The sequence below is a fragment of the Rhizobium sp. N122 genome, from assembly GCF_002211295.1.
Lineage (GTDB): Bacteria > Pseudomonadota > Alphaproteobacteria > Rhizobiales > Rhizobiaceae > Rhizobium.
This window is the reverse complement of the sequence record NZ_LOKU01000028.1, coordinates 1-57,671: the sequence shown is the minus strand read 5'-3', so window position 1 is coordinate 57,671 and position 57,671 is coordinate 1. Positions and strand designations below refer to the sequence as shown.

At 59.1% G+C, this 57,671-nt stretch carries 44 protein-coding genes and 1 pseudogene; 29 read left to right on the top strand and 16 right to left on the bottom strand.

Annotated elements, in window-relative coordinates:
• Nucleotides 1–55: 55 nt before the first annotated feature.
• Nucleotides 56–289 (top strand): hypothetical protein, encoded by a 234-nt coding sequence (locus tag ATY75_RS35130; RefSeq protein ID WP_064841865.1) that lies wholly within the window; start codon nucleotides 56–58, stop codon nucleotides 287–289.
• A gap of 412 nt (nucleotides 290–701) precedes the next feature.
• On the opposite strand, the gene ATY75_RS20345 is transcribed toward ATY75_RS35130, so the two are convergent.
• The 3 genes from ATY75_RS20345 to ATY75_RS20335 all read right to left on the bottom strand — a co-directional run bounded on the left by ATY75_RS20345 (nucleotide 702) and on the right by ATY75_RS20335 (nucleotide 2,284).
• On the bottom strand, nucleotides 702–1,022 hold the full coding sequence (locus tag ATY75_RS20345) for a low affinity iron permease family protein (RefSeq protein WP_064841866.1): 321 nt from the start codon (nucleotides 1,020–1,022) through the stop codon (nucleotides 702–704).
• Nucleotides 1,023–1,433: 411 nt separating this feature from the next.
• Complete coding sequence (locus tag ATY75_RS20340) at nucleotides 1,434–1,733, bottom strand: DUF982 domain-containing protein (protein ID WP_088938925.1); 300 nt, start codon at nucleotides 1,731–1,733, stop codon at nucleotides 1,434–1,436.
• 74 nt (nucleotides 1,734–1,807) lie between these two features.
• Entirely contained in the window at nucleotides 1,808–2,284 is a 477-nt protein-coding gene (locus ATY75_RS20335; RefSeq protein ID WP_088938924.1) for an Hsp20 family protein, read from the bottom strand.
• Between the two features lie 501 nt (nucleotides 2,285–2,785).
• Between ATY75_RS20335 and ATY75_RS20330 the strand changes: the two genes are divergently transcribed.
• Entirely contained in the window at nucleotides 2,786–3,052 is a 267-nt protein-coding gene (locus ATY75_RS20330; RefSeq protein WP_088938923.1) for a DUF2277 domain-containing protein, read from the top strand.
• Between the two features lie 1,024 nt (nucleotides 3,053–4,076).
• Nucleotides 4,077–4,992, top strand: a pseudogene (locus tag ATY75_RS20325) (zincin-like metallopeptidase domain-containing protein).
• Between the two features lie 431 nt (nucleotides 4,993–5,423).
• Here ATY75_RS20325 and ATY75_RS20320 read toward each other — a convergent pair.
• Nucleotides 5,424–6,035 carry an ABATE domain-containing protein gene (locus ATY75_RS20320; RefSeq protein ID WP_088938922.1) on the bottom strand — a complete coding sequence of 204 codons (612 nt, stop codon included), beginning with the start codon at nucleotides 6,033–6,035 and terminating at the stop codon, nucleotides 5,424–5,426.
• Between the two features lie 76 nt (nucleotides 6,036–6,111).
• Here ATY75_RS20320 and ATY75_RS20315 point away from each other — a divergent pair, with 76 nt between their 5' ends.
• The gene (locus ATY75_RS20315; protein ID WP_088938921.1) at nucleotides 6,112–7,062 is read left to right on the top strand and encodes an EamA family transporter; all 951 of its coding nucleotides are present in this window, start codon (nucleotides 6,112–6,114) and stop codon (nucleotides 7,060–7,062) included.
• 87 nt (nucleotides 7,063–7,149) lie between these two features.
• On the opposite strand, the gene ATY75_RS20310 is transcribed toward ATY75_RS20315, so the two are convergent.
• Nucleotides 7,150–7,740, bottom strand: coding sequence for an SOS response-associated peptidase (locus ATY75_RS20310; RefSeq protein WP_088938920.1), 591 nt, complete (start codon nucleotides 7,738–7,740; stop codon nucleotides 7,150–7,152).
• A 303-nt stretch (nucleotides 7,741–8,043) separates the two neighbouring features.
• Here ATY75_RS20310 and ATY75_RS20305 point away from each other — a divergent pair, with 303 nt between their 5' ends.
• On the top strand, nucleotides 8,044–8,538 hold the full coding sequence (locus ATY75_RS20305) for an SOS response-associated peptidase (protein ID WP_064841927.1): 495 nt from the start codon (nucleotides 8,044–8,046) through the stop codon (nucleotides 8,536–8,538).
• On the opposite strand, the gene dinB is transcribed toward ATY75_RS20305, so the two are convergent.
• A complete protein-coding gene (gene dinB, locus ATY75_RS20300) occupies nucleotides 8,535–9,614 on the bottom strand; it encodes a DNA polymerase IV (protein ID WP_088938919.1) in 1,080 nt (359 codons plus the stop codon). The genes ATY75_RS20305 and dinB overlap by 4 nt on opposite strands.
• A 230-nt stretch (nucleotides 9,615–9,844) precedes the next feature.
• Between dinB and ATY75_RS35570 the strand changes: the two genes are divergently transcribed.
• The 8 genes from ATY75_RS35570 (at nucleotide 9,845) to ATY75_RS20260 (ending at nucleotide 18,951) form a co-directional block, all read left to right on the top strand.
• Nucleotides 9,845–10,216 carry a hypothetical protein gene (locus ATY75_RS35570; RefSeq protein ID WP_348627417.1) on the top strand — a complete coding sequence of 124 codons (372 nt, stop codon included), beginning with the start codon at nucleotides 9,845–9,847 and terminating at the stop codon, nucleotides 10,214–10,216.
• A gap of 291 nt (nucleotides 10,217–10,507) precedes the next feature.
• Nucleotides 10,508–11,449 carry an NAD(P)/FAD-dependent oxidoreductase gene (locus ATY75_RS20290; RefSeq protein ID WP_190241394.1) on the top strand — a complete coding sequence of 314 codons (942 nt, stop codon included), beginning with the start codon at nucleotides 10,508–10,510 and terminating at the stop codon, nucleotides 11,447–11,449.
• Nucleotides 11,450–11,685: 236 nt separating this feature from the next.
• The gene (locus tag ATY75_RS20285) at nucleotides 11,686–13,227 is read left to right on the top strand and encodes a UbiA family prenyltransferase (protein WP_088938932.1); all 1,542 of its coding nucleotides are present in this window, start codon (nucleotides 11,686–11,688) and stop codon (nucleotides 13,225–13,227) included.
• Nucleotides 13,228–13,237: 10 nt separating this feature from the next.
• Nucleotides 13,238–13,672 (top strand): GtrA family protein, encoded by a 435-nt coding sequence (locus tag ATY75_RS20280; RefSeq protein WP_088938918.1) that lies wholly within the window; start codon nucleotides 13,238–13,240, stop codon nucleotides 13,670–13,672.
• Between the two features lie 5 nt (nucleotides 13,673–13,677).
• A complete protein-coding gene (locus tag ATY75_RS20275) occupies nucleotides 13,678–15,000 on the top strand; it encodes an FAD-binding oxidoreductase (protein ID WP_088938917.1) in 1,323 nt (440 codons plus the stop codon).
• Nucleotides 14,997–15,746: an SDR family oxidoreductase gene (locus ATY75_RS20270; RefSeq protein WP_088938916.1), complete on the top strand. Its 750-nt coding sequence runs from the start codon at nucleotides 14,997–14,999 to the stop codon at nucleotides 15,744–15,746. Before ATY75_RS20275 ends, ATY75_RS20270 begins: the two co-directional genes overlap by 4 nt.
• On the top strand, nucleotides 15,743–17,374 hold the full coding sequence (locus ATY75_RS20265; RefSeq protein ID WP_088938915.1) for a hypothetical protein: 1,632 nt from the start codon (nucleotides 15,743–15,745) through the stop codon (nucleotides 17,372–17,374). Before ATY75_RS20270 ends, ATY75_RS20265 begins: the two co-directional genes overlap by 4 nt.
• Nucleotides 17,371–18,951 carry a hypothetical protein gene (locus ATY75_RS20260; RefSeq protein ID WP_088938914.1) on the top strand — a complete coding sequence of 527 codons (1,581 nt, stop codon included), beginning with the start codon at nucleotides 17,371–17,373 and terminating at the stop codon, nucleotides 18,949–18,951. Before ATY75_RS20265 ends, ATY75_RS20260 begins: the two co-directional genes overlap by 4 nt.
• 180 nt (nucleotides 18,952–19,131) lie before the next feature.
• Here ATY75_RS20260 and ATY75_RS20255 read toward each other — a convergent pair whose 3' ends face one another.
• Nucleotides 19,132–19,650, bottom strand: coding sequence for a cupin (locus ATY75_RS20255; protein ID WP_088938913.1), 519 nt, complete (start codon nucleotides 19,648–19,650; stop codon nucleotides 19,132–19,134).
• Nucleotides 19,651–20,149: 499 nt separating this feature from the next.
• Here ATY75_RS20255 and ATY75_RS20250 point away from each other — a divergent pair, with 499 nt between their 5' ends.
• The 3 genes from ATY75_RS20250 to ATY75_RS20240 are packed head-to-tail and all read left to right on the top strand — an operon-like array spanning nucleotide 20,150 to nucleotide 25,609.
• Complete coding sequence (locus ATY75_RS20250; RefSeq protein WP_088938912.1) at nucleotides 20,150–20,911, top strand: ImuA family protein; 762 nt, start codon at nucleotides 20,150–20,152, stop codon at nucleotides 20,909–20,911.
• Nucleotides 20,832–22,346 carry a DNA polymerase Y family protein gene (locus tag ATY75_RS20245; RefSeq protein WP_190241393.1) on the top strand — a complete coding sequence of 505 codons (1,515 nt, stop codon included), beginning with the start codon at nucleotides 20,832–20,834 and terminating at the stop codon, nucleotides 22,344–22,346. The genes ATY75_RS20250 and ATY75_RS20245 overlap by 80 nt, the downstream gene beginning before the upstream one ends.
• Nucleotides 22,346–25,609, top strand: coding sequence for an error-prone DNA polymerase (locus tag ATY75_RS20240; protein WP_088938911.1), 3,264 nt, complete (start codon nucleotides 22,346–22,348; stop codon nucleotides 25,607–25,609). Before ATY75_RS20245 ends, ATY75_RS20240 begins: the two co-directional genes overlap by 1 nt.
• Before the next feature lie 575 nt (nucleotides 25,610–26,184).
• Here the strand turns inward: ATY75_RS20240 and ATY75_RS20235 are convergent.
• The 6 genes from ATY75_RS20235 to ATY75_RS20210 form a co-directional block, all read right to left on the bottom strand.
• On the bottom strand, nucleotides 26,185–27,255 hold the full coding sequence (locus ATY75_RS20235; RefSeq protein ID WP_088938910.1) for a GDP-L-fucose synthase: 1,071 nt from the start codon (nucleotides 27,253–27,255) through the stop codon (nucleotides 26,185–26,187).
• The gene (gene gmd / locus ATY75_RS20230) at nucleotides 27,248–28,351 is read right to left on the bottom strand and encodes a GDP-mannose 4,6-dehydratase (protein ID WP_088938909.1); all 1,104 of its coding nucleotides are present in this window, start codon (nucleotides 28,349–28,351) and stop codon (nucleotides 27,248–27,250) included. Before gmd ends, ATY75_RS20235 begins: the two co-directional genes overlap by 8 nt.
• A 97-nt stretch (nucleotides 28,352–28,448) precedes the next feature.
• Nucleotides 28,449–30,653 carry a tyrosine-protein kinase domain-containing protein gene (locus tag ATY75_RS20225; RefSeq protein ID WP_088938908.1) on the bottom strand — a complete coding sequence of 735 codons (2,205 nt, stop codon included), beginning with the start codon at nucleotides 30,651–30,653 and terminating at the stop codon, nucleotides 28,449–28,451.
• Entirely contained in the window at nucleotides 30,650–31,792 is a 1,143-nt protein-coding gene (locus tag ATY75_RS20220; protein WP_088938907.1) for a glycosyltransferase, read from the bottom strand. Before ATY75_RS20220 ends, ATY75_RS20225 begins: the two co-directional genes overlap by 4 nt.
• Nucleotides 31,786–32,886, bottom strand: a complete 1,101-nt coding sequence (locus ATY75_RS20215) for a glycosyltransferase family 4 protein (protein ID WP_088938906.1) — start codon at nucleotides 32,884–32,886, stop codon at nucleotides 31,786–31,788. Before ATY75_RS20215 ends, ATY75_RS20220 begins: the two co-directional genes overlap by 7 nt.
• On the bottom strand, nucleotides 32,883–33,833 hold the full coding sequence (locus tag ATY75_RS20210; protein WP_088938905.1) for a glycosyltransferase: 951 nt from the start codon (nucleotides 33,831–33,833) through the stop codon (nucleotides 32,883–32,885). The genes ATY75_RS20215 and ATY75_RS20210 overlap by 4 nt, the downstream gene beginning before the upstream one ends.
• A gap of 629 nt (nucleotides 33,834–34,462) precedes the next feature.
• Between ATY75_RS20210 and ATY75_RS20200 the strand changes: the two genes are divergently transcribed.
• The 6 genes from ATY75_RS20200 (at nucleotide 34,463) to ATY75_RS20175 (ending at nucleotide 43,620) form a co-directional block, all read left to right on the top strand.
• A complete protein-coding gene (locus ATY75_RS20200) occupies nucleotides 34,463–35,782 on the top strand; it encodes an O-antigen ligase family protein (protein ID WP_088938903.1) in 1,320 nt (439 codons plus the stop codon).
• Nucleotides 35,779–37,902, top strand: coding sequence for a right-handed parallel beta-helix repeat-containing protein (locus tag ATY75_RS20195; protein ID WP_088938902.1), 2,124 nt, complete (start codon nucleotides 35,779–35,781; stop codon nucleotides 37,900–37,902). Before ATY75_RS20200 ends, ATY75_RS20195 begins: the two co-directional genes overlap by 4 nt.
• A gap of 428 nt (nucleotides 37,903–38,330) precedes the next feature.
• On the top strand, nucleotides 38,331–39,188 hold the full coding sequence (locus ATY75_RS20190; protein ID WP_088938930.1) for a WecB/TagA/CpsF family glycosyltransferase: 858 nt from the start codon (nucleotides 38,331–38,333) through the stop codon (nucleotides 39,186–39,188).
• Between the two features lie 15 nt (nucleotides 39,189–39,203).
• Nucleotides 39,204–40,697: a sugar transferase gene (locus tag ATY75_RS20185; RefSeq protein WP_088938901.1), complete on the top strand. Its 1,494-nt coding sequence runs from the start codon at nucleotides 39,204–39,206 to the stop codon at nucleotides 40,695–40,697.
• A gap of 45 nt (nucleotides 40,698–40,742) precedes the next feature.
• Entirely contained in the window at nucleotides 40,743–41,786 is a 1,044-nt protein-coding gene (locus tag ATY75_RS20180) for a UDP-glucuronic acid decarboxylase family protein (RefSeq protein WP_064841947.1), read from the top strand.
• 4 nt (nucleotides 41,787–41,790) lie between these two features.
• The gene (locus ATY75_RS20175) at nucleotides 41,791–43,620 is read left to right on the top strand and encodes a glycosyltransferase (RefSeq protein ID WP_088938900.1); all 1,830 of its coding nucleotides are present in this window, start codon (nucleotides 41,791–41,793) and stop codon (nucleotides 43,618–43,620) included.
• Nucleotides 43,621–43,828: 208 nt separating this feature from the next.
• Here the strand turns inward: ATY75_RS20175 and ATY75_RS20170 are convergent, their stop codons facing one another.
• Nucleotides 43,829–44,584, bottom strand: a complete 756-nt coding sequence (locus ATY75_RS20170; RefSeq protein WP_064841949.1) for a response regulator transcription factor — start codon at nucleotides 44,582–44,584, stop codon at nucleotides 43,829–43,831.
• Between the two features lie 563 nt (nucleotides 44,585–45,147).
• Between ATY75_RS20170 and ATY75_RS20165 the strand changes: the two genes are divergently transcribed.
• Genes ATY75_RS20165 through ATY75_RS20140 form a run of 6 tightly spaced genes read left to right on the top strand, consistent with a single transcriptional unit; the run spans nucleotide 45,148 to nucleotide 50,691 of the window.
• Nucleotides 45,148–45,654, top strand: a complete 507-nt coding sequence (locus ATY75_RS20165; protein ID WP_064841950.1) for an acyltransferase — start codon at nucleotides 45,148–45,150, stop codon at nucleotides 45,652–45,654.
• On the top strand, nucleotides 45,651–46,688 hold the full coding sequence (locus ATY75_RS20160; RefSeq protein ID WP_065092684.1) for a Gfo/Idh/MocA family oxidoreductase: 1,038 nt from the start codon (nucleotides 45,651–45,653) through the stop codon (nucleotides 46,686–46,688). Before ATY75_RS20165 ends, ATY75_RS20160 begins: the two co-directional genes overlap by 4 nt.
• The gene (locus ATY75_RS20155) at nucleotides 46,685–47,788 is read left to right on the top strand and encodes a DegT/DnrJ/EryC1/StrS family aminotransferase (RefSeq protein WP_088938899.1); all 1,104 of its coding nucleotides are present in this window, start codon (nucleotides 46,685–46,687) and stop codon (nucleotides 47,786–47,788) included. Before ATY75_RS20160 ends, ATY75_RS20155 begins: the two co-directional genes overlap by 4 nt.
• Nucleotides 47,778–48,497 (top strand): acyltransferase, encoded by a 720-nt coding sequence (locus ATY75_RS20150; RefSeq protein WP_088938898.1) that lies wholly within the window; start codon nucleotides 47,778–47,780, stop codon nucleotides 48,495–48,497. The genes ATY75_RS20155 and ATY75_RS20150 overlap by 11 nt, the downstream gene beginning before the upstream one ends.
• Complete coding sequence (locus tag ATY75_RS20145) at nucleotides 48,494–49,465, top strand: NAD-dependent epimerase/dehydratase family protein (protein WP_064841954.1); 972 nt, start codon at nucleotides 48,494–48,496, stop codon at nucleotides 49,463–49,465. Before ATY75_RS20150 ends, ATY75_RS20145 begins: the two co-directional genes overlap by 4 nt.
• Nucleotides 49,462–50,691, top strand: a complete 1,230-nt coding sequence (locus ATY75_RS20140) for a DegT/DnrJ/EryC1/StrS family aminotransferase (RefSeq protein WP_088938897.1) — start codon at nucleotides 49,462–49,464, stop codon at nucleotides 50,689–50,691. Before ATY75_RS20145 ends, ATY75_RS20140 begins: the two co-directional genes overlap by 4 nt.
• Nucleotides 50,692–50,763: 72 nt before the next feature.
• Here ATY75_RS20140 and ATY75_RS20135 read toward each other — a convergent pair whose 3' ends face one another.
• Nucleotides 50,764–52,272: an O-antigen translocase gene (locus tag ATY75_RS20135; protein WP_088938896.1), complete on the bottom strand. Its 1,509-nt coding sequence runs from the start codon at nucleotides 52,270–52,272 to the stop codon at nucleotides 50,764–50,766.
• A 136-nt stretch (nucleotides 52,273–52,408) separates the two neighbouring features.
• Nucleotides 52,409–53,725, bottom strand: coding sequence for a polysaccharide biosynthesis/export family protein (locus ATY75_RS20130; RefSeq protein WP_088938895.1), 1,317 nt, complete (start codon nucleotides 53,723–53,725; stop codon nucleotides 52,409–52,411).
• A gap of 528 nt (nucleotides 53,726–54,253) precedes the next feature.
• Here ATY75_RS20130 and ATY75_RS20125 point away from each other — a divergent pair.
• Nucleotides 54,254–57,671: DUF4082 domain-containing protein (locus ATY75_RS20125; RefSeq protein WP_143535324.1), on the top strand; the 3,418-nt coding region annotated here is incomplete at its 3' end.

Sequence of the window (57,671 nt, the reverse complement as noted above, 5' to 3'; positions counted from 1 at the left end):
CTTGGCGATCCTTCGAGTTGCATTTCCGTGCGCGCGTTCTCTTCTAAGGTGTCCCATGGCGAACAATAGAGCCGACCATCGCATTATGTCGCAGGCTGTCCGGGAATGGTACCGATATTACGGGGTCGAATGGGACGATCAAGCGTCGTCGTTTCTATGCGACGCAGCTATCGAGCTTTATGATCAAGGCTGTCGCTCGGTGGAGGAAATGTCGACGACGTTGATCGGAACCTATGTGGGGTTGGCCGCCACTCGCATCAATGCGCCTTCTTCCGACTCGCTCCACTGATGCGTCTCCTACAGTCGTCACCAGCCAATCCGGTGACGGCTGTTCCGTGTCGGCGGGGAAGCACGGCTGCTATTGATGTGGCAAACGGGGCCCGGCGAACTTCAATTGCGAAAGGCGCGCGAGGCTCTTTTTGACTTCATTTCTACGTCCGGGCGTCGGCGGAATTTTTCAACGAAACCGGAGTAACCGGGTATGACGAACCTGCGAGCGAAAGAGCGAGAATGCAGGATCCGAGGGCGTTATAGGCCGCGTCTTGCTAGCAGGCGGATCACCCGTTTCGAAGGCGCGGAGACCCGGGGTCGGGTTGTCGTCGTCGCTGTCGCGCAGGTGAGAAGGCCCGGCCGGCAGTTCAGAGATCGGCGCAAGAATCGACGCGACAGAATGGTCAGGCCGGGCGGAAAGATGTCGGCAGTTAGTCGGCAGCCGTGTGGGCCTCCCGGAAACTCTCGATCTGTTCCGGCTCCTTCTCGTCAAGATGGGTGATTTGGTTCCTGGCGTCGCCATGAGCATGAAGAAGTTCATCCAGCTTGGCATGGATTGCCTGCGTATCCCGGTGTTCGGCGCGCTGGATGAATAAGGTCATGAGCCACGTGGCAAGGGTGGCCAAGCCGTGCCATTCAAGAGTCTGACGACTGAATACCAACCAGGAAAGCCCGTAGATAATCACGATTGCGAAGGCATATGGACTGGCAGTCCACGTGCCTAGGTCGGTTAGCCAGGAACGCCAGCGCATCGTTTTGTCCTCATGGTCCTCGAGGAAACTCCGAAAACGCCCCGCTGTTCCCCGCGCCACCCCACAAGCGATGAGAAGGCCGCTGTTACCAGGGCTCGCGTTGTCGCCCGCAAGACGCGCAGTGCTCGCAGCTCTGCAGCTATACACAAGGGCGCCGCAGGCGGTGCCCTTGTGGGTTTGCTGACTGCTCCCGTTTCTCTGCGGAAATGGAAGTAATCCGAGAACTTAAATTTAGACAGACATCCTGCGCACAGGCCTAAAGCCTTAGCGTCAGGCGGAATGCGGAAGAGCTTACAGCTGCGGCTTTTGGTTAGTCGGTCTTCACTCCATCCCACAAGTTCGAAACAGGTGCGCCGGACAAGGAAGCATGGCGTTCAATCCGTGCCGAAATTCCCCGTTACACCCTGGCATTCATCGCATATGCGGATCACTACCGTGTCTGTTGCGGGCTCCCACAAGGACACCGTGGTCCGGCGCCAGAAGGTCGTGTTTCTCTGCGAAGGCCACAAATACGCTTCTCGCTGTATCCGGTTCGATCTCGCCATTGATGGCCGTCTTGCAGGCCCTCAACGCGACCGCATGTGCTGCGTCATGCTTTCCAATGGGCCAGTCCAGCAAAAGTCGATAGGCATGCATTACAGAGTGAACTGGCGTCGGAATACCCAGGCCGGTCAAAATGGTGACCGGCGGTTCGAACGCATCGGGTTTCATTTTGCGCTCCTTTCAAAAAGCCCGATTGTTGAAAGGGAAGGGGCGCCGATAACGGAGCCCCTATTTTTAGGACGTCAGGCCGCTTTCTGGCCCTCGATCGGGAGGGCATTTAGCGGCTTCGTTTGGGCCGCGTTCGTTTGGATCTCGATCTTTCGCGGCTTCATTGCTTCGGGGACTTCACGAACAAGGTCAACCGACAACAGACCGTTTGTCAGATCGGCGCCCGAAACCCGCACATGATCCGCTAATTCGAAACGGTGCTCGAACGGGCGGCCGGCAACGCCGCGATGCAGATAGCAGTCGCTCTGCGTTTCCCGCTTGTCGCCGGTGATGATCAGCAGGTTCGATTGGAATGTCAGGTCAAGATCATCCTGCGAGAAACCCGCGACAGCGACCGAGATGCGGTAGGTGTCGTCGCCCGTTTTGACGATGTCATAAGGCGGCCAGTCGCTCGACGAGCGGGCGCGCTGTGCGCTTTCAAGAAGATCGAAGACCCGATCGAACCCGACGCTTGAACGGAAAAGCGGTGCATAATCGTAAGATGTTGCCATAGCCATATCCTCCTTGAAGCAACATGGGTACGAAGGCGCCGAGCAAGCGGCACCTCAGCTGTAACTGGCCCTTGCGGCGTCCAGCGGAAATTATCTGGTTTTGCAAAAATCGGTTTCAAGTCGTTGCTTGAAAAAATCTGATTGTCGATCGTCAAGGACGATCGGCTCCAGATAGCGGTTAACTCCCACCGGGACGGATATTCGCGGTGTGATGAGTTCAAAAATTCGGTGGGAGTGGACTCGGCATCCTTCGGTCGGTGAGCCACGAGTCCGATCAGGCGGAAGGGCTGTTCAAACAGCCGACAACAATCGGCTCCCGACCCCACCCACGCCCCATCAGTCGGGGAGTGTCAAAGCCGACAGCGACGACTCGCCGCGCATGGGTTGCTCCCGTCTGCTAGATTGGTCTGTGCTATCTTGGCCCGTTTGTATTTCACGCTCATGCGACTACGTTAAGCGCAATCTTCCTCTCACGAGGAGGGAAACGACCGGGAGCAAGCCATGTGCCGAAACATCAGACCTCTGTTTAATTTCGACCCGCCAGCGACGGACGAGGAGATTCATGACGCTGCACTTCAATTTGTGCGGAAGTTAAGCGGAACCACCAAGCCCTCAAAACGCAACGAGGCGGCGTTCGAGCAGGCTGTCCTTACGATCGCGAAGTGCGCCAAGGAACTGCTGAATTCGCTGGAGACCTCTCAACCTCCTCGAGATCGAGACGAAGTCGCCGCGAAGGCGCTTGCGAGAGCAGCGAAGCGCTTCGCGTAAGATGAAGGCGCCATGGGCCGAACTTCGCGCAATCGAGTCTGTGAAAACCCGCAATCCAGCAGTCTTGTAACGGTGGGCCCATTGGCGTTTGCCATCTGCGCCACAGCGATCAGGGAAGCGACATCTGATGGACACGGCTTTCGCTGTCGCCGGGAGCTTCACCGTTTCCTTGACAGCGGAATCTTGATCACCGAGACGCCGGAACTCGTCATCGCGCCAATGATGCCGCCTGTGGCACCGCCAGCGAGCCGGCGGCGACGAGGCGGCCAACTCCGGAATTGCCATCAAGCCGGGGCCTGTCAGAAGTCCCCCGGTGCCGCCGCCGACGGCGCCGATACCCTACGGGTGCGATCAGCTCACCATGGCAGAAGCACCGAGGCTGAATCCGTGACATTATCGATATCCTTCGTATTCGTCACCTGACACGGTACCGCCGGAATCCCATACAGCCGCTTTAAGCGAGCCGGTGTTAGCCATTGCCATGCAGACTTTTCGCCTTCTGGACACGTGATTTGCCACAATCATCAATCTGCGTATTCTGGTCCATGGGCCCAGCCAGATGGAGCCGCGCACCTTCTGGATCGTCCTCACGTTTATCAGGTAGTCGTTCTGCGCAATCTGGTGCGGGATACGAGCTGAAATGGACAGACCGAGCAACCATCTTGATCGCCGTTGACGGCAAACTCCTCGGGGAAGTGGGACTGCATTGCGCGATTACATCGTCGATCTCGCCCGCTCACTCCCACGGCGCGGCATATAGCCATCCTCGATGCTCTTCATGTGCGCGGTGCGCGGCGAGATAGGGGATTGGATTTGCCATTTCTCCCTGCGTCAAAACCTGGCCGTCGTCTTGCAGCCATCGCGTCCTGCCCCGGCTCTGGTCCTGCCAGGCTCGCGCCGCCCCCAACGGCTTTGCCGTCCTCCACTTCGTTGCGGCCCTGCGGGTGCGGGCCGCGCTTGCAGCCCGGCTTTTGGACCGCCGTAGCAGGTCGCGATGGCCGCGACCTCGAACGGAGGTTCAGACATGAACAGGCAGCAATCCAATCAACGATCCGATATCTACAGCCGCATCACCACCAAGATCATCGCCGATCTCGAACAGGGCGTCCGTCCATGGACCAAGCCGTGGACGGCGGGAGGCGGGACGGCCGAGGTCAGCCGGCCACTGCGCCACAATGGCCAACCATACACCGGCATCAATGTTCTGCTCCTCTGGTCTGAAGCCATCGCCCGCGGCTTCGCATCACCAAGGTGGATGACGTTTCGTCAGGCAATCGAGCTTGGCGGCGCCGTTCGCAGGGGCGAAACCGGCACGACCGTCGTCTTTGCCAGCTCTTTCATTCGCGCCGAGAGGACGGAGACAGGCGCCGAAATCGAACGGGATATCCCCTTTCTCAAAACCTACACCGTGTTCAACACCGATCAAATCACCGGGCTCAATGGCCTTGCCCATTCCATCGCGCCTGACCAGGATTGGATGAGCCGCATCGGTGTTGCCGGCCGCTTCTTTGCCAATACCGGCGCCCTGATCCGCCACGGTGGATCGGCGGCCTATTATGCTCCTGCTCGGGACTACATCCAGATGCCATGCGTCGACGCCTTCCGGCACGATGCCTCCTACGTCGCCGTCCTCAGTCACGAGATGACGCACTGGACCGCTGCACCGCGAAGGCTCGATCGGGATCTGAGCCGCTACGCGAAAGACAGGAGCGAACGCGCCCGCGAAGAGCTCATTGCCGAACTTGGCAGCTGCTTTCTCTGCGCCGGGTGTCGTTCCAGAGCTCGAACCGCGCCCCGACCACGCGAGCTATCTCGACAGCTGGCTCAAGGTTCTCGGCAACGACAAGCGCGCCATCTTTTCAGCGGCAGCTCATGCGCAACGGGCCGTCGACTACCTGCATGACCTGCAGCCGGATCTCAACAAGGAGGAGGCGGCTTGAGCCGCCTCCTTATTGGCCCACATCATGAGCCGCCAAGGCTTGCCATCGGATGCTCATCGGAAAACAAGTCCTGCTATTGCGAATTTGCACGCAGTGAACTCTATGCTCCGGGTTCGTCGTGCCCGGACGACTCTCTGAGTGGGGATGAGGAGCTTCATCCTCGTTCAAAAAACGCGAAGCCTATCTCAGAAAGATGTCACGCTATCTGACGGCGGTTCCCATCACCTTGCGATCGCAGCGCGTCACGGCGCAATAGATTTGGTAACGACTCCCCAGCCCACTCGAACAGGCAAACCGCACCCAAGCTCGCGAAAAGCTACAAGGGCAAGACTATGAAGCGGAGCGTGAGAAGTTCCATGTCGCCGACGATGCCAATGGAAAGTATTTGGTCGGCGCGGCCGCAACCGTCGTCGCGCGGTGAGGTCAGGCCCTTATGTGCCTTTCACTCGGGATCGGAAGCGTCTGATACGAGCGCGGCTGCCGCAGCTCGCGTCAGAGCACCACATTCGTCGCCCGCTCTTGGAATGATCAATAAACAGCCATCCACAATTGCTGCCCTTGCACTCCCGCACTGCTCGCCGCCGATTGCGCTCCATCAACAGATCGACCGCCTTAGTCGCAAAGAGCTGAACCAGTTGGGGAAGATCGTCAAAGGGTGAAGTCCACGCATAACCAGCTTCATTTGCCGCGAGGACCTGATGGGCCCGGCCGCGTCGTGCACGATCTTCCACAAGGCGAAGATCTGCGATCGGGTAGGACTCTCCGGCATCCTCGGAAAGAAAGAGCCGGTAGATCGCCTCACGCAGTGCCAAAGCGTCTGCCAGCACTGCGTCCGCCTTCGGCGGATCAATTTTCGCCTGCCCGCGAAGACGCGCCACTGCTTGCTGATCGACAAGGTCGAGCCGTTCCGCCAGGACAAGCAAATCCTCGAATGACCGCAGAAAGTCCGGCCCCCAGCGGCCGCGCCGGCTGTCCACGGTATTGGCGAGGTCGAGGGCCGGATGACCGCCGCTCAGGCGCATGTCAGCTGTCGAATTGGCCATGCCTGGAACAACTCCCGGAGAATAAAGTTGTAACGGTATAAATGGTCTTTAACCGTTACAATCGCAAGGCCGGAACATGTCTAGGCGCAATTTTCTGAAATTTGCTGTTTTATGCTGCGTATGGGGGCTGACCTGGATCGCCGTCAAGCTCGGTGTGGAAACGGTGCCCCCGATGATATTTGCCGCAACGCGATTCATGGTGGCCGGTGCCGTCTTCATCGTGTTGGCTTGGGCGAGAGGACAAAGAAGCGGCTTCGCTAAGGCGGATAAGAAGCGACTGGTCCTTGTCAGTCTGCTGATGATTACGCTTTGCTACGGGCCGTTGTTCTGGGGCATGCAGTTCGTGCCATCAGGGACCGCGGCGGTTCTGGAGATGTCGCTGACACCGCTTGCGCTGCTCGCGTTCGGTGTTGTCCTGGGGGAGGAACATTGGAATGGCCTTCGCGCCTTCGCGATGCTGCTTGGCGCTTTCGGCCTTGTCCTCCTTTTCGCGCCCTCCGTTGATCTAACTGGGCTTCAGAAGGGCTTGCCGATGATCGGACTCATGGCGATCGCCTGGGCAGCCATTTCCTCGGCCTGGGGGTCCGTGCTGGCAAAACCTCTGATATCAAATTATGGCAGCGCGCGCCTTTCCGGCTTGACGACGCTGATCGGCGGTACCGTGTTGCTGATTGCCTCTCTAGCGATAGAGCCTCGCTCGGCCGAAAGCCTGGTTACGCCCTGGGAATGGCAAGCGGTGGCCGGCTGGCTATTCCTCGTCATCTTCGGTTCGCTGCTCGGCTACAGCGTCTATATGCAGCTTTTGCGGGACATCGGTCCGGCAAGAGCGGGCAGCTTTGCTTTCGTGTCTCCTGCCATTGCGGTCTCAGTCGGCGTGATCTCCGCCGACGAACCCGCTGAACCCCAGAGATTTATCGGCATGGGACTGATGGTCCTTGCCGCGGCGATCTGCTTATCCGCTGACCGCCTGCCGCGCTTTTCAAACAGGCGACCGACCTTGGGCGTCACAGATGATTGCCACCGTTAGCGGACAGGAGACGATCAGGGCCGCCTGCTATCGCCGCCACACCAGGCCGCGGCTCATGGGCAGCTCTATGTAGCAGGGCCGGGGGGCTCAGCCGACATGCTCGACAGAAAGGGTGCCCCCTGGGAGCGGCTTGATCAACGACTTCGCGGAAACGGTCGGGTCAAGCCAATCTGCCCAGGAGCCGCGTTCCAGGATGACAATCTGCCGATCGTGGTACGGCGCGATGTCCGGCCCTGGCTCCATCGTCAGCATGGTGAAGGCTTGGCCCAACTCCGGTGTTTCGCGCCAGATGCCGGCAATGCAGAAGATCGGTTCGTTCTTCTTCGTGAACAGCCACTTGTCCTTGCGCTTCTTTTTCGGGTCTGTTGGATCGGTGAACTCGTAAAAGCCGTCGGCAACGATCAGGCAGCGATTGGAAGTGAACTCGCGACCCTCCGACCGAAAGTTATAAACCGGCCGTTTGTTCGGTCCGGGCCAGCTCCAACGCCGCTGCACGAGCTCGGCTTCCTCGCGGTCACCATCGATCGTCCTGACGATCGGGCCTATATCGGTGATCTTGATGTCTTCGCGCGCTTCGAGATTGGGCGCGCCTTCACCGAAACGGATCTTGATCTTGAGATCGGCGAAATCCTCGACAACCGAGGCGACATCCACCATCAGCCGATAATCATTGCACATCGCTCTTCCCTTCACGTGTGGTCCAGTCATTGAGGCGCTACAGGTGCAAAATATGCTCGAATTGTATGCGCCCCGGGGTGAGGCGTTCGCCCGCCTTCTTTGTCGGCAGGCGGAGCGCGACCAGTCTTTGATCAGTAAAGTTTGCCGCCCGACGATGGGTGGGCGATCGCGAACGTGCCGCATGACCATCTGAAGTACAGTCTCATTTGCACGCATCCATTGGACTACCAGTCTTCGATTATCAGCACAGTTTTATCCATCGGTCTTGTCTAATATGCGTGTTCTTGGTATGTTCCAGAAGTTATGAACGCGATCGTTTTTCGGTCCGATGCTCCGCTCAATGAGCGCCGCGTCATCATCCGGCGCCATGACGGCGATGTGGAGATGGTGGAACTGCCGTGGGGCCTGCGCCCACGCGACGGCGGTCCGCGCGCGGTGAACGTCATCCGTTCGGAAGGACGGAGATTTCCGACACACCGCTGCCTGGTGCCAGTCTCGGAGTTTCGCCACAAGAGCTTCAGATTCTCGCTCGCCAATGGCGACTGGTTCTATTTCGCGGGAATCTGGCGGCCGACAGCTGCGGATTGGGCGGAGGCCTATGCCGTCCTGACGATCGAGGCAAATGCCGATATCGCGCCGTTCCACGACCGGCAGATGGCGGCGCTGACACGCGACCAGCGCATGGCTTGGCTGGACGGACTTGTCCCCGAAGAGGAAATCCTACGGCCGCTGCCGGCGGGCACCTTCCGGGTCAAACGCCACGCTGGCGCGCCTGCCCAGCCGATGCTGGCGGTCTAAAGCGCCAGTCTCAGCTGCGGTTCCCCCCCGAAGCTCTGCCGCTCCAGCGATGACAGCGAGACGCCGAGCAGCCGAACGCCCTTTCGAGGCGGAAAGACCGGCGCCAGCAACAGGCTGACGATGTCCTCCAGATCGGTGATCGCCGCGAGAGGAGCCGGAATCGTCTTGCTGCGGGTGATCTGGTTGAAGTCGGCATATTTGACCTTAAGCGTCACCGTTTTGGCGCCGATCCCATTGGCCTCGCAATAGCCCCACACCTTTTCGATCAGCGGCTGAAGACCTTCGCGCGCCGCCTCGTAGGCATGGAGGTCTTTGGAGAAGGTATCTTCGGCGCCGACGGATTTGCGCACTCGGTTCGGCCTGACCTGGCGCTCGTCGACCCCGCGCGCAATGCCGTAAAAATAGGGTCCCGACTTCCCGAAATGCTCCACCAGGAACTCAAGGGTTTGCTGCTTGAGGTCCGCGCCGGTTTCGATCCCAAGCCGGTGCATCTTCTCAGTCGTCGCGGGACCGACGCCATGGAATTTCTTGACCGGGAGGGCCTCCACGAAAGCTGGGCCGTTCTTCGGCGTGATGACGGCCTGACCATTGGGCTTGTTGAGGTCACTCGCCATCTTGGCGAGGAATTTGTTGTAGGAAATTCCAGCCGACGCATTGAGGCCGGTGATCTGCTTGATCTTGGTTCGGATCTCCCGGGCGATGTCGGTGGCGATCTGCATGCCCCTGAGATTTTCGGTGACATCGAGATAGGCCTCATCGAGCGAGAGGGGCTCGATGTCAGGCGTGTATTCGGCGAAGATCTCGCGGATCTGCTGCGACACCGCCTTATAAACGTCGAAGCGCGGCGGCACGAAGATGAGGTCCGGGCATTTTCTCCTAGCGGTCACCGACGGCATCGCCGAATGGACACCATAGGCGCGGGCCTCGTAACTCGCTGCCGCCACCACGCCGCGGGCGGCCGATCCGCCGACGGCTATCGGTTTGCCGCGCAGCTCGGGATTATCGCGTTGCTCGACCGACGCGTAGAAGGCGTCCATGTCGACGTGGACGATTTTTCGGAAGGGGGTCGAGCTCATCGTTCGTTCATGGCGGCTTCAGCGCTAGTCTATGGGATCGGCAATCAATCAAAGCCGAAACAAAGAGAGAACATAGCAGGCTTCGGCGCTATATCAACTATCCCCGCGGATGCCTCGGTTCTGCGCCGAACTTCCAGCCGCCCAAGGCGTTCTCATTCTGTGGAAATCTTCTATCAGAGACACTAAGCGGACGGCAGCACCGCGACGATCAGAGCCACGTTCGAGACGTGATGGTTCAGCACGGTAGCCTCACTCGGCCGCTGACATCGGCGCTAATTGAGCAGACGATAATAGTCGCTCCCCGACCTGAATATAGCGACCTGAAATCTTCTGGAGCGGATGCGCGGGCTGAAACTGGCGCCTCCCAAACCTACCCTCAATACAGGGATTCTGAGGTTATCATGTTCCCGTGGCAAACTGCACAAGGTGCAAACACCCTCGAAAACGCCGATCTCGCTTTGTGTCAGAGGGTGTTCTACCACCTCGTTGCCGCTAGACGGATCAAATCGGAAGCGGAGCGCGAGGAACTGGCCAATCGAATTCTTCAGTCGTTTCGACATGGGGTGAAAGATGAGGACGCTCTGGTGCGGTTGCTGATGTAAAGCTCGCAAGAGTGGGAACTTATTTACAAGCGGTGAGTTCGACGGGCGGATGCGGGTCCCTTCTTCCCCCATCCGCCTTTCCACTGGATATCATTGCCCCGCAAAACTTGCGGAGCTTTTTTTTATCGATAAATCGACTTCCAGTCCGTCCATGTTGATCAAGCGTGAAGCATCCGAACCTTCGATGGGCGAGGCATGCATTCGCCTGGATGCGCAGCGTTCGATTGCGACCACCGGCGCCGGAACCGTGACGTCTCGTCGAGGTTGGAGGGCTGCAAAGGAGTTCAAGCGATGACAGCTACGCCGGCAAGACTGGACGCGATGGTGATAGGTGCCGGGCCGGCAGGCATGGCGGCCGCCATTTACCTGGCACGGCTAAACCGCAGCGTTGTCGTCATTGATTCAGGCCACAGCCGTGCACTGCTTATCCCGCTCTCGCGAAATCATCCGGCCTTTCCCGAAGGCATCGAAGGGCGCGAGCTATCGAGACGCATGAAAACGCAGCTGCAGAACCTGGGTGTCGAGATCGTGCGGGCAGCCGTATCTCTGGTCGAGCGGGAAGGTAACTTCGGCTTCATCGCGGGACTTGAAGAAGACCGGCACATGCGCGCCAAAAACATCATCCTGGCGACGGGTGTCGAAGATCGATTGCCGCCTATCAGCGAAGCGACTGATTTCGTTCGGTCAGGACATATTCGCCTCTGCCCGATTTGCGACGGCTATGAGATTGCTGGAAGATCCACGGTGGTGATTGGCGCGACACAGCGAGCGGCGTCAGAAGCCCTTTTCCTTAAATCGTTCACGAAAAAGATCACCATCGCGACACTCGGTGAAAGACTGGATGTGAAAGACGCTACGTTGGCTCGGTTGATCGAGCACGGTGTCACCATCCGTGGCGAGAAGCTGGTGCACTGCTTTCGTTCGGTGAACGGAACCGTTGATCTCATCATGAAGGCCTCGGCCGCGTTGCAAGGGGTGGTCCTATATTCGGCGTTAGGGATAGCCCCGCGTTCACAGCTCGCCGAACAGCTGGGGGCAGAGTTGGAGCAGGACAGGCGCATAAAGGTTGACCCACATCAGACGACCCAGGTCCCGGGCCTCTATGCAGTTGGCGATGTCGTGACCGGCCTTAATCAACTGGGTGTGGCCATGGCGCAAGGGGAGATAGCAGCGGTCGCAGTGCATAACCGCCTACGGCAACTGCAAGAAGACCATAACCCGCTTGTCGGGTGAGCAGGAGTTCGGCCAGGGCTTGTCCCCGACGCTGACGACCATGCTCGGCGGCACCAGACCGAAATGCCGCCTTTTTGCGAGACACCGGTTTCCCGGAAAGTCTCAGCATGTCCGTGCGGAGGAGCCCCTGCGGGGCATCTCTCGCGAACGCCGGAAAGCCCCGCGTCTTGATAATGGAACTAACCGTCTTGGCCGTGGTTCGAGGGGTTCCTGAGGTTCAAGCAGAGGGGATTCCTTTGAGCGAGCTGCATCGTGAGTTCCTCCTGCAAAGAGAGTTTCCGCCAGAACTCCGGGAGGATGACCGCCTTGAGCCAACGCACGCGTCGCCATCGGCGGTCGGTTCCGAAGCCCTCGAAACGTTACTGCAGCCTTGTCCGTTGGTGGTCGATCTCGACGGCACTCTCGTACGATCAGATCTCCTGATCGAAACCGCATTCGCCGAACTCGGTCGTCACCCTCACTCGGCTGTGGCTCTGGTCAAGGCTGTGTGCTGCGGAAAGGCCTGCCTGAAGCACCGTCTTTCGCAACCAGCTGATTTCGATCCCGCTTTCCTTCCGTATGACGAGGAGGTCGTGAAGGTAATACGGGCCGCAAGAGAGGAAGGACGGTCCATCTATCTGGCGTCCGCGAGCCATGAGCGTCTCGTTGCCGCAGTCGCCAAACATCTCGGCCTTTTCGACGGCTGGTTTGCAACCAGCGAAACAACAAATTGCGCGGCCGATGTCAAAGCGGGAAAACTCATGGCCGCTTTCGGAAAAAGCGGATTTGACTACATCGGGAACGACGCGGCAGACCTTCCTGTTTGGCGTTATGCCGCCAAATCCTATGCGATACGAACTCCGCCCGCGGTCGCACAAAAACTCGCGCTACAGTGCGCTGATGTCCAATATCTCCCCTATGAGAAAGCGACCTGGCGCACCTGGGCGCGGCTGTTGCGTTTGCATCAGTACGTCAAGAACGGGCTTGTCTTTATCCCGCTGCTGATAAATCAGCTCTTCGATGTCAACAGCTTGGTCAGCACCGGTCTGGCTTTCCTCGCATTCTCACTTTGTGCTTCCGGCGTCTATATCCTCAATGATCTGGTGGATCTCCAGGACGACCGCGGCCATCGCACGAAATGCCGCAGGCCTCTTGCGTGCGGTGACATTCCGCTTTCGGACGCCATTGCCGTCATTCCAATCCTCCTTCTCCTATCGCTCACGGTCGCCGTCATGGTGACGCCGGGGTTCGTTCTTGTTTTGGGGGGATATTTTGCGTTGACCACCGCCTATTCGTTTTTCTTCAAGCGCAGGATGATCCTGGATGTCGTGGCTCTCGCGTCTCTCTATACGACCCGGGTGATCGGCGGGGCGGCCGCCGTCTCGGTTTGGCCGTCGCCCTGGCTCTTGGCGTTCATGATGAGCTGGTTTCTCTCGCTCGCTTTGGTCAAACGATACACCGAGCTGATCGGGCGCCGCGCCGCGCGCCTGCCGGACTCCAAGGGCCGGGACTACAGGAAGGCCGACATCGGCATGGTGGGTGCCCTGGCAGCGGGCGCCGGGATGAATGCGCTGACGCTGTTTGCCCTCTACGCCGCGAGCGAAAACGCGCAAGACATCTTTGCGCGGCCGGGAATGTTATGGCTCGTGGGCCCGATCCTCGCCTGCTGGATCGCGCGCATTCTCATGCTCGCCCACCGCGGCCAGATGCATGATGATCCGGTTGTCTTTGCCTTCAAGGATAAAGTCAGTCTCGCGACACTCGGGGCCGCCAGCCTATTCGTCTTGGCCGCGATGTGAGGTGGTCATCATGGGTTCGCAGTTCCAGCAGCGAAGCACCACCGCCACCGGCGTCGCGGTCCGTTATGTCGTCTTCGCGGTGCTCTCTACCGCCGCTAATTTCTTTGTCCAGGCAATCGTTCTCCAAATGGCGCCTTGGTCCGGCCTAATGCCATCAATCCTCGCGGGCACCGTCGCCGGCTTTGCCCTCAAATACGTTCTCGACAAAAGATGGATCTTCTTCGACCGTTACACCTCTCATCGCGACGAGGTGTCGAAGGTCGTACTGTATGGCTTGTTCAGCGTGCTGACGACGCTCATATTCTGGGGGTTCGAAATCGCCTTCTGGACAATCTGGAAGACGGAGCTTGCCAAATATACCGGTGGCGCGATCGGCCTGGGGATTGGCTATATCGCGAAATACGCTCTCGACCGAAAATTCGTCTTCAAGCCAAGGGAGGCGTAGCGACGATGGAGGGCTGGGGACGCTATCCGCGTCATGAGAGCGAGGTATTGCACTGCCGGGTTCCGGAGGCCCTAGGCAGGTTTGTGGCATCGCGTCCAGGTTTGATCGCTCGTGGCAATGGCCGTTCCTATGGTGACGCTGCGATCGGCGAGAATTCGACCTTGATGTGCGGTGGATTGAACCGGATGAAAAGCTTCGATGCCGCCGATCGCGTCCTCACCGCAGAGGGCGGCGTCATGCTTTCCGACGTCCTGCGCTCGCTGGTCCCCCGGGGCTGTTTTCCGCCGGTGGTTCCGGGCACGAAGTTCGTAACGATCGGGGGGATGGTTGCGTCAGATGTTCACGGAAAGAATCATCATTGCGATGGCGGATTCGGCGATCACGTCAACGAACTGAAATTGGTGACCGCCAACGGCGAAATCCTCACGTGTAGCCGCTCGCAGAACGCGGAGCTTTTTTCAGCGACGGTCGGCGGGATGGGCCTGACTGGAATAATTGCTGAAGCAACCTTTCGCTTGAGACAGATTGAGACCGGCTGGATTGCGCAGAAGACGACCGTAGCCGAGAACCTCGCCGAAGCATTAAAAGCGTTGCGGCAATCGGAGGAGGCGACCTACTCGGTGGCTTGGATCGATTGTCTGTCGAAAGGCGCTTCGCACGGACGGTCTTTGATTTTTGCGGGTGAGCACGCGACACCGGATCAGGTCAGGGAGACGCTAAGGGCCGATCTCTTTCCCTCGCCGAACAGCGCAGCCCTTACCCTGCCGCTCGATATGCCGGCTTGGCTCTTGAACAAGGCGAGCGTATCCGCCTTCAATGAGCTTTACTTCCGGGCCGGTATCCGCAAGTCGGCCAAGCCCATGTTGGTCCATTGGGATAATTACTTCTTCCCTCTCGACCGCATCCTTCGATGGAACAGATTGTACGGCAAACGAGGCTTCATCCAGCATCAATGCGTGGTACCGGATGCTGACGCGCTCCAGGTCCTCTCGAGCATCCTCGACCGCTTTGCGCAGTCGGGCAAAGGCTCCTTTCTTGCCGTTCTGAAAAGGCTGCGAGGCAGTGCGGGTCTGCTTTCTTTTGCTGCGCCGGGCTATACGCTCGCGGTCGACCTCCCAGCCACGCTGGAGGTGTTGCGGCTGCTAGACGAAATCGATGAGCTGGTTGTCAAGGCAGGGGGGCGTCTCTATCTGGCCAAAGACGCGCGCCAGTCCCGCCTTACGTTCGAATGCGGTTACCCCAGACTGGACGCGTTCAAAGAGCTGCGAAGAGCAACCGGAGCCGACCGTCGTTTCAATTCCCGTTTGGCAAAAAGGCTCGGCATATGAAGCGGATCGGCAAGACACTGCTCATGATCGGGGCGACCTCTGATATAGGCCGTGCGACGGCAAGCTATTATGGCGAGGCAGGATGGGACATCCATTTGGCCGGACGGGCGCACGCGGCCGTCCAACGTGAAGCCGACGACATCGCTACGCGCACGGGCGCATCTGTCACGGTTCATGAGCTGGATATCCTCCAGACGGCTCGTTTCGAGGCCTTCCTCGGTGCCCTGTCACCTTTGCCTGACACGGTGATCTGCGTCGTCGGCGAACTTGGTGAGCAGTCTCGGGCTGAAAAGGAGCTCGAATACGCCGCCATGGTCATGCGGACAAACTTCGAGGGGCCGGCTTTGCTCCTCGGTCTACTGGCTGAGCGATTTGCGGCGCGCGGATCGGGCACGATCGTGGGAACAAGCTCTGTCGCCGGCGATCGCGGACGGGCGTCGAACTACGTGTATGGCGCCGCCAAAGCCGGCTTGACCGCGTTCTTGTCAGGCCTGAGGAACAGGCTGTCCCGTTCGGGAGTGCGCGTGTTGACCGTGAAGCCAGGCTTTGTTCGCACGCGGATGACGGACGGAATGAGGCTCCCGCCGCTTCTTACGGCCGAACCGCAGGAGGTGGCGCAAAAGATCTTCGCGGTCGCCGAGGGCGGTAGCCGCAGTGACGTGGTCTACGTCAGGGGGATATGGCGACCGCTCATGACGGTAATCAGGTCAATCCCTGAGTCCATCTTCAAGAGGTTGCGGCTGTGACGAAACCCACCAATCAGGCCGCCTACGCAATCGGAGCCAGAGGTGGTGCCCACAGACGATCCGCAGCCTGGGTACGGCGGTTCCTGTCGGCGGAACTTGCAATCATCGTCGTCGCCCTGGCCTGTGCAGCCATGCTGGCACTGCCGGGCAGGACCATCAATGCCGCCTTCATCAATGACGTTCTGATCTTTATCGACGGCGCGCATCGCATCGCCTGGGGCCAGGTGCCGAACCGAGATTTCCACACGGCGCTCGGGCCACTCGTCTTTTACATTCCGGCTGCGGGATACTTTCTGTCCGGAAATTTTGGAGCTGCCGTACCACTGGGGATGGCGATCGTGCTCGTCGCTTTCATCCCCGCGATGATCCGCATCCTTGTGTCGCGTCTGGGCACGTCTTTGGCCGCCGCACTCGGGATATTCCTTGTTCTCATTCTTGCAGCTCCGATCAATCTTGGCAGCTCCATCTGGTATCCTTCCTTCGCGATGTTCTATAACCGCATCGGTTGGGTCGCTCTCGGCCTGTTGCTGGTCATGTATCTGGCACCGCAGTCATCTAGCAGGCGCAATGATAGTGCCGATGCTCTCGGAGCCGCCTTTCTTCTGCTTGTCTCGTTCTACACCAAGGTGACCTACGGTCTTGCGGGCACCGGGCTGATCCTGATCATTTTGTCGGATCGGCAGCAACGCCGCTGGGGCGTGACGGCTCTGCTGCTGACGGGACTGGCGATGGTCGCCATCGAGTTCTTCTGGCGCGGAACTGCCCAGCACATCGAGGATCTGCGGGCGGCCGCCCGCGTCAGCGGTGGTCATGATGTCGGCAGCATTCTAAAAAATTTGCGCGAAAATATATCCGATCTCGCCGTATTCGCTGCCGTCGCTTCGCTCGCCATCTGGCAAAGCCGCAGCCTGCGAGATCTTTTCTTCTGTGGGTTTTGCTTAGGCGCGGGCGTCGCGCTCATCAATCAGAACGCCCACAGCTGGGGCATCATCACGCTCTATTGCGGGGCAACCGCGCTGGCCCAGAAGACGCCCTGGCTTCAACCGGGCCAGGACGGCGGACCAACAGGACGCTCAGCTCGTTCTGCGGGCGCCCTGCCGCTAATGGTTATCCTGTTCCTGTTGCCTCCGATCGTGCACCACAGCGCGGCCCTCGTCCTGCATACGGCCCTCGCGGCCGAGAAGGCGGGGCAGCCTCTCGGGCTGCCGCGATTTGCTGATGTCCGGGAAGTCGATCCGCCTGGCGGGGAGCCCGATTTCATCAGGCGCTACCTTGATGACATTGTCAGCGGTGGCGCGCTTCTCCAGTCTTTGCCGGTTCCAGCCGAAAGAGTTTTTGTCCTGGATTTCGCAAACCCATTTTCGGCCGGACTCGGCATTCGCCCGCCCGCCGGCGATACTGCCTGGCTTCACTGGAACCGCAACATCAATCAACGGTCTTACATCCCGCCGGACGTGCTCTTTGCCGACGTCACGATCGTCATGGTGCCAAAGACAGGTATCAACAGCCTGCCGCTGCAGGAGCTATATGGCCCGTTCCTTTCGGCGAACTTCGATGTGGTGCGGAAGACATCCGAATGGACGGTTTACCAATGGCGCCAGGCAAAGGCGCAAAGTGAGGCACGGTGACACAAGCATCGAGAGCGATCACGGAGAAAGATACACCGCGACCCGCCGTCCAGTTGAACTGGTGGTGTGCCGTTGTCCCCAGCATTGGATTGTTTCTTGCCGCCTTCCTGGCTCTGCCCGGCGCAACAGTCACAACCAGATACGTCAATGACCTTTTCGTTTTCCTTGATGGTGCCTATCGGATTGCGGCTGGACAGATTCCGAACGTTGATTTCCATACGTCTCTCGGGCCGCTCACATTCTATATCCCGGCGGTCGGTTACGCTTTGTCCGGTAGCATGGGGGCGGCAATGCCAGTGGGAATGTCTCTGCTGATCCTGCTATTTTCGCTTGTCGCCGCAGGAATCGTCGGCAGCCGGATGCATTGGGCGATTGGGCTGCCGCTGGCAACCTGTCTGCTTCTGGTGCTCGCGGCTCCTGCAAACCCTGGCGAACGGATCGGGGAACTCAGCTTTGCCATGTTCTACAACCGGATCGGCTGGGCGTCACTCAGTTTGCTGCTGGTTATGTACCTGCGCCGGTTGCCAGGCGCCTCAAACCGCAAAGGCGCGGACGCCACGTGCGCCAGCTTCCTCGTGCTGCTGATGCTTTACACCAAGATCACATATGGAGTGGTGGGCGTCGCCTTTCTGATGTTCATGCTTTTTGACCGGCGCCAGATCGGCTGGGTGGCGCTCGCGTTTGGGATCGTCGCTGCCAGCATCCTCGCGACGGAGACGCTCTGGGGCGGAGGGGTCAACTACCTCCTCGACATCAGTCTTGCGGGGAAGAACAGCGGCGGTCTCCCGACGATGACGGCTATCGGTCACGTGGTACGGGGTAACTTCGTCGACCTTCTTGCTTACCTGGCTGTCGCCGTCATCCTTCTCATCCTGACGCCAACCTATCGGCATCTGCTCTTCGTGGGGTTCTGCATCACAACCGGGATCCTTCTGATCTCGCAGAACTTCCAATTCTTTGGGATTGTGACACTTGGCGCGAGCGCTGCCGTGTTGTCGGCATGTTTCTTTCGCGCAGAGCTTCCTTCCCGGTATGGAAGAGCGCGGATCGCCCTGCCGCTACTCTTAGCATTCCTGCTCACCCCGGCCGCGGTCGGCAATGCCGCGTCGCTTGCCATTCATGCCTATTATGCCGCTGGCGGGCGAGGCGACGCTATTCCGCTGCCCGCCTTCTCCGGGGTCCGCCTGGTGAAGATGTGGAGCGCCGGCCAATATGAATATTTCCAGGACTACAACCGAACGCTTGCCGACGCGTCGGCGGCTCTTTCGCAACTGGATGGGAAATCTCAGCGTGTCGCCGTTCTGGACTTCGTCAATCCATTTTCCGCGGGGCTGCGACTGACGCCGCCGGCCGGCGACAGTGCCTGGTATCATTGGGGTCGCACTCTTGGGCAGGAATATCATCCGGTGGCGGAAAAGATGTTTGCCGACGTGGACTTGATCCTCGATCCGAAGTGGCCCATCGAAATCTGGACAGGGAACGGCATGCGGGACGTCTATGCGCATTATATAGCCCGCCACTATGACCTCGTGCGGGAGACGGCGGATTGGCGCATTTATCGCAAAAAAGCTCCCTAAGCTGGAGCAGATCGTCGTGCGCGCGAAATGAACCTGGCAGTGCAGGAAGAGCGGCGGAATTCGCTTCATCACTCACTTCGCTGCGGACGCCAAAAACGGAAGATTCTAAAACGGCGGGCCGTGCGAAATATTTCGCTCGCGTCTTTGGCAGCCCCTGCTCGAGGCGGCGCGTCTTGCCTGTCATGATTTTGCGGTGCGGCACGCGGATGGTTGGCGCCACGCCTCAATGAGAAATCCCGACGATCCTTCAACGGGATCGGTGGCGGGCAAGGGTACTGCCGATATTTTGGACAGCATATCGCTTGAAGCAGCCGATGTTTGAATGTCGGCATCCTGGCCGTCAGGATAGGCGCCGATAACTCGGAAGTCAGCGGAGCAGCCGAGGTTTTGATGGCCTGTGCCGGCTGGTAATACCAAACAATCTCCCGCCGCCACCGCCAGCGCCTGGCCGTCTGGGCCGCCAATCAGCAGCGTTGCGGTACCACGGGCGACTCCCAACACTTCATGGGCGCCGGAGTGGAAGTGCTGGTAGTCGAACACACCGTTTGCCCAGATGCCTGTCCAGCCGTTTGCCGCGAAGCGTCCTTGGAAATCAATAGCCCCATCATTGGCTACCAGTCCCCGGTAAAGCAATACAGGAAGGCGGGGATTGTTCGGGACCCAGTCGCTCGGCTGGAAAATTATCGTCTCGGTCTCCATGCGGAACTCCCATTTTATTCATCGAGTGTCGCGACGAGCTCGCCGCCAAGCCAGATGCTGATGTCCTAAGGATTTCGACGTGGTTCCTATCGAACTCCGCCATAGCTTCACAAAACTAACTTTGGCAGGCTCCAGCAGTTCCCTGTTTCAGCAAGGTGATCCCTGACCGGATGCCTTTGCTCGGCCTGCCGGGGCTCAAAAAGGCGGGCAGCTTTTTAGCCGTACCCGACCACGCAGGATATCTTCGAGGTTGGGGCGGCGCGGCATGCAGATATATTGATCGCGGCCAGCTGGGAGGTCGGACGCTCCTAGCTGCGATTGCGCCATCCGAAAAAAATTTCAATCCGTCATCGAGTTGAATCCGCTCGGGGAATCCGCTGTTTACCTCGACGCGCTCAACTTAAGCGCGTTGGGTGCGCATTGACTCGTTTTCGCCTTGAGAACAAATAGAGAACATAATTGCACCTCTCAAGTAGAAACCGGTGCTCCAAAGGAGATCATGCCTACATCAGCCGCCATTTCGAATGCTCTTCTGGATGAGTTGCGCGAGAAAATCGCCAGCCTGGAAGGTGCCGGTTCGCGCCGCCGCAGCGTCCTGCCGTTCGGTGTTGGTGAGATCGATGCGCAGCTGGCGGGAGGTGGCCTTGCCTTCGGTGCGCTGCACGAAGTCGCCGGAGGCGGAAATGGCGCGATAGACGGCGCGGCCGCGGCCCTCTTCATCGGCGGTATCGCGGCCCGTACCACCGGCAAGGTGGTCTGGTGCCTCACCCGCTTCGATCTGTTCTTTCCAGCACTTGCCCAGGTCGGGCTGCACCCCGATCGCGTTATCTTCGTCGAGTGCGACAAGGAAGAGACGGTACTCGCAAGCTTCGAAGAGGCTTTGCGCTATGGCGGCCTCGGCACCGTCGTCGCCGAACTGGTGCGCCTGCCGATGACGGCATCGCGCCGGCTGCAGCTTGCCGCGGAAAAGTCCGGCACATTGGGCCTGGTGATCCGTCGATGGCGGCGCCAGACGGAAGCCTCCGATTTCGGCATGCCGACGGCCGCGGCGACACGCTGGCGGATCTCGGTGCTGCCATCCGAGCCGTTGCCCGTGCCGGGCGTGGGCCGCGCGCGATGGCTGGCGGAGCTCATGAGGGTCAGGGCAGGCGAGGGAGGAGAATTCATTATCGGAGCATGTGATGGCAAGGGTCGTATCTGTCTTTCTTCCGACGCTGCCGACCGACCGGATCAGGCGCGCCGATCCTTCGCTCAGCCTTGACACGCCGCTGGTGGCGATCGCCAGGAGCGGGTCGAAGCGATGGGTGGCGGCGGCCGACCGGGCCGCTGCAAAACTGGGCTTACGCGTCGGCATGCCGGCCGCCAGGGCGCAGGCGCTGGTTCAGGGATTGACGATGGTGGATGCCGATCCGGCGGCCGACCTCGCGACACTCGAACGGCTGACGCTTTGGGCACTGTCGCAACATTCTCCCGTCGTCGCCATGGATCCCCCTGATGGCATCGTCATGGATACCGAAGGCGCAGATCATCTGCAGGGCGGCGAGGACCTGATGCTCTCCGGTCTCGTCAACCGCTTCCGCGCCCGGGGTCTTGCCGCGCGCGCGGCGATCGCCGACACCTGGGGTGCGGCGCATGCGCTTGCCCGGTCCACGGATCGCGAGACGGTCATCGTCCGGCGCGGCGAGACCGCCAAGGCCGTAAACCGTTTGCCGCTATCCTCGCTGCGGCTGCCGGCCGAGATCGTCGCGAGCCTCAGAACCCTCGGCTTCGCCACCGTCGGCGATTTGGCAGTGACGCCGCGGGCGCCGCTGACGCTGCGTTTTGGGCCCGAGGTCGGGCGCCGGCTCGATCAGATGTACGGCCGGCTCGCCGAGCCCATCGACCCGATCCGACCGGCGGATCTCGTCGAGGTCCAAAAATCCTTTGCCGAACCGATCGGCGCACCGGAGACGATCGAGAAATATGTGGGCCGCCTGGTGCGGCAGCTTTGTCTGGAGCTCGAGAAACGAGGACTTGGCGTGCGGCGCGCCGATCTGATCGTCCACCGCGTCGACAACACAATCCAGTCGCTTCGGGCGGGCACCGCCAAGCCCGCCCGAGATATCGCCTGGCTGACAAAACTTTTCCGCGACCGGATCGAGAAGATCGAGCCGGGCTTCGGCATCGAGAAGCTGAGCCTCGCGGCAATCGTCGCCGAACCGCTCGTTGAGGCGCAGTCGGCTTCCTCCCTGATCGAAGAACAGGTGACCGACGTGACGCCGCTCATTGACGTGCTGGGAAACCGCGGCGGTCAGCGGATTTTCCGTGTCGCGCCGGTGGCAAGCGATGTCCCTGAGCGCAGTGTCCGGCGGATCGCACCGACGGCCGACAAAATCGGCGCCACCTGGCCGCTGCATTGGCCGCGGCCGTCGCGGCTCTTGCCGCACCCGGAAGCGATCAAGGTGATTGCGCTTCTGCCCGATCATCCGCCGGTTTCCTTTACCTGGCGTGGCAAGCGGCGCCGGGTGAAGCGCGCCGACGGCCCGGAGCGGATTTTCGGAGAGTGGTGGCAACGCAGCTCCGAATGGGTCGCGGTTCGAGACTATTTCGTCGTCGAGGATGATGCCGGTGAGCGCTTCTGGATTTTCCGCTCCGGCGATGGCGTCGACGCCGACACCGGATCGCACCAATGGTTCCTGCACGGGGTGTTTGCCTGATGCGCTACGCCGAACTGCAGGTCACCACGCATTTCTCCTTCCTTCGCGGCGCAAGCTCGGCCGAAGAACTCTTTGCGACCGCCAAGCTGATGGGCATCGAGGCGCTCGGGATCGTCGACCGCAACAGCCTGGCGGGCATTGTTCGGGCGCTCGAAGCTTCCCGCGCCACCGGCCTGCGGCTCGTCGTCGGTTGCCGGCTCGATCTCGCCGACGGCATGTCGATCCTCGTCTATCCCACCGACCGCACCGCCTATTCGCGGCTGACGCGGCTTTTGACCTTGGGCAAGGGCCGCGGCGGCAAAGCCAACTGCATCCTGCATCTCGAGGATGTAGCGCACTATTGCGAAGGCCTGATCGGCATCCTGGTCCCGGATATGCCGGACGATGGCTGCGCCGTGCAGTTGAGGAAGATGGCCGAGATTTTCGGCGACCGCGCCTATGTCTCGCTCTGCCTGCGCCGGCGGCCGAACGATCAGCTGCGACTACACGAAATGTCGAACCTGGCGGCGCAGCATCGGGTGAAGACGGTCGTCACCAATGACGTGCTGTTTCATGAACCCGGACAGCGGCAACTGCAGGATGTCGTCACCTGCATTCGCACCGGCACGACCATCGACGATGTCGGCTTCGAGCGCGAGCGGCATGCGGACCGCTACCTGAAGCCGCCGGAAGAAATGGCGCGTCTGTTTCCCCGCTATCCGGAAGCGCTGGCACGCTCGAAGGAAATCGTCGAGCGCTGCAGGTTCAGTCTGGAGGAGCTCGTCTATCAATATCCCGAAGAAGCGCTGATCCCGGGCATGACTGCACAACAGTCGCTGGAGCATTACACCTGGGAGGGCGTTACGACGCGCTATCCGGAAGGGCTGCCGGCGCATGTCGAAAAGACGATCCGTCACGAGCTGTCCCTGATCGAGACCATGAAATACGCCCCCTATTTTTTGACGGTCTTCTCGATCGTCCGCTATGCCCGATCGCAGGGCATTCTCTGCCAGGGCAGGGGATCGGCCGCGAATTCCGCAGTCTGCTATGTGCTCGGCATCACCTCGATCGATCCTGATACCAATAATCTCCTCTTTGAGCGCTTCGTCAGCCAGGAGCGCGACGAGCCGCCCGACATCGATGTCGACTTCGAACATGAGAGGCGAGAGGAGGTGATCCAATGGATCTACAAGACCTACGGCCATGACAAGGCAGCCCTCTGCTCTACCGTGACCCGCTATCGCGCCAAGGGCGCCATTCGCGATGTCGGCAAGGCGCTCGGCCTGCCCGAGGACCTGATCAAGGCGCTTTCCGCCGGCATCTGGTCCTGGTCGGAAACCGTCGGCGAGAGCCAGGTGCGGGCCCTCGGCCTCAATCCGGAGGATCGGCGTCTCGCCTTGACGCTCCGGCTTTCCCAGCAGTTGATGGGAGCACCGCGGCATCTCGGCCAGCACCCGGGTGGATTTGTCCTGACCCACGACAGGCTGGATCATCTTGTGCCGATCGAACCGGCGGCGATGGCCGATCGCCAGGTGATCGAATGGGATAAGGATGACGTCGAGGCGCTCAAAATGATGAAGGTCGATGTCTTGGCCTTGGGCATGTTGACCTGCATGGCCAAAGCCTTTGCCCTCATTGGCGCCCACAAGCATCAGGAACTCGACCTCGCCGCCATCCCGCAGGAAGACCCGGCCACCTATGCGATGATCTGCAAGGCCGACACGCTTGGCACCTTCCAAATCGAGAGCCGGGCTCAGATGTCGATGCTCCCGCGGATGAAGCCGGAGACCTTCTATGACCTCGTCATCCAGGTGGCGATCGTCCGGCCCGGGCCGATCCAAGGTGACATGGTCCATCCGTATCTGCGCCGCCGCGAGGGCAAGGAAAAGGTCGAATATCCGACGCCCGAACTAGAGGCGGTCTTGCACAGGACGCTGGGCGTGCCTCTGTTCCAGGAGTCGGCGATGAAGATCGCGATGGTCTGTGCCGGTTTCACCGGCGGCGAAGCCGACCAGCTCCGGAAATCCATGGCGACCTTCAAGTTCACCGGCGGCGTCAGCAGGTTTGAGGACAAGCTCGTTTCCGGCATGATCCGCAACGGCTATTCACCGGAGTTTGCCAAGCGCACCTTCGGCCAATTGGAAGGCTTCGGCTCCTACGGTTTCCCCGAAAGCCATGCTGCCAGTTTCGCGCTGATCGCCTATGCCAGCAGCTACATCAAATGCCATTTCCCGGATGTCTTCTGCGCGGCTCTCCTGAACTCGCAGCCGATGGGATTTTATGCCCCTGCCCAGATCGTAGCAGATGCGAGGAAACACGGCGTCGAGGTGCGACCGGTCTGCATCAACCGGTCGCGTTGGGACTACACGCTCGAGGAGGTGGAGGGCTCTGACCGGCATGCGGTGCGGCTCGGCATGCGTCTGGTACGCGGACTGGCGACCGCCGACGCCGCACGCATTATCGCCGCGCGCGCCGACGAACCCTTCGTCTCGGTGGATGACATGTGGCGCCGGTCGGGTGTGCCGGCAGCGTCGCTTGTCGAGCTCGCCGAAGCCGACGCGTTCCTACCGGCCTTGCGGCTCGAACGACGCGATGCGTTCTGGGCGATCAAGGCCCTGCGCGACGAGCCGTTGCCTCTCTTCATGGCCGCAGCCGAACGCGAGGCGCGGGCAATTGCCGAGCAGCACGAGCCGGACGTCGAACTCAGGCAGATGACCGAGGGGCATAACGTCGTCGAGGATTACAGTCACGTCGGGCTGACACTGCGGGAGCACCCTTTGAGGTTCCTGCGCGCCGACCTCGCCAAGCGGCGGATCGCCACCTGTGCCGAGGCCATGACGGCGCGGGACGGCCGGTGGCTGATGGCGGCCGGCCTGGTGCTGGTGCGGCAACGACCTGGTTCGGCGAAGGGTGTGATGTTCATCACCATCGAGGACGAGACCGGCATTGCCAATGTCGTCGTCTGGCCGAAGCTGTTTGAACGGTCGCGCCGGGTGGTGCTCGGCGCCAGCATGATGGCGATCAACGGCAAGATCCAGCGGGAAGGCGAGGTAGTTCACTTGGTCGCCCAGCAGTTGTTCGACCTGTCGGCCGATCTGTCGGGGCTTGCCGGGCACGACGGTGCATTTCGTGCCACCACCGGCCGCGGCGACGAATTCGCCCACGGTTCGCCGGGCAGCCCGGATTCGCGCGAAAAAGCGCCTCCGGGGGTTCGGGCGAGGGACATGTTCACGCCGGATCTCCATATCGATACGCTGAAGGTGAAATCCAGGAACTTTCAGTAAATCGGCTGCTGGTTGCGCATTTCGCACCCAGCACCCCCTCCCTTGAGCGTTGCAATTGAGTGGCTCCTCCTGATCAAGCGGGCTCTTTCGTCCTGCGAGGTCTGTGCTAAGGTCCGCAGACATATTCTCCCGTCCGGGTAGCAAAGCACCAAACCGTAAAAAATGACGAAGGTTCCCACAGGACGTCGGCTGATGGTGTGCCATACGCGCGATGAGAATACTTTTGGAGCAGGCGCGAGCAGACGGCGCGTCAGGACCCGCCGGAACTCAGCCTAGTCCGCTCGGATTAGCAAATAGTCGCGCCTGTCAACTTTATTGCAGCTCTGGTTATTCCGCCAACTCAGTAGTAGGTGATCTCGCCGAGCCATCCGACGCGGATTATCTGTGTAATAGGGCGACAAGCGATATCGGTATCTCGACCGCGAAAAAATCCATGGCCGCACCGATAATCACCGCCCACACGACTATCAGGAAAATGAGCGCTGCAATCCTGATTTCGACTGGTTGCACTATCTGCCCCATCCCAGCATATGCGTCCCCCCGGACAAAGTCTTTTTATCCCTCGGGCAAGTTCGCTATGCGCGAGGATGATGTGCGACCGTAGAGAGCGGCGGCGCATGCAGCGCGGAAGTCTCGGCTCTCTCGAAACTAATGTCGTTTTGATCGGTCAAGTCGCTGGATGTAGCCCCGTTACTGCGTTCGAGATAACGACCATCCAGGAAGGAGCGGTAGGCGTCGGCGATGCCCTCCTTCAGACCGATCTTGGGAGACCAGCCGAGAGAGCGAAGCTTGTCGACGTTCAAGAGTTTACGTGGCGTGCCATCCGGCTTGGTGGGGTCGCGTTTGATCTTGCCTTCGAAGCCGACGACCTGGGAGACGAGGTGTGCCAATTCGAGGATGGCAATGTCTTCGCCGGAACCCACGTTCACATGACTGTCGGCGGAATAGGTCTTCATGAGATGCAGGCAGGCGTCGGCACAATCGTCAACATGCAGGAATTCGCGCCGCGGCGTGCCGGTGCCCCAGATGCATATCTCCTGCTGCCGGTTGATCTTGGCCTCATGCGCCTTGCGTATGAGCGCCGGCATGACATGGCTTGAGCCGAGGTCAAAATTATCCTCCGGACCATAAAGATTGGTCGGCATAGCCGAGATGAAATCGTTACCGTGCTGCTTGCGATAGGCATAGCAGAGCTTCAATCCGGCAATTTTGGCGATCGCATACCATTCATTCGTGGGCTCAAGCGATCCCGTCAGAAGCGAGTCCTCCACGATCGGCTGGTCGGCGAATTTCGGGTAGATGCAGGACGAACCCAGAAACATGAGTTTTTCGACGTGAGCTTTATGGGCGGCGTGGATGACGTTGGCTTGGAGAATCAGATTGTCGTAAAGGAAGTCGGCCGGATAGGTAGCGTTCGCGAGAATGCCGCCGACCCTCGCAGCAGCCAGGAAGACCGCGTCGGGACGATTCCTGCTCATCCAGGCTTCCACCTGGTCTTGACGTCTGAGGTCGAGTTCGGCGCGGGTGGCCGTCAAAATCTCGCAGCCCTCGGAAACGAGACGCCGCACGATCGCAGAGCCCACCATGCCGCGGTGGCCCGCGACATAGACCCTTTTTCCGGCAAGGCTGTAGATCCCCTCAGGCATAAGCAAACCCTTTGGTGACGCCGACCGACGGAACGTTTCTTGCCATGACTTTCAGGTCCTCGCGAACCATCTCCGCAACCAGCTGGTCGAGACTGGTCTCATGTTTCCAGCCAAGCTTGGTGTGCGCCTTCGTCGGATCGCCGATCAGAAGATCGACCTCAGTCGGACGGAAGTAAGCGGGATCGATCTCCACCACACATCGACCGGATGTCTTGTCGTATCCCTTTTCATCAACCCCGCTCCCACGCCAATCGATCGACATGCCCACCTTGGCAAAGGCCTTGTCGACAAAGGAACGAACCGAGTGCGTTTCGCCGGTCGCAAGGACATAGTCCTCCGGTTCGTCCTGTTGCAGCATCAGCCACATGCCGCGGACATATTCTCGTGCATGTCCCCAATCGCGCTTGGCATCCAGATTGCCGAGATAGAGCCTTTCCTGAAGTCCAAGATGGATCGCCGCCGCCGCCCGGGTGATTTTACGCGTCACGAATGTCTCGCCGCGGATCGGGCTTTCGTGATTGAACAAAATGCCGTTCGAGGCGTGCATGCCATAGGCCTCGCGATAATTGACCACAATCCAATAGGCGTAGAGCTTGGCGGCCGCATAGGGGGATCGCGGGTAGAAAGGCGTCGTTTCGCTCTGCGGGACTTCCTGGACTTTGCCGTAGAGCTCCGAGGTGGACGCTTGATAGAAGCGGGTCTTCTTGGTCAGCCCCAGGAGGCGAATGGCTTCGAGCAGCCGAAGGGTGCCGGTTCCATCCGCGTTTGCTGTATATTCCGGCGTCTCGAAAGAGACTTGAACGTGGCTTTGTGCGGCGAGATTGTAAATCTCGTCCGGCTGCGTTTCCTGAACGACACGGATGAGATTCGTTGAATCGGTCATGTCGCCGAAATGCAGGATAAAGCGAGGGTTTTCGATGTGGGGATCCTCGTAGAGATGCTCGATGCGACTGGTGTTGAAGGACGATGAGCGACGCTTGAGGCCGTGAACGATATAGCCCTTCTCCAGGAGCATTTCGGCCAGATACGCACCGTCCTGGCCTGTTATGCCCGTGATCAGCGCAACTTTTCGGTTCTCTCTCATTCCCGTATCCATGGTTCCTCCAACTCTGGTTACTAATGCAAAAGAAACTTATGCTGCGTGGTTTGCGCGAATTAGAATGTTGAGCGTATAAGCCTCGTTATCGATGTATTCATGCCTTGAAATTGTAGTATTTCATCAGGGATTTCGAAAACAGCTCGGAGTCACTGAAATTATACAGTGCATGCTTTTCGGGGTTGACGCTGTTGATCGCCACAACAATGTCCGAATTCCGCGCGTTTTTCATTTGCTGCAGGCTGAACTCGACCGCGCGGCGGCTCGTCTTTCCCCATCTAGCGATTGCCAGTGTTCTTTCCGCCAGGGCGGTCAAATGCACGGTATCTGTCGAGGCGAGCACCGGCGCGCTGTCGAAGATGACAATCTGGCCGGCCGCGCCCGCCGTCTCGATGATTTCTGCCAAGCCGTTCGGACGGACGCGCCGCTGGAGACTGAATTTCCCAGATGGAATGAAATCGATGCCGCTTGGATGGTGGTAGACGATCTCGCGGAAATCGGCCTGACCATTGAGGAACTCGTTCAGTCCGTAGGTTAGCCCCGATCTGAAAAACGTATCGAGTTTTCCCCGTCGAAGGTCGCCATCGACCAGCAGCACCGGAATCGCAGCTGCGGCAAGTTCCATAGCAAGCGATCGCGCAACAAGCGACTTGCCGTCTCCGCTGTGAGCCGACGTAACGACGAGACTGTTCGGCAACTTGCCACCATTGGACTGCTTGAGTGAAAGCATCACGGTACGGATGGCTTCGTCGAACATCGGTACCGGCATATGTGCGAATATCGTCTTTGAATTTTCCCTCCGCGCCAGACGCGGGATAAGTCCAGCCGGTATCGTGCGTCCAATTCCAGCGAGCTGGTCGAAACTGCGAACCGACCGGTCCCACATCTCGATCATGAAAGCGGCCGTCACGGCTGCCGAGATCACAGCCATGAGTGTGGCCACCAGATAGAAAAGCCGTCCACGCCCCTGTGGCACGAGCGGCACCGAAGCCGGTGAGAAAACCTCCAGTTCCGCACCCGGCAACATGGCTTTGGCAGCAAGGTCACGGCGCTGGTCCTCGAGCTTGTCGAGTGACGTTTGCTCCTTTTCGGCAATACGCTGCAGTCGCGTCAATTCCGTCTGGGCCAGGGCATCGCGTGTGCGTTTTTCCTGAGCGACAGCCAGGATGGATTGCACTGCGTTGGCTTCATGATCAAGGGCGGCGAGCTTGGCGCGCATTGCCAGAAGATATTGCTTGGTCGCATGGTCGAGATCAATACGGGATTGTTCGATCTTTCTGCGCAAATCCACCACGGCTTCGGCATTGCCGTCATATGTCTCAAGCAGACGGGTGAGATCTTGCTCTTGTGCGTGAAGATCGCGCTGCTTTGCGGTGATGCTATCGGGGACAATGATATTCTGCACCGCAATCGATGCGTTATCCGTTGCTTCAAGCGCTGAAATCGTCGCCTTTACCTCAACCCGGCTTTCCTCGATTTTGCCTTCACGGCCGGTGAGTTCCAGGAGTGTTTTGATCCGTTCATCCTGAGCGTCCTCTTTCGAGACGATGTCCATCGATTCCTGGTAGTTCCGAGCAGCGTCGCGAGCAATATCCGCGCGAGTCTGCTGTCCGGTAATGCGCTGCCGGATCCATTCTTCCGCTGAGACCAGGCGCGCGCGAACACTACCCTTCCGCTCGTCGAGGTAAATGCTGACGAGCCGGTTCGGAACTGCGGCCGCGAGTTCAGCATCACTCGCAGTGAAGCTGATCTGTATAACTTCACTCTTGTCTTCGTGCCACACACCAAGCGCCTGATAATATTCCGGCATGGTGGCTTCGATGCCATCCCCCACCGGCAAAGCGGGTTTTTTGGCGTCGAACAGGCCTCGCAACGTCGCCCGGATTCTCTCTATGAACGAGATCTTCCGCAGCGCCGGATTGAACTCCGGCAGCTTGTTGAGCTGCATTTCGCGGACGACCCGCTCCGAGATACTCCTGGATAAAAGTCGCTCGTTCTCCGATTTCACATCCAGTGCATCACCGCGGCTGATATCGTCCGCACCAAGTGATGTCGCGAGAGGCTGATGAACAATCAATCGGGCCCAGGCCTGATAGGTGGGTTTCAACCCGGAGATCATACTCGCCGCGGGCACCATGAGTAGCACGGTTATTGCGATGATCATGATCATTCTGCGCCTGATGAGACCGAAGATGGAGGCCAAATCGAACCGGTCTGCTTTGGTCTCAACCTGAAAGCGAGGATCATAGCGCATGGGCGAGATCGAAAGGTTGCGGTCCGGCGGAAGAGTGGAAATCGTCATCGTGCGCCAACCATTGCCTGAGTTTTCGCGGAAACGGTTTCGTAAAGTTTCTCGAGCGACCGCATATAGGCTCTCATGCTGAAATGGTTGAGGTAGTGCGTGCGCCCCTGGACCGAGAGGCGGATGCAGGTTTCCGGATCAGTCACCAGTTTCGCCAGGGCTGCAGCCAGGGCATTCGGGTCTCCGACGGGTACGAAGACCCCGGTCTCGCCGTCGGTGATGACTTCGTCATGCGCCCCGACACGCGTGGTGACGACGGCGAGCCCGTGGGACAGCCCTTCGAGCACGGCCATTGCCAGACCTTCGGCGTGCGAAGGCAGGACCAGGATATCTGCGCGCGCACAGAGCGCTCGCGCCTCGCCGGCGTCGAGCCAGCCGGGCATCTCTACCAGACCGGACAACGTCATGGCGTCAGCCTGACGGCGATAATCCTCGACAGGTCCGTCGCCTGCCAATACGGCCCGCCACTGGAGTTCCCTCATGACCGGGTGGCTGAGGGCCAACAGGAGCTCGGTGACACCCTTGCGTTCGCTCAACCGGCCAAGGAAAACGATCAACGGTGTCTGGCCGACGCGAATATCGTGCGCCCCGGGATCGGGGACGCAATTATGGGCAATGACCGTGCGGCGCTCGTCAACGCCTAGAAGTGTCGTCAGCGTTATTTGATCGCGCCGGCCCAGCGCCACAACGCAATCGGCATTCTGAAACATCCGACGTATGAGCCGTTGTTGGCGCGGCGAGCGTTGCTCAAAGTCGCCGGCGTAGTCGTAGTCGTGAAGGTGCAACATGTGGCAGCACCCGAATAATCGGGCAGCCTCGGTCAGGATCAGTTTTCGCGACGTGCTGCCGCGGCCGGCGATATGGATATGGTGAATGCGCTCGGGTGCAACGATCCGGTCCTTTGCCATCGTCAGAATGGCGCCGATGAGGCGCGCCGGCGACGTCCATTTGGACCATCGAGACCCTCTCGTATCGGTGACGAAATGTTTCGTGCGGGTCTCTTTCGCCGTCTCCGTTATATAGCCGACCAACCTGCCAATGCCGCCGCCGTTCTCGCAGCCGCCCGGAACATAGTGGCGGACGCTAGCCGCGCTCCGTGCCGCCAGCCGATTTCTGTCCGTGAGGGCGTCCATCAGCATGACCTCACAACCTCCCGATAAACGGCCGCGGCCTGGCCGCCGACCCGTTCAGGCGAATTCGGTCCTTTGGCCCATTCGAGCGCGTTGGCACCGAACCTGTTTCTAAGCTCGCCGTTGTCTGCCAATGTCCTGATCGCTGCCGCGAGCTCTTTGGCATTTCCGGGAGGGACCACCATTCCCAACCCGTTAGGCTGAACGGTGCCACCCAACTCGCCGACATCCGTAACGATGACCGGTTTGCCAAACGCGGCTGCAAGGTTGAGCACGCCGCTTTGGGATGCTTCCGTATAGGGAAGCACAACGATATCGGTGTCGAGGAAAAGCTGGGCGACCTCCGCATCCTCGATGAAACGGTTGCGAATATCGTAGCGGCCGGCATCGCCCATGAGCGGCTGGAATATCCGCGGGTCGTCGCCACGGCCTGCGACCGTGATGCGCAGGTTGGGAAGCGCGTCCTTGAGCATCGCTTCGGCCCGGATCAGATGCTCCAGGCCCTTGTAGGCAAAAATCCGGCCGAAGAGCAGGACGCGGATGGTTCCATCCGTTGGCCGCGGAGTCATTTTCCGTTGCCGGGCGAGTTCCGCATAGCGAAGGATGGCGGGATGCGACAGGACATGGACACAGTCCGGCGATTTTGAATATCGATCGAGGACCAGCCGTTTCAGTCCCTCACCGTGGACGACAAGATGTCCGGATTGTTTCACCATCAATTCCGGAGCCCAGTCGGGCAGCGTACGCGTGTCGGAATCGCCGGGATGGATTTCCACGTCATGGATGGTCGTCACAAGCGGGATCGGACGCCAGAACGGCACGGCGAGGTTCAGCCAAAGTGTGGAATTGCTGAGGAGATGAATGAGGTTCGGCCGTTCCCGCCGGATCAGCCGCGTAAGCTGGTAGAGAAACCAGGGATTGGAGAGAGAACGGTGTCTCGGCCAGTCCAGAAGGTGCAGGTCAACAGCCGGATCGAAGGAAGAGGCGAGATGTGCATACCGCCTTCGCGGCACGGCAAGCACGACGTCCAGGTGCCGGGCAACGCCGCTGGCGAAGGAGATGGTATAGTCTTCCAGTTCGGAAACCAATAATAGTGCCTTCATTTCGCTGCCTCCGACAAGCCTACATCAAGACCGAGCCGTGACAGGCCGCACGCCGAGTGCAAACTGTCGCGCGTCCGCCTGAGCAGGTTCGGTTCGCCGGCAAAGAAGAGGCCTTCGACGGCAAGCTTGAACCGGCTGAGAGCATCGGCTCCGTGTAGCTTCGCCGACGCGACGCGATAGGGGTAGTGATCCGCCAGATGCAGCCTTGCCGGCAGTTCATGGGCTGAAAGAAACAGGTTGGTTGCCTCAACGGTATGCCGCCAGTGCGTCATCCGCCTCCTTAGCGTCGAGGCATCCTCGGTCGAGCGATACCAGTTGTTATTGTGGATGCGGTAGAATCCAAGGGGATCCGGCATGGCAATCACCTCCCCCAGAAAGGGGTAGATCCCCACGAGCCAGGCATCGGCCGATATCCGGAACTGTTCTGGAATGCTGCCCGCAGCATCCCATGCGCTCCGCCGTACCGCGACGGCCGACGTCATCGGAAAAGGCCACCAACCAGCCGATCTGGCGAGCCGCGACGACAAAGCGCCCGAACACAGGGTTCGAGGAATCGGCTTGGACGTTGGCGTGCCATCGACAAGCGTCGGTTGCAGGCGGTGATAGACCAGCGATGCTCGGGGATGGGCACGGAACGCTGCAGCCGTCGCCGACAGCTTGCCCGGCGCCCACCAGTCGTCGGCATCCAGAAAACAAAGGATCTCGCCCGAGCTTGATCCGACTGCGGTATTGATCGCCGCCGCCTGTCCTGCGTTCTCCTGAAAGATCACCTTTATGCGGCTGTCATACGCCTGCAGGACAGACCGCGACTGATCGGTCGAGCCGTCATCGACGACGATGATCTCGACGTTGCGTGCGTCTTGGCTCAACACGCTGTCGATAGCCCGCCCGACAAAGCGGGCGTAGTTGTAATTATTGATGAGGACACTGAGGGGCGGCCGCTCCATGACGCGCTCTCAGGCGGGTTGCCGCGATGCACCGCTACGCAGCGCAAAGTTACTAAAGAAGCCGACCTTTCCGCAGCCATTGCGGTTTGGAGCATCGGTGATGTTGATATTCAAAATAGCGTGTCGGCCGAACCGCATCTCGCGTAGAGCCGATGAGATCGCCGCTGACAACGCCACGACGAGTAGAGCGCCCGTCGTGTTGCATAGAGAACTAGGATCATGACGCAGGAACATAGCAATCCTAACCTTCCAGGCTTCGACTGCAGAGAAAGTCTCTGTCAGAATTGTTGCCTCATTGCAGTGGAGCCGCGGCTTACCCCACCACGCTCCATAAGACATTCATCGCCACGGTACCGATGAACGGACAAGCGCAACATCTGCTCTTAAGGGCAATTGGCGGACATGAAGGCCCGTCTTTTGGGTAAATAGCGGCTGGAAGATTAAGCCCAACATCGTCTTTTGGTGGAGTGAGGGTGCATTAGGCGTAGCCCACCCTTCACTAGGACAGGTTGACCGCGGATGGGGCTGGATGATTGCTTGAGAGCAGCGCGCGCCACGAAGGCGACACCTTTTTTTTGATCTGCCGCGATCAACGGCCGCTTGTCTGTTCAAATCAGTCGGGACGGATAATGAGAGTAGATAGCCTTAGAACCGCCAGCGGGCCAACCATCAGTTGGCGGGTCATAGAATGCTGGGGCGCCGGCATATCCCTTTTTTTTCAGGCAGGCGCTTTTTTGCCTCTTATCCTGGCCGATGCGGACGGAACGCTCAGCGAATCTGCCAAATCTATACTGCGTCTTCCTTGCTTTCCTGTGTATGTATTTACAGCCGTGATCCTGATACGCAATTTTCCGCAGTTTATAACGGCGCTCAGGCGAAATCTGCTTGTTCCCCTGATCCTTGCCTTGCCGTTTTTGTCTACCCTGTGGTCAATAGCGCCGCCGACGACCTTGAGGCGCGCAATCGGCCTTTTGTTTTGCGTGCTTCTTTCCTACGTCCTGGCGATACGTTTCACGCCGAGGCAGCTGCTGTTCCTGTTATTTGTAACCCTGGGCGCCTGTATCGGTCTCAGCGTGGTTATATCCGTGGTGTCACCAAGTCTCGCCAGTATGCCGGATGGTGCGATGCGGGGCGTCTTCATTCACAAGAACGTCCTGGGCTGGTACGCGGCTCTGATGATCCTGGTGGCGACGGCCGTGCTGATCGACGGCGCGCTCGGCCTGCGGCGAACCGCATTTATATTGTTAGCGGCGGGTGTAATCTGCCTTGCAAGCTCAGGATCGATGACGGCGATCATTGCAACATCAGTGGCGTATTGCCTGATTGGCTTTTATTCCCTGCTGCAAAGAAGCAGCAGCATTGGCCGCGTCGTCATGGTTCTGTTTTTCGTTCAGCTGTCTCTCGGCATTCTGATTTCGCTGCATGAATTCCTGGTTCCGGCCCTTGAAGCGCTTGGCAAGGACGCGACATTGACCGGTCGGGTACCGTTGTGGGAGCTGGTTGATCGCGAAATATCCGACCGTTGGTTGCTTGGCTATGGTTACCAGGCTTTCTGGACGGTCGAGAATCCAGAAGCGACGCATATGTGGTTCAAGCTCGGATGGGCGGCGCCCCACGCGCATAACGGATACCGCGATATCTTGTTGAGCTTTGGAATCATGGGAATGGTTCCGTTTGTTCTGATGGTTCCCTATGCAATCAGACAGGGCGGGTTCCTTCAATGTCATGATCCGCAGTATGGGTGGCTCTGGCTCAATGTCCTTACGATCATGATTCTGGTGATGAATCTGACCGAAAGTATTTTTTTCGTTCAGAATGACGCCATTTTCATCCTGTTTACCACGGCCATCATCATGTTTTCGCTGTACGCGCCCGTCGTTTCGATGGGCCATTCGCCACCTTGGCGGGCGCCCGCGCGTGGTCTTACGAGCGGGTTGCAGACATCATGAGAAGACGTTCTGGACTAATCCTGAGCATCTTGCCTGTGATGCTCTTTCCGCAGTCCGGTAATTCGGCCTCGGTCTGGACTGAGATAGATGCGCCGGAACACCTTCAGACGCTTGTCAGGGAGGCGACGTGCGCGGAAGCTTCCGCGACGTTGGCAGCCAAGTTGAACGGGACTTCTTTAAGCGACGTATTGAATGGCAGCACGGGCGCACGGACAATATTTTACGTTTCTCCCGATGGCAAAGATACCTGGAGTGGCCTTCTTCCGACCGCAAATCAGGAGGGTGGCGACGGCCCTTTCGCCAGCATTGACAGAGCCCGTGATGCTGCCCGCGAGAAAGGCGGCGCCAATACTATCGCGCTGGGTAAAGGTGATTACTACCTTACTCAGCCCGTCATCTTTGACGGCCGCGATACGGGCTTGATCCTCACAGCGAGGTGCAATGAAGCGCCGATTTTGCATGGGGGGCAACGCGTGCGCAACTTTGCGCGGCAGACCGACGGTCGGTGGACGGCGCCACTGAAATTGCCGCCGGATGAAGGGGTCGGCGACCTTTTCGTCAATGGGGTACGCCAAACGAGGGCCCGATTTCCCAACGCTCCCGCTGATGGCGATCCACGCAAGGGGTGGTTGTTTGCCGCAAAGTGCGAGCCTGCCATCGACGCGCGGGAAGCGAACACGCGCTTCTGTTTCCATGCCGGCGACCTTCCGGCAATAGATGATACAAGTGGCCTGTTCGTGAACATCGTTGGAGGGTATCAGCCTGGAAGCCAGTGGGGCAATGATACGCTTCCTGTCGTATCCATCGATAGCGCAGGCCGGACGGTCCATACGAAAGGCACAGACTATTTCTTTACCGCAGAAGGCAGCCGCTATTTCCTGACCGGAGCCAAAGCCTTGCTCGATGCTCCCGGAGAGTGGTGGCACGACGCGGCCCTAGGTCAGCTTTATTATATCCCTGTCGATCAGGCCTTATCCGATTCCGTCGTTGTTGCCGGGATTCTGCCGACATTCTTCAAGTTGGACGGCGCCAATGGGATGGTTATTTCAGGGCTCGAGCTGAGAGATGGAGCCCCCGAAGGCAGCGGCAAATTCTATACGGAGACCAGAGGATTTGGCGCCGTACGGATCGAACACGCTGACGGCGTCAAGATTGTCGGCAACACGATCGAGAATGTCGGCGTCGGGGTCCATGTGACGGAAAGCAAGGATGCGTTGATCGCCGGCAATGTGATTGCTGACGTGGCTGGCAACGGGATCTACGTCGGCACAAATTATGGTACGTTCGGCAAGTCTAACGGCGCCAGAATCCTCGCCAACCACATCCATGACATCGGAAAGACGTATATCGAAACCGCCGGAATATGGTTCCAGGCGGCTGACAATGTCAGGATCGCCGACAACCTGATCGAAAACACGGCGCAGTTCGGGATCGCCGGCGGTTCGCTGTGGGGTTCCCATGACGCCGTCTATAACGCCGTCATCGAGCACAATGCGGTCCACAATGCCAATCAGCAGACGGCGGATGGCGGCGCCATCAAGATGATGGGCGAGCAGGCCGACCCTTTGAACAGCACCATCCGCTCCAATCTCGTGACCGGGACCGGTCATCTGATGAACAGGGCCGATGGAACGTTCTGGCCTCCCGGATATGAGAATACCAGCGAATGGCCGTCTCCGATCAGCTGGGCGATCTATACGGATGGGAAGGCGAGCGGGCTGCGTATCGAAGGAAATACGCTCACGGGCAATGTCGCGGCGATCGGTATCAACGGCGGCTGGAGCAACCTGGTGGTGGGAAACATCATCACGCACGGGTCGGGCGCGGCCTTTCGCGTCGATGACGGTACCGGCAGGGGTTGGCGTCCGCCATGGGCACGCCCTAATCGTATTGAGGAGAATGTTGTATCGGTTGACAGTGACGGCGGCATTGTCGCGTATGTCAACGCTCCCGATCTTGGGATTGGATTTGTGCAATTCGCGCGCAACCGCTACAGCGGCAACTTGAACAACAAGAGCTTCCGAATAGGCCCGAGGATTATGCGTTCGGGAGAGTTTGGCAGCCTAAGAGATCTTCAGAAGGCTGGAGCGGACACCGGGAGCGTGGCCGCGCCCGACTAACAAAAGTCGCCGAGACGAGCGGTCTTCTACCGCGAAAAAGTCCGCAGGAGCCTTGCCGATCCGCGCATGATCGCCTCGCCCGCTCGTACACGCCGCCCATGTCTGGCAGGTTCTTTGCCGGCCCTTGAGATGCGTTTTCGGTCGAACCTTCAATTACTGGCGCGACTTCATTCTGATCCTGGAGATAGAGCGCGATCCTCCCCGGCTTTGCCGCCGAGGGCGGATATCGTCTGCGGCGCTGCGGTCATCAAAAGGAGCAACATAGCCAGCCAAGGGGTACGGAGACTTACTTCGAATATCGTACGTCATCCCGGCGTAAGACGTAAATATGAAGTCTCTTCTACGTCCAATAGCTGGAGCGGCAAGTATGGAGGCAATCGACTTGCCGAGATATTCTGATGACAGTTTCAGTCGCGAAAGCGCAGGTCATGAGAAAACAACCAGCAGGCAGCAGCCCAACTTCAGTTCTTCATCCGGAGGGCTCTTTTGGATGGACCAATGTCCTGGGTGTTCGCGTTTCGGCCGTCAATCTCAAAAGCGCGACTGGATTTATTCAAAAAGCGATCGAGGACGGCAGGAAGGGATATGTCTGCGTTCGCGACGCACACGGCATCGTCCGATGTCAGGACGATCCCGAACTCCGGTCGATACATAACCAGGCGTTCCTCGTAACCCCCGACGGCATGCCGCTTGTTTGGGCGCTGAGACATGCTGGTCATGCGGAAAGCGACAGAGTCTATGGGCCCGATCTCATGTTGTCCGTTTTCGATGCCGGCACCGCCGATGGCCTGCGCCACTTCCTTTATGGCGCAACGGCTGAAACGCTCGAACAACTGCAGGCGCGCCTTCTCGCAAAATTTCCGCAAGCGCGGATCGTCGGCTCTTATGCGCCGCCTTTTCGCAAACTGTCGACGCGGGAGGAAGCGGATATTGCCGACCGGCTCAATCGCTCGGGCGCCGATGTCGTCTGGGTCGGGCTGAGCAGTCCCAAACAGGAACTCTGGATGGCGCGCATGCGCGATCGTCTGGACGCTTCGATGCTGATCGGTGTCGGAGCTGCGTTCGATTTCCATGCCGGCCTGAAGCGGCAGGCTCCGAGGTTCATTCAAAGAAGCGGCTTCGAATGGGCGTTTCGTCTTCTGTGCGAGCCGCGACGGCTGTGGCGGCGCTATGCGGTCGTCGTGCCGGCTTTCATCTCACTGACGGCATTCCAGCGACTGGGACTTCGAAAGTTTCCCATCGAAGACGGCGTTTCTGGATCGAGTGCGTCGGGACAAATGCAGTAGGGGAGTAAAAGCGTCATGTCCTTATTTATGCCGTCAGCGATGACACCGGGTCCGTCGAAGGCATCCACATCAAATGACATGACATCGCGGGCGATTCCGACAGGGTCCGTGCCGCCCATAGCAGCCAAGACCGCCGATGCTTTCGTACGGGCAGGGCTGACCATGCCCGTCGCACTACAGCGCCGGCTTCCCCGGCTTGCAACGTCGTCCCTCCTGGTCGCCGGCGACATAGCAAGCTACTTGATGACCTATTTTATTCTCCTGTCCATTCTTCCCAGTGGTTCTGAGGGCACGATTGTGGAACGTGCGTTCACGGTCGCCGCACTGGCTGCGATTGTTCTTTACGCATCGGCCGGCCTCTATCCTGGGTATCGGCTGCATGACCACGAACATCTGCGGCGGCGCACTAAAGCTGCCGTCAAAGCGGCAGTCCTGGCGGTATTCGGAGCAATTATCCTGCCGGCGGGGGAACCGCTGCTACTTGCCATTCTTGTGTTCCTCGGTCTCGGGCTGATTGTGCAGCCATTTGTGCATTGGCTTGTGCGAGGCCTTTGCTGGAGACTTGGAATTTGGGGGGAGCGCGCGGTCGTCATAGGGGGACGCAATCTTGCTTCCGCGCTCGTGGCCCATTTCAACGACCACTGGCAGTACGGCATCAAACCGGAGCCCTTTTTTCCCGATAGTTTGGAAGCATTTCCCGATGGCGGGCCATGCGTAGCCGTGATTGCGGGCGACACAGGCTCGCTGGCGTCCGACTTACCGGCGATGCGTCGGAAGTTTGCCGAAGTCATTTTGCTGTCCGACACGCCGAACTTCAAGGTAAGTGGATTGCGACCCGCGGATATCGGCGGAGAGATCGGCATTCGCCTCACCACCAGAGTGAGTTCGATCAACTCGGATCCGGTTCGCCGAATCCTCGATCTGGCAATCGCCATCCCTGCAACGATCGTGGTCGCGCCATTCATCGCGATCGCAGCGGCTGCAATCTATGCCATCGATCCGGGCCCCGTCTTCTTCCGGCATGCCAGGGAAGGACGGTCCGGCAAGCCGGTGCACGTCCTGAAATTGAGGACGATGTACCAGGATGCGGAACAGCGCCTTGAAGCCCTATTCCGAGAGAACCCGGCGATGCGCGCCGAGTGGTTGAGCCACTTCAAGCTCAAGGAGGATCCGCGCGTTCTTCCGATCATAGGGCATATGCTGCGCTCTTCGAGCATCGATGAGCTCCCGCAATTGGCGAACATCATTGCGGGCGAGATGGCCTTCGTGGGACCGCGCCCATTCCCGGAATATCACCTTTCTGCGATGGACGGCGAATTTCGGGACAAGCGCCGTTCCGTCACGCCGGGGCTCACGGGCCTTTGGCAAATATCCGAACGAAGCGATGCGGATATCGAGCTGCAGCAGCAACTCGACGAGTTCTACATCGACAATCGGTCCCTGTGGTTCGACTGCCAAATTCTTCTCGGCACAATCCCTGCGGTCTTCAAGCGCAGGGGAGCCTGCTGACCATCCTCGCTTCCACGAGGCAATCATCAACAACGGAGCACACCAATGCACGGATACAAGCGAATAATGGTTACCGGCGGCACCGGGTTTCTGGGATCATTCCTGTGCGAAAGGCTTTTGCGAGAGGGTAATGACGTTCTCTGCGTGGACAATTACTATACCGGTTCGCGCGACAATGTGCTGCATCTTCTCGACGACCCACGTTTTGAAATTCTTCGCCACGACATCACCTTTCCGCTGTATGTGGAGGTCGACGAGATCTACAACCTCGCCTGCCCGGCATCTCCGGTCCACTATCAGCACGATCCCGTGCAGACCGTGAAGACCAATGTGCACGGAGCCATCAATATGCTCGGCTTGGCAAAGCGCACCAAGGCGAAGATCTTCCAGGCCTCCACCAGCGAAGTTTACGGTGATCCGGCAGTCCACCCTCAACCCGAGGAATATCGAGGCAGCGTCAATACCATAGGGCCGCGGGCATGTTACGACGAAGGCAAGCGGTGTGCCGAAACATTGTTCTTCGACTATCATCGTCAATACGGCGTGGAAATCCGGGTGGCACGGATCTTCAATACTTATGGGCCGCGCATGCAGACCAATGACGGCCGCGTCGTCTCGAACTTCATCGTTCAGGCGCTTCAAAACGAACCGATCACCATCTTCGGCAACGGCACGCAGACGCGCTCCTTCTGCTATGTGGACGATCTGATCGAGGGCTTCATCCGCCTGATGGGTGCGCCGGCCGGCGTTACGGGTCCGATCAATCTCGGTAATCCGGGAGAATTCCAGGTCCGGGAACTCGCCGAAATGGTCATTGAGATGACGGGGTCGAAATCAAGCATCGTTTACAATCCTCTGCCGATTGACGATCCGACCCAGCGCAAGCCCGACATCCGCCGCGCAACGCAGGAACTGGGCTGGCAGCCGACGGTGAACCTGCGGGAGGGACTCGAGAAAACGATCGCGTATTTCGAGTGGAAGCTTTCTGGCGGAGCCAAGAGCACGTCGGGAGTCCGACCTTCGCCGACGGCATACACTTATCCGGCAACCCCGGCCATCGGCCTTCCTGTTCAGGAAATCACACGATAGGCAAATGGACAAGATCGTCGATCAGCGCAAACCAAGGCTGGTATTCTTCCAGTGGGACCATCAGCCCAATGCTAGCGCTGCTGGTTATCTGCTGCTGCACATGCAGCAGCAGGTCAAATGCCTCGCAACGCACTTCGATGTAATCGTTATAAACCGCGACTGTGATTATGCAGAAATATGCGATCGATACGAACCGGATCTGACGCTGTTTGAAAGCGGCTACCGGTCCCACGGGTCGCGGCGGATAAAAATCACGAACACCAATGCCCAAGTTCCGAAGCTTGGTCTTCACAACGCCGATCCATGGTGCGACCGGCGCAGCGGCTTCCTTTCCGACATGGAGCAGTGGGGCATCGAGACATATTTCTCTATTGGAACCATGACTCCTGAATACATGCCGGAGCTCAAGGATAGTTTATTCGTCTGGCCAAACTTCGTCGACCCCGAAGTCTATCACGACTATGGGCAGCGGAAGATAATACCGGTCACGCTCACGGGCCAAGTCTATGGCCTTTACCCTTGGCGCCAGAATGTCTTTCCAATAATCCGCGACCGCTATCCCTGCCTGGTCTCGCCGCAACACACCTATGAGAGCAAGCTTGCCTCCCAGTTGTTGTCGGGAGAAGCCTATGCGCGCGTTCTCAATGCGAGCTTCGTGGTCCCCACGTGTGGCACCGCGGGAGGCGAGGTCGTGCGGAAGCACTTTGAGATCCCCGGGGCAAAGGCCTGTCTTTTGACGGAACGAACGCCAGCAGTTGAGGCCGCTGGCTTTTCCGACATGGAAAACTGCGTCTTTGCCGACCAGCACAACGTGGTTGAACGACTAGAATACCTCTTTGCTAATCCCGACGATATAAACCGTATCGCGACAGCCGGCTACAATTTGGTCCACTCGCGTCACACGCTGAACCACAGAGCGCAAATATATCAATGGTTCATTTTGAACAGAAGCCTACAACCCGGTGAAAAAATCGTCCAGCCGGGGCCGTTCGCCGATCTAATAAAGGTCGAACGTATCTCACAGAGAGGGAGCATCCACGTCGTTGGTGAGGCGGGCGATCGCGCTTTGTTGAAGCAGGGCGATTTGTGTCTGGAGCAGGGCAGGGTTGAGGAGGCCAAGAACTTTTATGTCCGCTGCCTCGACTATGTGTCTTACCTGCCCGAAGCCAAACTCCGTCTTGCCATCTGCGCGTTGCGTGACGGCGAAGCTGATCGCGCCTATGATCTTTTGGCGAACTTGGTCAAGATTACGACGATCGACTATGGAGCGACCGACCCGGATCCAGTCGAATGGGCATATTTTCTCCTTGCTTTAGTCTGCAAAGGGAACCTTGAGCAGGCGCGGAGGCTGCGCCACTTTTATCCAACTCTGTCCCATGAGGAACTCAGGCGCGTGTGTCTTATGCTCGAACAACTGTGTCGAGAAAGCAATCGGCCTGTCCCGGAGCGGCAATCCAGTGATCGAAAAAGCATTCACCAGCTTCCTAAGCGGAACGATCATGAATGGCTTTTATGGGTTGCTGATATTCTTGAGCGTTGTCAAAAGTCAGATCTTGCTAGCGCTCTTCGTTATGTGCCACTTCCCGTGAAGAAAACGCGCGAGCGTGAGGCACCTTTACGCGTCAAACGTAATCTTGGTTGGCGCGCGCGATTTTATCTGGGCATTGATGCGCTATTGATCAAAATGCGTCTGAACAAGTTGAGACCGAACGTGCCACCCCTGCCGGAGTTCGAATATCTTGGGCGCCTTGCGCGCGGTCTGGTTCCCCGCTCCCAAAGAGGTAAGTTGCGCAGGATCCGAATGGTGCTCTCCAAGCCTATGTTTGGACGTTAGCAATTGCCATGAGACCTTACCAACCGAAGGCGCTCATCACAATTTCCGCAGATTTGGGCGGCTGCCTCAAGAGGTGCCGGGGCACGAGACCGGCTGCGTCGGTGGCCGACTTACGTCGCTGCCACCAATGAGAAGTTAAAGCGACCCGGCTGTGTAGTGAAGAAATAACTTGCCGACACAACCGTGTCAGCACGACGCGTATTCACGCTCATGCCGGAACAGTACTTTGGAACAAGTCGTTAAGCTTGAACACAACCTCTGTCCTGTTCGTTGCCTTGACCTTTTTCATGATATTGCGGACATGCACCTTGACGGTGCTTTCCCGCAGGTTGAGCTCATAGGCAATGATCTTGTTCGCCTTGCCGCGCCGCAGTGCCGCTACGACTTCGGCCTGGCGATCGGTGAATATCCCGGCTAGCGGGTGCGCTGTCGGGTTGTTCGACTGCAGCAAGTGACGCATGGCGAACAGGGCGCTTGCGGGCACGAAAAGCCCTCCTGCTACCGAGAGCGCAATCAGCTCCATGCAGACGCTGATGCTGACGCTGGCAGGTATGTAACCCTTGGCGCCGTAGTCGATCGCCCTCACGATCTGAGCGAAGTCGTCACTATCAGACAAAATAATGACCGGTGTCGACACGAATTCCGACGAAAGGCTCTTGATCTGCTCCGAAACGGCAGGGTCGTCGACCGTCTTGCCGCCGACGTTCAGGAGTATTGCCGAAAGCGGAGGATATTCTTCGCGCTTCTGCTTCCACTCTTCAATCGATCCGAACGCCAGAATCGCGAAATCTGCCGTATGGGCGGCCATGCATTGCGCAAGGCAGTGCCGATCGAGTTCCCTCTTGTCGAGAATGACAAGCGAGTGCTTTGACTTTGACGGTCGGGCAAACGCCGTCGAACTCTCTTCCATCTCCAACGGAAGAGATACGTTTTCCTGCCTGTGGTTTATATTTATTGTATCCAAAGCCCTATCCTCCCAGCCTTTTTTTTACGCGGTACTTCAAAGTCGAACATCAAACTCCTCTGTGAATATCGGAGTTTAATTACCAGAAGTGCTAATTTAATACCACAGTTCCGAGGATGTTAAACTAATTAATAGTGGTTACCCCAGCACATAAGTTCCATAGAGAGATACAAATGGTTACATCGTTGAAACTGATCAGCATGTGTCTAATTCATTTGTATATCGACCGATGAAGTTGCTACATATATTCATTCTAGCTCGCTAAACCCGTGTAAACTATGCCCGTCCTCGGCGTGGAGGACCAGGATCGATCGGCGCGTGACCTGTCGCTGCTGATCATCGATTGCATAGACGTTCGCATGCGATCGTCATCCAATTTTCGTAAGCAGATACGCCTTTAGGTGAATGAGCTTCACCGTTTTGTTTCTTTACTCAGAAGAAGAAAACAATTCTTTTTGAAGGGGAAGAAATATTTGCCGTGATGAAACGAAACCTTGGATCCATTCTTGCGATTGCCGGTTTCACCCACATCAGGGTTGTTGAAGAGTAGGGGGCGAGTTGGGATGATTGCATCGAACGTCAACCTGGGTGACGGCTGCGTAATCCACCATCGAGATCTTGTGAATCTCTACGGCTGTACAATCGGCGCCGGAACACGCATCGGCACCTTCGTTGAAATCCAGAAAAACGTCCTCGTCGGAAAAGACTGCAAGATCTCCAGCCATTCCTTCCTCTGTGAAGGCGTGACGCTGGAAGACGGCGTCTTTATCGGCCACGGGGTCATGTTCACCAATGATACCTATCCGCGCGCCGTGAATTCGGACGGCAGTCTGCAGACGGAGGCGGACTGGGTCGTCATCCCCACTCTGGTCAAGCGCCATGCGTCGATCGGCAGCAACGCCACCATTCTGCCGGGCGTGACCATCGGAGTGGCCGCCCAAGTCGGCGCCGGCGCGGTTGTAACGAAGGATGTGCCTGACGGCGCCATTGTTGCCGGCGTTCCGGCGAGAATCACCGGTCGCGTTCATGACCGGTCAGTTGACATGCAAGCGTTGGGAGGAATGCGATGATCGGCATTGCTGTTGTTGGGTATGGGTATTGGGGTCCGAACCTGGTTCGTAACATTTCGGAAGCGGCCGGCGCGCAGCTCCTTTCAGTCTGTGATCTGAATGTTGAACGGTTGGCGGCTGTGAAAAGCCGGTATCCCGCGGTAACGATCACCGACAATTTCGAGGAGGTTCTGCGCGATCCGAGAGTGGATGCTATCGCCATCGCAACGCCGGTCTCGACGCATTTCAAGCTCGCAATGCAGGCAATGATGGCTGGAAAGCATGTCTTCGTCGAAAAGCCGATGGCATCGACGACGGAGGAAGCAGCGCGGATGGTCGAGGAGGCCGCGCGCAGACGCCTGGTGCTGGCCGTGGATCATACCTTCGTCCACACCGGCGCCGTCCGCAAGATGCGCGAACTGGTCGAAAGCGGCTTGGGCGACATGTATTACTACGACTCGGTGCGGGTCAATCTGGGGCTCTTCCAGCACGATGTCAGCGTCATCTGGGACCTCGCGGTGCATGACCTGTCCATCCTGGACCACGTCGTGCAGGAAAGACCGGTGGCTGTTTCTGCGACGGGCATGAGCCATGTGCTCGGCGAGCCGGAGAACATCGCCTATCTGACGCTGTTTTTCGAAAGCAAGCTCATCGCCCACATCCACGTCAACTGGCTGGCGCCGGTCAAGGTGCGCCGCACACTGATCGGCGGCAGCAACAAGATGGTCGTCTACGATGATCTGGAGCCTAGCGAAAAGATCAAGGTTTACGACAAGGGCATCACGCTGAACCCGAATTCCCAGGCCTACGGGGAGAAGGTGCATCAGATGATGGTCGGCTATCGCAGCGGCGACATGTGGGCGCCAAAGCTTGATATGACCGAGGCTTTGAAACGCGAGCTGGATCAGTTCGTCGATTGCATCGAGCAAAATACGCGGCCGATTACCGACGGCCAGGCCGGGCTGCGTGTCGTTCGAATCCTTGAAGCCGCAAGCCGGTCGCTCGCCCAGCGCGGTCGCATCATCGAACTCGAAGAGGCGAGGCTCATTGCATGATCCCGTTCCTCGACCTCAAAGCACAATATAACTCCATCAAGAGCGAAATCGACGCCGCCGTACTCGGCGTCCTGGCCTCGGGGCAATATATACTGGGCGAGGAGGTCGCCCGCCTTGAGCAGGAATTCGCGGACTATTGCAACGTCAAACATGCGATAGCCGTCAACACGGGCACGAGTGCCCTGCATCTGTCGCTGCTTGCGGCAGGCGTCGGCCCCGGCGATGAAGTCATCACCGTGCCGTTTACCTTCGTCGCCACCGTATCGGCGATCTGCTACGCAGGTGCACGTCCGGTATTCGTCGATGTCGAGCCCGTGACGCTCACCATGGATCCGGCGCAGCTCGAGGCAAAGATTACACCCCGAACCAAGGCCATTGTTCCCGTCCATCTCTACGGTCAGATGGCCGATATGGACGCGATCAAGACGATTGCCGACCACTACCGGATACCGGTCATCGAGGACGCCTGCCAGGCGCACGGGGCGCAATACAAAGGCGCCCGCGCCGGCAGCATCGGCGAATCCGGCTGCTTCAGCTTCTATCCCGGCAAGAACCTCGGCGCCTGCGGCGAGGGGGGTATCGTCGTCACCAACAGCGACGATCAGGCCAAGACGATGCGCATGCTGCGCGACTGGGGTCAGGAACAGCGTTATCACCATCTGCTGAAGGGCTTCAACTACCGTATGGATGCCATTCAAGGCGCGATTCTGCGCATCAAGCTCCGGCATCTCGAAGCCTGGACCGAGGCGCGGCGCGCCCATGGCCGCCGCTACTCCTTGCTGCTTGGGGGGGCGGCGCATTTGACGACGCCCGTCGAGAAAGCCGACCGGCGCCACGTCTACCACGTCTATGCCATCAGAAGCCGTGATCGCGACGAGCTTCAGCGCGTGTTGAGCGCGGAGGGCATTCAATCCGGGCTGCACTATCCGATCCCCGTTCACCTGCAGAAGGCCCATGCGGACCTCGGTTACAAGGCCGGCGATTTCCTTGTCTCGGAAGCCGCCGCACGGGAGGTGCTGTCGCTTCCGATCTATCCCGAGATGCCCGCGTGGCACGTCGATCAGGTGGCCGCAGCGCTGGAATACGCCTATGTCGACTAATCCTACGGGCGGCGCCCGCATCGTGCCGGCGGTCCACGGCCGTCATGTAAGGTCGGCAGATCCTGCCTACCAGGCCGGGCTAGCCGAAGAGCTCAGGCAATCCTATGGACGCGCCGGCCTGATCGAACTCTACGGGCGCTTCGCGACGGGGGATGGTGTCGTCGACACCATGATGCGCAGGGCCATCTGGCAAGCGATCACGCGGAGCTGCGGCACGGGATTGCAGGTCGCAGGCGGCGCCGGCTTCAAACATCCGGAGACGTTCGACATCGGCAATGGCGTGTTCATCGGTGCTCAGGCCTATATCCAGGGACGTTTCGACGGCCGATGCACGATCGGCGACAATGTCTGGATCGGGCCGATGGCCTATTTCGACGCTCGCGATCTGGTGATCGAGGATTCTGTCGGGTGGGGACCTGGCGCCAAGGTGCTTGGCTCGACCCACACGGCACTGCCGGTGGATGTGCCGATCATTCGCACGGATCTTGAAATCAAGCCGGTCCGTATCGGCGCATGGGCCGACATCGGCACCAACGCCACAATCCTGCCCGGTGTGACCATCGGGAAAGGCGCGATCGTCGGTGCGGGCGCCGTTGTCGTCTCGGATGTCGAGCCGTTTTCAGTTGTCGCCGGTGTGCCGGCGAAGTTCATACGCTGGCGCACGGAAGCCGATCCTGTGCTTGATATATCGCATGGAGGAAGATCGTGAGAAATCAACGGGTGCTCATTACCGGCGGAGCCGGACTGATCGGGTCGCATATTGCCGATCTCGTCGCATTGGAAAAACCGCGTGAGATCATCATCCTCGACAACTTCGTGCGCGGACGCAGGGATAATCTCAGCACGGCAATAGCCAGTGGGCTCGTTAACATCGTCGAGGGAGATATCCGCGACAGAGCACTTCTGGCAAAAGTCTTCGAAGGCGTCGACGTCGTGTTTCATCAGGCCGCCATTCGCATCACGCAATGTGCGGAAGAGCCACGACTGGCCTTTGACGTCCTTGCGGAGGGCACGTTCAACGTTCTCGAATCTGCCGTCAAGGCAGGTGTCTCGAAGGTGGTCGCTGCTTCCTCGGCTTCCGTTCTGGGACTCGCCGAAAGTTTCCCGACGACCGAGCAGCATCACCCGTACAATAACCGGACGATTTACGGCGCTGCCAAGACGTTCAACGAGGGTTTGCTGCGCAGCTTTGCGGAGATGTATGGCCTGCGCTATGTCGCGCTGCGTTATTTCAACGTTTACGGGCCACGAATGGACGTTTACGGCGCCTATACCGAAGTTCTGATCCGTTGGATGGAGCGTCTGGTGGCGGGAATGCCGCCTCTCATCTATGGGGACGGTAGCCAGACGATGGACTTCGTCGATGCACGCGACATCGCCCGCGCAAACATCTTGGCTGCGAAAAGCGATGTCACGGACGAAGTGTTCAACGTTGCGAGCGGCACGGAAATAAGCCTGCTGGAACTCGCGAAGATGCTGAGCGACATTATGGGTTCTTCACTTGAGCCGCAGCACAAGGAGGCCCGCACGGTCAACGGCGTAACTCGCCGACTTGCCGATATCAGCAAGGCCGAGCGGCTCCTCGGCTTCAAGGCGGAGATCTCCATGGAGCAAGGGCTTCGTGATCTCGTTGCCTGGTGGCAAATGCAGACCGACGCAGGGGGGCAGGCAGCATGAGTTCATCTCAATCTACAATTCCGGCGACAATCCCGGTCGCCAAACCCGTCCTCGGGGAGGAGGAAGCCGAGGCTGCGCGCCGCGTTATTCTGTCGGGATGGGTGACGCAGGGGCCGGAGGTCGCGGCTTTCGAGCGCGAATTCGCCGCCTTTGTCGGCGCCGCGCATGCTTGCGCCATGTCCAACTGCACAACGGCGTTGCATCTGGCGCTGAAGGCGGTCGGTGTATCGGCGGGGGATGAAGTCGTCACGGTCAGTCATTCTTTCATCGCGACCGCAAACGCGGTTCGATACTGCGATGCGGTGCCCGTTTTCGTCGATATAGAAGAAGATGGCTACAACATCGAAGCCGGTCTGATCGAAAGGGCGATCACGCCCCGCACCAAGGCAATTCTCTGCGTGCATCAGCTCGGCATGCCGTGCGATCTCCGCGCCATCGTGGAGGTCGGCAAGCGCCATCAGATACCGGTTATCGAGGATGCAGCCTGTGCGACGGGAAGTGAAATCCTGTGGGACGGGCGTTGGGAAAAGATCGGCAAAGCGCATGGCGACATTGCGTGCTTCTCCTTCCACCCCAGGAAGGTCGTCACGACGGGCGATGGCGGCATGCTGACGACGGCCAATCCCGAATATGACCGGAAATTCCGGCTCTGGCGCCAGCACGGCATGAGCGTCACCGATGCCGTTCGTCACGGCTCGAAGCAAGTCATCTTCGAAGACTATGACGAGTTGGGTTACAATTACCGGATGACCGATCTTCAGGCGGCCGTCGGGCGCGAGCAGTTGCGGCGGCTGCCGGAGTTGGTTGCCCAGCGCAGGCTGCTTGCCGAGCAATATTGCGAACGTCTGCAGACGATTGCCGGGCTTTCTCTGCCGGCCGAACCGCGCTGGGCTCGCAGCAACTGGCAGAGCTTCTGCGTGAGATTGCCCGATACGGTCGACCAGCGGGCGGTCATGCAGACCCTGCTCGATCAGGGCATATCGACCCGGCGCGGTGTGATGAACATTCATCTGGAGGGAGCCTATTCAGCCGAGAGCTCCTACCGCGCCGCCACGAGCCTGATGCGAAGCCTATCTGCGCAGCAGCAAACGATCATCCTGCCGCTTTATGCCCAGATGACGGTGTCTGACATGGATCGGGTTGTCGAGGCACTTCGCGCAGCCCTTGCGGAAGCGACCCTCGGAGCCGTCAGCGTGCAACGTGCCAGGGATGTCGCTGTCGCCTGAACCCGCATTTGCCTGACGTAACAAAGCAGCAAAATGAACAATGCGCGTATCTTCGGATGCGCGCATTGTTCGTTATGCTGATTTCGTGATCCATCCTCTGGCTATTGCGGGCACCGATTCCGGTGGAAGCAGTTCGATCAACATGCGCAGCGAGTAAAGTCCGGTGACGACGACGGCGACGCAGCCAATCACGATCGCCGACCATGGCGGTAAGAACAAAAAGGCCGAGACGACCAATCCCGATGCAGGCAGGAAGAGAAGCGCGTGCCTGCGATTGGCCGGTGACCAGCGAAAGTCGGTAAGGCGACGCACGATCACGTAAATCAGAATACTATGCCAAACGTAGAGGCCGAAGAACGCAATGCCGGCGCCTGGCGTGCCGAACTTTAGTACGAAGAACCACGCCAGCCCGACATGTACCACCGTTGCGGCGACCTCCGTCCAGAAGAAGATCGTCTGCGCACCCTTCGCCAGGACGATGAAACCCATCGGCCAGGCGACGATCCGAAGCATCATTCCAAGGCAGATCCAGCGCAGAAGCTCCACGGCCCCATCAAACGCCGCCGAATAGAACAAACTCATCACGAGTGGCGCCAGCGTCAGGGTGGCAAGCAGGCCAGGGCCAGCCAGCAGCAAGCTGATTTCCGCCTGCTCATTGACCAGTCGGTTGCACTCGGCATCGTTGTCTGCGGTTGCAGTCAAGCGCGGATAAAAGTCCGTTCCCATCGCCTGAAGGATGAACCCGGCATATAGCCCGCCAAGCGCCCAGGCCGCCTGATATAATCCCGCCGCTACGACGCCTCCTTCATTGAGCACGATAAGGCGGATGGCATAGGCTGCGCCGAAGGTCAGGAGTCCACTTGCCATGAAAGCGATTCCGAGTCTGAGCAGGGCTTTGGCTTCCCGACCAAACTGGCGCATCGACATTGGCGGTGGGCACGTGGATATTTGTTTGCTGTACCACCAGGTGGGAAGAAGCGAGACGGCTGCGATGGCCACAAGAGAGGGTGCGATCGCCCGCTCGCCGAACAGATAGACGAGCGGGATGCTGATTGCCGTCCCGAAGAGGCCTGAAAGCACGTTGATGCGCGCAAGATTTGCAATCCCTCGCAAGCCCTGGATCAACGCGGCCTGCCCGGCAGACACGAGCCGGAAGAATACCGCCAGCGACAGCAGCACGATGCCGCCGGTATGCTGGTAGTCGCCGAAGGTGAAATTCGACACCGGAAACGCCAGCGCCGCAAGCAAAAGCGCGCCAAGCAACCCGAGCACCAGCGAGATGCGCCTGAGGGCTGTCGCTGACCGCGCGATCTTCTCTTCGTCGCCGGCGCCCGCCGCTTCGGCGACCCGGCGCACACCGCTGCTGCTCACGCCCAGACCAGCTATCGCTTGCGCGATATCGAGGATCGCCCCGTAAAGGCCGAGGAGCCCCACGCCTTCAGGACCGAGCAAAAGGGCGAGTGCCTTATTGCGAATGATGCTCAGGGCGACATTTACCAGCGAGGAACCGCCCATCAGCATCGTCGACTTGAGGATTTGGGTATAAGTCTGGCCGCTGGGAGGGATCATGCGTAACGTCATCGCTCGGCCCCAGCCGTGTGGTTCGGTTCGGGCCGGCCCAAATCAACGGCGACTTCTTCCGGGCAGAGCGCCTGCGCGCCTTGATCTCGCTCGAACGCCTGCTCCGTGTATGTTGAGAACAGGTGCACGTCGCGGGTCACTGGACGGCTCGATCTGCGAGCGTTTGACTTTCGAAAGACGGCCCCGTGTCGGCCTGAGGCGCATTCTCCAGAATGCGCGGCTGAATGACTCTCACCACGTCGCCCGGTGCCAGGACCGTCGTTTCCGAGGCTTCGAGCTGATTGATTTGTCCATCGCTTCGACGGGTCACGCTGAAGGTAAGCGGGAGGTCATCGACGAGACTTTTAACGCCGTCATTGCTCCCAAGGTCCGTGATGAGCAGCTTCTGCAGTGTTTCGCGCTTCAGCTTGAATTGGTCGAGACTTGCCCGTTCGGACTGTGCTTCGGTCGCCACTTCGCTCCGCCGTGCGTCGTACAGTCCCTCGAGGTTGCGCGTCGTCTCGCTGACCGCCTGGCGGCCGCGCATGACGGCGGTGACTAGGTCGAGTTTGTCGGAGCGGTAAGTCGTCAGCAACCGCTCCAGATCCATCTGCCTTGACGAGATCGTCAGGCCTTTCTGGACCAAGGACTTGACGCTGACCAATTGGTCCTCGACGGATTTGATATTGTCGTCTGCGCCAGTCAGTTTCTCTTCCAACGTCGATATCTCAGTGGTCAAAAGATCGCGCAATTCGGTGAAAGCTCTTGCCTGCCTCTCCAATGCATTGGCGCGAGCCCGAAAGATAATTCTTTCCTCGTTGTATATGCCGGCAGCAAATTGCTGATCGGCGCCCGTCGCCGGATCGAAGATAATCTCGTTCGCTCCATCCATTTCGGTCTGGAGCCGCGCCAGCCTCGCGGTACTGCGCAGAATCGAGTGATCGATCTCGCGCAATTCTCCGACGATCTGGATCGAATGCGTTTCCTGCTGTTCCTTGGCGCGACGCGGTCCGCCGCTCATTGCAAGCGATTGCAGGACGGTCAATCCGGGGCGGAAACTGTATTGCCCAGGCGTGGTCACGTCTCCCACGACGTAGATTGGAGGGTATTCGAGAATTTCGATGCTGACCGACGGCGCCTGAACCAAACCGATCTTCTCCTGCAGGCGCTTGCCGATCTCGTTTGTGAGGTCGATGTCTTTCAGATTGTCCACGGAAAGGGTTCCAATGAACGGCAAGGAGACCGAGCCGTCATCGGCGACCCTGTATTCGCCGCCAAGCGCATCCCATCGTTCATACTGGCCCCTGGACTGCACCCACTGGACGATCGTCAGGCGGATTTTCGTTTGTGGCGCCAAGGACGTGCTGTCGGCGCGAGCTGGCGGCGCGGCTGCGGCCAGAAAGACGAGTGCGCTGATGGCAAACGTCGCGCGAAGGAACGGGCGGGGGGCGCGGTGCGATGAATTCATGTACATATCTCGCCTGCAAAACACCCTTAAACGGATGCCAGTCCAATGCCTTGACGCTGTTCGGCAGCCGGAAGACAGGCCCGGAGCCGCATCGCTAGTGTGCAGTCTGGCGAAGCCTTGAGAAAGGTGGAGGCCGTTTGCTTTGCCTCATCATTATTGATGAGGTGGGAGAGGGGCTTCAACCCGATCGAGCAGGAGCCCATATCCCGCGCGGCGCAGAGGTATCATCCCGGAAGATCAAAGGTTTGCACCGAAGAATAGGCACGCCGACCGAGAAGGACGGCGACCGGCTGCGGGCGGTAGTGCGCTGGCGCCAGATCGAAGATGCCGCGATTTCAACAGGCTTTTCTATCGCTCGAACGGTCCAGCGCGCGGCTTTCTGTCGCGGCAAAACAGCCGCTTGCCCAAAGGATGCAGCCTGTAGAGCGAAAGGCGTAATGATATACTCTGTTGTTTTTCGACTATACTTCATCGCTTCGTATTTAAGCGATCCTCATAGATTCGATCCTGTAAATTTCGCGAGAGGTTTCTGTCATGTATCGCAACGCTCGCCGGTGGACTTCGCGCTCACTCCTGATGGATTCGTTGATTCCCCGATGGTTGACGGTCGGCGGAAAGGAAAGGCCGCGCAAGCCTGCCGAAAAACACGCAGATAGCGCTCAACTCGCGGCAGCGGCGCAAACCGTGGATGGAAGCAAGCAGGGCACCCTTGTCGATGATCCCCATAAGGACGCGGCGCTAAACCAGCATGATGCTGGGCAGGGTGCGAATGGCGAGGCGGACGGTCGGGCCGACGACAGCCTCGCAGTGCCGCCTTTGCCGGACGCTTTCACGATCAATGGCGAAATAGGAGAGCGAAGCGGTGATATGGCCCGGTCCGTGCTCTCCGTTCAGACCCCGGGTTTTGTCCATTTCGCGCCTAATGCCGACGGGGTTGCGTTCGGGGCCGCACCGTCCCTTCCGCGCACCTATGCCGGGAGTTCCATAGGCGACGATCCTCTGGCATCGTACCTGCCGCAAGGCTCTGCACCGGCAGCGTCCGGGCAAGCTTCCACTACGGTGGCGGCTGAGCGGTCGCACTCGGGCAATGTCGTCATTCTCGAATCGACGCCGTCGGCGCAGTCGACCGCGCAGCATGCTGGAGCGAATGCGCTGGCGGTTGGCATGCCCTTTGGCGTGTGCGGGTGCGGCTACTATACGTCCCCCATCCGAATTCTGGACTGGGCCCATGGCGGCGCCCTGCTTCAGCAGGATGGTCAGCTGCCGGGAACAAGGCTAACCGAAGGACCGGACTTCGTAGAGACGGCCAAGAAGGCCATCGGAGCCTCGGTCAGCGATCCTCTGCTTGATCGCAGCCTGTCGCCTCTCTCGGGCTGGAATGCAACCGCAAACTGGATAGGATCAACGGCCCTGGACGGATCTTTGCCAGGCGGCGGAGAGACCGGAAAGGGCACCACAACAAAAGGTGTCGGCGTCCTTTCGGGCTCGGTGACGACGCCACCTCAACCTTCTGCCCAGCGGTCGTTGGCGACACAAGATCTCGCGGCCGCGGCGGCGAGCAACGCGATCGTGCTGGAAAATCAGAAGCAGGGCAATCCGGAGAGCGAGTGGGGCATCGACACTGCCAGCACCAACATCGAGGGGTTTGCGACCGACATCAGCGTCGACAACGGCAAGACGATCAGCTTCAAGATCAATACCAATTCCACCAACTATCGGATCGATATCTATCGGCTCGGCTATTACGGCGGCATGGGTGCCCGCAAGGTCACGACCATACAGCATACCGGATTGCAGACCCAGCCCAGTCCGCTGCGCAACGCCACAACCGGCACGGTGGATGCCGGCAACTGGGCCGTCTCGGCGTCCTGGACCGTCCCTGACGATTCCGTGTCAGGCGTCTATATCGCCAAGCTCGTGCGTCAGGACGGCACCTTCGGCGAAAATCAAATCCCGTTTATCGTGCGTGACGACGCCAGTCACAGCGATATCGTGTTCCAGACCGCAGACGAGACCTGGCAGGCTTACAACGGTTGGGGTGGCGCGAACTTCTATGGCGGCAACGGCCCTGCGACGGGCCAGGGCGCCGGTCGCGCCTATGCGGTCAGCTACAACAGGCCGATTGCAACGCGCGACGGGGTCGGCACCTATGCCGGCCCGCAGGATTATTTGTTCGGCGCCGAATATGCAGGCATCTATTGGCTGGAACAGAACGGTTATGACGTCTCCTATATGTCGGGCGTCGACGTCGACCGCTATGGAAGTCTGCTGCTCAATCACAAGACCTATATCGATGCCGGGCACGACGAATACTGGTCAGGTCAGCAGAGGACCAATGTCGAAGCCGCACGCGATGCGGGCGTCAATCTGATGTTCTGGAGCGGTAACGAGGTCTACTGGCGTACCCGATGGGGAAATGCCTACAGCGCCGACGGAACACCTTATCGCACTCTAATCTCCTACAAGGAGACATGGGGCCCTCCGGGTACCAGCCTCGATCCTTCCAACGAATGGACAGGCACCTTCCGCGACCCGCGCCTCAGCCCGCCTGCCATCGGCGGCGGCAATCCTGAGAACTCCCTGACCGGTCAATTGTTCAAGGTCGACGACGTCGGCGGCAATCTTGCCGCGATCAAGGTTGGCTATGACGATGCCAACCTGCGCTTCTGGCGCAATACGAGCGTCGCAAACCTGCAGCCCGGCCAGACGGCAACGCTCACTAAGAATTATCTCGGCTACGAGTGGGATGAAGCGCCTGACAATGGCTTCGATCCCGCCGGGCTCGTAAAGCTGTCGTCGACGACGCTGCCGGTCAGCACCTACCTGCTCGACTACGGAAATACGACTGGCAATGCGACCGCGACCCACAATCTGACCCTCTACCGCGCCCCAAGCGGCGCGCTGGTGTTCGGCGCCGGTACCGTTTATTGGACATGGGGCCTGAGCGATAATCACGATAATGAGGCGACCCCCACCGATCCCCGCGTGCAGCAGGCAATGGTCAATCTGCTTGCCGATATGGGCGTTCAGCCAGGGACGTTGCAATCCGGGCTTACTGCCGCAACCGGTTCCACGGACAATGTTGCTCCGACCTCCGTCATCACGGTGCCTGCCACGGTGACCGCTAATTCAACCGTGACGATTTCAGGCACCGCTGCCGATACGGGTGGCGGGGTCATCGCCAGCGTCGAGGTTTCGACCGACAACGGTGCGAGCTGGCATCCGGCGACCGGCGACGAGAACTGGACCTACACATGGACGCCGGCGATTGCGGGCACCTATACGATCCGGTCGCGGGCGGTGGATGACAGCATCAACCTCGAGACACCCTCGGCGGGGCGCACTGTCACCGTCACCGGACCGACTTTTACATCACTCTTCGGTGGCGCGACGCCGGCGATCGTCAACACCGACGATACCGGAGCCGTCGAGCTCGGGGTCAAATTCCAGTCCTCCGCGGCGGGCACGGTCAGCGGGATCAGGTTTTACAAGAGCAGCCTGGATACGGGCACACATACCGGTTCACTGTGGTCAAGCACGGGTACGCGGCTCGCGACCCTGACGTTCACAAATGAGACCGCCAGCGGCTGGCAGAGCGCTACGTTCTCGAGCCCGGTGACGTTGACCCCCGGGCAGACCTATACGGCATCTTACCATACGAATGTCGGGAACTATTCGACGACCGCCAACTACTTCCTCTCCAACGTGACGAGTGGCCCGCTGACGGCGCCAGCCAGCGGCAACGGCGTCTATAACTATGGCAACAGCGCGTTCCCGACGAACAGCTTCGACCAGACGAACTATTGGGTCGATGTGATGTTCAACCCCTCGAATGCGAACAACACGACGCCGACGGCGGTTGCCGATGCGGGGGATGCGACCGAGAAGGGCGGTGTGGCCAACGGTTCGGGCGGTGCGGTTGCCAGCGGCAACGTGCTGACCAACGACACCG

Bases quoted from the DNA above. Each gene is read 5' to 3' on its own strand.
- ATY75_RS20290 (WP_190241394.1), top strand. From the start codon at position 10,508: ATGACAGCTACGCCGGCAAGACTGGACGCGATGGTGATAGGTGCCGGG.
- ATY75_RS20275 (WP_088938917.1), top strand. From the start codon at position 13,678: ATGGAGGGCTGGGGACGCTATCCGCGTCATGAGAGCGAGGTATTGCAC.
- ATY75_RS20280 (WP_088938918.1), top strand. From the start codon at position 13,238: ATGGGTTCGCAGTTCCAGCAGCGAAGCACCACCGCCACCGGCGTCGCG.
- ATY75_RS20240 (WP_088938911.1), top strand. From the start codon at position 22,346: ATGCGCTACGCCGAACTGCAGGTCACCACGCATTTCTCCTTCCTTCGC.
- ATY75_RS20310 (WP_088938920.1), bottom strand. From the start codon at position 7,740: ATGTGCAATGATTATCGGCTGATGGTGGATGTCGCCTCGGTTGTCGAG.
- ATY75_RS20165 (WP_064841950.1), top strand. From the start codon at position 45,148: ATGATTGCATCGAACGTCAACCTGGGTGACGGCTGCGTAATCCACCAT.
- dinB (WP_088938919.1), bottom strand. From the start codon at position 9,614: ATGAGCTCGACCCCCTTCCGAAAAATCGTCCACGTCGACATGGACGCC.
- ATY75_RS20345 (WP_064841866.1), bottom strand. From the start codon at position 1,022: ATGCGCTGGCGTTCCTGGCTAACCGACCTAGGCACGTGGACTGCCAGT.
- ATY75_RS20190 (WP_088938930.1), top strand. From the start codon at position 38,331: ATGAGAAAACAACCAGCAGGCAGCAGCCCAACTTCAGTTCTTCATCCG.
- ATY75_RS20150 (WP_088938898.1), top strand. From the start codon at position 47,778: ATGTCGACTAATCCTACGGGCGGCGCCCGCATCGTGCCGGCGGTCCAC.
- ATY75_RS20235 (WP_088938910.1), bottom strand. From the start codon at position 27,255: ATGCCTGAGGGGATCTACAGCCTTGCCGGAAAAAGGGTCTATGTCGCG.
- ATY75_RS20250 (WP_088938912.1), top strand. From the start codon at position 20,150: ATGCCTACATCAGCCGCCATTTCGAATGCTCTTCTGGATGAGTTGCGC.
- ATY75_RS20320 (WP_088938922.1), bottom strand. From the start codon at position 6,035: ATGGCCAATTCGACAGCTGACATGCGCCTGAGCGGCGGTCATCCGGCC.
- ATY75_RS20130 (WP_088938895.1), bottom strand. From the start codon at position 53,725: ATGTACATGAATTCATCGCACCGCGCCCCCCGCCCGTTCCTTCGCGCG.
- ATY75_RS20225 (WP_088938908.1), bottom strand. From the start codon at position 30,653: ATGACGATTTCCACTCTTCCGCCGGACCGCAACCTTTCGATCTCGCCC.
- ATY75_RS20200 (WP_088938903.1), top strand. From the start codon at position 34,463: ATGAGAGTAGATAGCCTTAGAACCGCCAGCGGGCCAACCATCAGTTGG.
- ATY75_RS20315 (WP_088938921.1), top strand. From the start codon at position 6,112: ATGTCTAGGCGCAATTTTCTGAAATTTGCTGTTTTATGCTGCGTATGG.
- ATY75_RS20180 (WP_064841947.1), top strand. From the start codon at position 40,743: ATGCACGGATACAAGCGAATAATGGTTACCGGCGGCACCGGGTTTCTG.
- ATY75_RS20215 (WP_088938906.1), bottom strand. From the start codon at position 32,886: ATGAAGGCACTATTATTGGTTTCCGAACTGGAAGACTATACCATCTCC.
- ATY75_RS20245 (WP_190241393.1), top strand. From the start codon at position 20,832: ATGGCAAGGGTCGTATCTGTCTTTCTTCCGACGCTGCCGACCGACCGG.
- ATY75_RS20210 (WP_088938905.1), bottom strand. From the start codon at position 33,833: ATGGAGCGGCCGCCCCTCAGTGTCCTCATCAATAATTACAACTACGCC.
- ATY75_RS20220 (WP_088938907.1), bottom strand. From the start codon at position 31,792: ATGCTGATGGACGCCCTCACGGACAGAAATCGGCTGGCGGCACGGAGC.
- ATY75_RS20175 (WP_088938900.1), top strand. From the start codon at position 41,791: ATGGACAAGATCGTCGATCAGCGCAAACCAAGGCTGGTATTCTTCCAG.
- ATY75_RS20305 (WP_064841927.1), top strand. From the start codon at position 8,044: ATGAACGCGATCGTTTTTCGGTCCGATGCTCCGCTCAATGAGCGCCGC.
- ATY75_RS20195 (WP_088938902.1), top strand. From the start codon at position 35,779: ATGAGAAGACGTTCTGGACTAATCCTGAGCATCTTGCCTGTGATGCTC.
- gmd (WP_088938909.1), bottom strand. From the start codon at position 28,351: ATGGATACGGGAATGAGAGAGAACCGAAAAGTTGCGCTGATCACGGGC.
- ATY75_RS20330 (WP_088938923.1), top strand. From the start codon at position 2,786: ATGTGCCGAAACATCAGACCTCTGTTTAATTTCGACCCGCCAGCGACG.
- ATY75_RS20335 (WP_088938924.1), bottom strand. From the start codon at position 2,284: ATGGCAACATCTTACGATTATGCACCGCTTTTCCGTTCAAGCGTCGGG.
- ATY75_RS20135 (WP_088938896.1), bottom strand. From the start codon at position 52,272: ATGACGTTACGCATGATCCCTCCCAGCGGCCAGACTTATACCCAAATC.
- ATY75_RS20160 (WP_065092684.1), top strand. From the start codon at position 45,651: ATGATCGGCATTGCTGTTGTTGGGTATGGGTATTGGGGTCCGAACCTG.
- ATY75_RS20270 (WP_088938916.1), top strand. From the start codon at position 14,997: ATGAAGCGGATCGGCAAGACACTGCTCATGATCGGGGCGACCTCTGAT.
- ATY75_RS20255 (WP_088938913.1), bottom strand. From the start codon at position 19,650: ATGGAGACCGAGACGATAATTTTCCAGCCGAGCGACTGGGTCCCGAAC.
- ATY75_RS20155 (WP_088938899.1), top strand. From the start codon at position 46,685: ATGATCCCGTTCCTCGACCTCAAAGCACAATATAACTCCATCAAGAGC.
- ATY75_RS35570 (WP_348627417.1), top strand. From the start codon at position 9,845: ATGGTTCAGCACGGTAGCCTCACTCGGCCGCTGACATCGGCGCTAATT.
- ATY75_RS20185 (WP_088938901.1), top strand. From the start codon at position 39,204: ATGTCCTTATTTATGCCGTCAGCGATGACACCGGGTCCGTCGAAGGCA.
- ATY75_RS20340 (WP_088938925.1), bottom strand. From the start codon at position 1,733: ATGAAACCCGATGCGTTCGAACCGCCGGTCACCATTTTGACCGGCCTG.
- ATY75_RS35130 (WP_064841865.1), top strand. From the start codon at position 56: ATGGCGAACAATAGAGCCGACCATCGCATTATGTCGCAGGCTGTCCGG.
- ATY75_RS20140 (WP_088938897.1), top strand. From the start codon at position 49,462: ATGAGTTCATCTCAATCTACAATTCCGGCGACAATCCCGGTCGCCAAA.